This window comes from Aeromonas sp. S5(2024) (assembly GCF_041403025.1).
Classification (GTDB): Bacteria; Pseudomonadota; Gammaproteobacteria; order Enterobacterales; family Aeromonadaceae; genus Aeromonas; species Aeromonas hydrophila.
In genome coordinates, this window is the sequence record NZ_JBGLRI010000003.1 from 286,595 (window position 1) to 343,542 (window position 56,948).

The 56,948-nt window shown below is 62.0% G+C and carries 53 protein-coding genes and 1 tRNA gene (2 of these 54 running past the window's edge); 25 read left to right on the forward strand and 29 right to left on the reverse strand.

What is annotated here, in order from left to right; genetic code table 11:
* The 8 genes from ACB032_RS07895 to ACB032_RS07930 all read left to right on the forward strand — a co-directional run.
* Positions 1-64, forward strand: partial view of an alkaline phosphatase gene (locus ACB032_RS07895; RefSeq protein WP_219313935.1) — the end only. Its footprint begins 1,328 nt before the window's first position; the window shows 64 of its 1,392 coding nt (coding positions 1,329-1,392); its start codon lies off the left edge, out of view; the stop codon is at positions 62-64.
* An 11-nt stretch (positions 65-75) separates the two neighbouring features.
* On the forward strand, positions 76-1,482 hold the full coding sequence (locus ACB032_RS07900) for an alkaline phosphatase (protein WP_371137697.1): 1,407 nt from the start codon (positions 76-78) through the stop codon (positions 1,480-1,482).
* A gap of 52 nt (positions 1,483-1,534) precedes the next feature.
* On the forward strand, positions 1,535-2,215 hold the full coding sequence (locus ACB032_RS07905; protein WP_371137698.1) for a hypothetical protein: 681 nt from the start codon (positions 1,535-1,537) through the stop codon (positions 2,213-2,215).
* An 80-nt stretch (positions 2,216-2,295) separates the two neighbouring features.
* Positions 2,296-3,027 (forward strand): substrate-binding periplasmic protein, encoded by a 732-nt coding sequence (locus ACB032_RS07910; RefSeq protein WP_371137699.1) that lies wholly within the window; start codon positions 2,296-2,298, stop codon positions 3,025-3,027.
* Positions 3,028-3,258: 231 nt separating this feature from the next.
* The gene (gene rnk, locus ACB032_RS07915; RefSeq protein ID WP_011706600.1) at positions 3,259-3,654 is read left to right on the forward strand and encodes a nucleoside diphosphate kinase regulator; all 396 of its coding nucleotides are present in this window, start codon (positions 3,259-3,261) and stop codon (positions 3,652-3,654) included.
* A gap of 189 nt (positions 3,655-3,843) precedes the next feature.
* Positions 3,844-4,434 carry a transcriptional regulator UhpA gene (gene uhpA, locus ACB032_RS07920; RefSeq protein ID WP_011706601.1) on the forward strand — a complete coding sequence of 197 codons (591 nt, stop codon included), beginning with the start codon at positions 3,844-3,846 and terminating at the stop codon, positions 4,432-4,434.
* Positions 4,431-5,951 (forward strand): signal transduction histidine-protein kinase/phosphatase UhpB, encoded by a 1,521-nt coding sequence (gene uhpB, locus ACB032_RS07925; RefSeq protein ID WP_045527422.1) that lies wholly within the window; start codon positions 4,431-4,433, stop codon positions 5,949-5,951. The genes uhpA and uhpB overlap by 4 nt, the downstream gene beginning before the upstream one ends.
* A gap of 27 nt (positions 5,952-5,978) precedes the next feature.
* The gene (locus tag ACB032_RS07930; RefSeq protein WP_371137700.1) at positions 5,979-7,307 is read left to right on the forward strand and encodes an MFS transporter; all 1,329 of its coding nucleotides are present in this window, start codon (positions 5,979-5,981) and stop codon (positions 7,305-7,307) included.
* Positions 7,308-7,317: 10 nt separating this feature from the next.
* On the opposite strand, the gene ACB032_RS07935 is transcribed toward ACB032_RS07930, so the two are convergent.
* Positions 7,318-8,451 (reverse strand): GGDEF domain-containing protein, encoded by a 1,134-nt coding sequence (locus ACB032_RS07935; protein WP_371137701.1) that lies wholly within the window; start codon positions 8,449-8,451, stop codon positions 7,318-7,320.
* A 500-nt stretch (positions 8,452-8,951) separates the two neighbouring features.
* Between ACB032_RS07935 and ACB032_RS07940 the strand changes: the two genes are divergently transcribed.
* The 3 genes from ACB032_RS07940 to ACB032_RS07950 all read left to right on the forward strand — a co-directional run bounded on the left by ACB032_RS07940 (position 8,952) and on the right by ACB032_RS07950 (position 11,517).
* The gene (locus tag ACB032_RS07940; RefSeq protein WP_016351298.1) at positions 8,952-9,740 is read left to right on the forward strand and encodes a transporter substrate-binding domain-containing protein; all 789 of its coding nucleotides are present in this window, start codon (positions 8,952-8,954) and stop codon (positions 9,738-9,740) included.
* 90 nt (positions 9,741-9,830) lie between these two features.
* Positions 9,831-10,790, forward strand: coding sequence for an amino acid ABC transporter permease (locus tag ACB032_RS07945; RefSeq protein WP_371137702.1), 960 nt, complete (start codon positions 9,831-9,833; stop codon positions 10,788-10,790).
* Positions 10,774-11,517: an amino acid ABC transporter ATP-binding protein gene (locus tag ACB032_RS07950; protein ID WP_011706607.1), complete on the forward strand. Its 744-nt coding sequence runs from the start codon at positions 10,774-10,776 to the stop codon at positions 11,515-11,517. The genes ACB032_RS07945 and ACB032_RS07950 overlap by 17 nt, the downstream gene beginning before the upstream one ends.
* A 72-nt stretch (positions 11,518-11,589) precedes the next feature.
* Here ACB032_RS07950 and ACB032_RS07955 read toward each other — a convergent pair whose 3' ends face one another.
* Together ACB032_RS07955 and ACB032_RS07960 are read right to left on the reverse strand one after the other, a co-directional pair.
* Positions 11,590-12,051 (reverse strand): DUF2059 domain-containing protein, encoded by a 462-nt coding sequence (locus ACB032_RS07955; protein ID WP_371137703.1) that lies wholly within the window; start codon positions 12,049-12,051, stop codon positions 11,590-11,592.
* Positions 12,052-12,301: 250 nt separating this feature from the next.
* The gene (locus tag ACB032_RS07960; RefSeq protein ID WP_011706609.1) at positions 12,302-13,069 is read right to left on the reverse strand and encodes an ABC transporter substrate-binding protein; all 768 of its coding nucleotides are present in this window, start codon (positions 13,067-13,069) and stop codon (positions 12,302-12,304) included.
* A gap of 229 nt (positions 13,070-13,298) precedes the next feature.
* Between ACB032_RS07960 and ACB032_RS07965 the strand changes: the two genes are divergently transcribed.
* Entirely contained in the window at positions 13,299-14,138 is an 840-nt protein-coding gene (locus ACB032_RS07965; protein WP_162516963.1) for a sterol desaturase family protein, read from the forward strand.
* A gap of 85 nt (positions 14,139-14,223) precedes the next feature.
* Here the strand turns inward: ACB032_RS07965 and ACB032_RS07970 are convergent, their stop codons facing one another.
* The 9 genes from ACB032_RS07970 to tadA all read right to left on the reverse strand — a co-directional run bounded on the left by ACB032_RS07970 (position 14,224) and on the right by tadA (position 25,279).
* Complete coding sequence (locus tag ACB032_RS07970; RefSeq protein ID WP_324005082.1) at positions 14,224-15,624, reverse strand: basic amino acid/polyamine antiporter; 1,401 nt, start codon at positions 15,622-15,624, stop codon at positions 14,224-14,226.
* Positions 15,625-15,633: 9 nt separating this feature from the next.
* Complete coding sequence (locus ACB032_RS07975) at positions 15,634-16,536, reverse strand: homocysteine S-methyltransferase family protein (protein WP_371137704.1); 903 nt, start codon at positions 16,534-16,536, stop codon at positions 15,634-15,636.
* Positions 16,537-16,804: 268 nt separating this feature from the next.
* A complete protein-coding gene (locus tag ACB032_RS07980) occupies positions 16,805-17,347 on the reverse strand; it encodes a hypothetical protein (protein WP_371137705.1) in 543 nt (180 codons plus the stop codon).
* 19 nt (positions 17,348-17,366) lie between these two features.
* The gene (locus ACB032_RS07985) at positions 17,367-18,686 is read right to left on the reverse strand and encodes a hemolysin family protein (protein WP_011706614.1); all 1,320 of its coding nucleotides are present in this window, start codon (positions 18,684-18,686) and stop codon (positions 17,367-17,369) included.
* Between the two features lie 192 nt (positions 18,687-18,878).
* Complete coding sequence (gene phoU, locus ACB032_RS07990; RefSeq protein WP_005334097.1) at positions 18,879-19,589, reverse strand: phosphate signaling complex protein PhoU; 711 nt, start codon at positions 19,587-19,589, stop codon at positions 18,879-18,881.
* A 96-nt stretch (positions 19,590-19,685) separates the two neighbouring features.
* Positions 19,686-20,504, reverse strand: coding sequence for a phosphate ABC transporter ATP-binding protein PstB (pstB, locus tag ACB032_RS07995; RefSeq protein ID WP_011706615.1), 819 nt, complete (start codon positions 20,502-20,504; stop codon positions 19,686-19,688).
* Between the two features lie 109 nt (positions 20,505-20,613).
* Positions 20,614-22,263 carry a phosphate ABC transporter permease PstA gene (gene pstA / locus ACB032_RS08000; RefSeq protein WP_371137706.1) on the reverse strand — a complete coding sequence of 550 codons (1,650 nt, stop codon included), beginning with the start codon at positions 22,261-22,263 and terminating at the stop codon, positions 20,614-20,616.
* Between the two features lie 32 nt (positions 22,264-22,295).
* Complete coding sequence (locus ACB032_RS08005; RefSeq protein ID WP_371137707.1) at positions 22,296-24,533, reverse strand: ABC transporter permease subunit; 2,238 nt, start codon at positions 24,531-24,533, stop codon at positions 22,296-22,298.
* A 206-nt stretch (positions 24,534-24,739) separates the two neighbouring features.
* Complete coding sequence (tadA, locus tag ACB032_RS08010; protein WP_371137708.1) at positions 24,740-25,279, reverse strand: tRNA adenosine(34) deaminase TadA; 540 nt, start codon at positions 25,277-25,279, stop codon at positions 24,740-24,742.
* A gap of 273 nt (positions 25,280-25,552) precedes the next feature.
* Between tadA and ACB032_RS08015 the strand changes: the two genes are divergently transcribed.
* From ACB032_RS08015 to aceA, 4 genes are all read left to right on the forward strand, one after another.
* A tRNA-Pro gene (locus ACB032_RS08015) sits at positions 25,553-25,629 on the forward strand.
* Between the two features lie 286 nt (positions 25,630-25,915).
* Entirely contained in the window at positions 25,916-26,062 is a 147-nt protein-coding gene (locus ACB032_RS08020; RefSeq protein ID WP_223950511.1) for a hypothetical protein, read from the forward strand.
* A gap of 716 nt (positions 26,063-26,778) precedes the next feature.
* A complete protein-coding gene (gene aceB, locus ACB032_RS08025; protein WP_371137709.1) occupies positions 26,779-28,386 on the forward strand; it encodes a malate synthase A in 1,608 nt (535 codons plus the stop codon).
* 75 nt (positions 28,387-28,461) lie between these two features.
* Positions 28,462-29,775 (forward strand): isocitrate lyase, encoded by a 1,314-nt coding sequence (gene aceA / locus ACB032_RS08030; protein WP_011706620.1) that lies wholly within the window; start codon positions 28,462-28,464, stop codon positions 29,773-29,775.
* A 112-nt stretch (positions 29,776-29,887) separates the two neighbouring features.
* Here the strand turns inward: aceA and hda are convergent, their stop codons facing one another.
* The 3 genes from hda to upp form a co-directional block, all read right to left on the reverse strand.
* Positions 29,888-30,589, reverse strand: a complete 702-nt coding sequence (hda, locus tag ACB032_RS08035) for a DnaA inactivator Hda (protein WP_016351307.1) — start codon at positions 30,587-30,589, stop codon at positions 29,888-29,890.
* Positions 30,590-30,804: 215 nt separating this feature from the next.
* A complete protein-coding gene (locus tag ACB032_RS08040; RefSeq protein WP_371137710.1) occupies positions 30,805-31,824 on the reverse strand; it encodes a DUF2066 domain-containing protein in 1,020 nt (339 codons plus the stop codon).
* A 144-nt stretch (positions 31,825-31,968) separates the two neighbouring features.
* Positions 31,969-32,595: a uracil phosphoribosyltransferase gene (gene upp, locus ACB032_RS08045; RefSeq protein ID WP_005302745.1), complete on the reverse strand. Its 627-nt coding sequence runs from the start codon at positions 32,593-32,595 to the stop codon at positions 31,969-31,971.
* Positions 32,596-32,770: 175 nt separating this feature from the next.
* Here upp and purM point away from each other — a divergent pair, with 175 nt between their 5' ends.
* On the forward strand, positions 32,771-33,808 hold the full coding sequence (gene purM, locus ACB032_RS08050; RefSeq protein ID WP_371137711.1) for a phosphoribosylformylglycinamidine cyclo-ligase: 1,038 nt from the start codon (positions 32,771-32,773) through the stop codon (positions 33,806-33,808).
* Between the two features lie 32 nt (positions 33,809-33,840).
* Positions 33,841-34,479, forward strand: a complete 639-nt coding sequence (gene purN / locus ACB032_RS08055) for a phosphoribosylglycinamide formyltransferase (protein WP_371137712.1) — start codon at positions 33,841-33,843, stop codon at positions 34,477-34,479.
* A 118-nt stretch (positions 34,480-34,597) separates the two neighbouring features.
* Here purN and ACB032_RS08060 read toward each other — a convergent pair whose 3' ends face one another.
* The 5 genes from ACB032_RS08060 to ACB032_RS08080 all read right to left on the reverse strand — a co-directional run bounded on the left by ACB032_RS08060 (position 34,598) and on the right by ACB032_RS08080 (position 40,621).
* The gene (locus ACB032_RS08060) at positions 34,598-35,359 is read right to left on the reverse strand and encodes a Nif3-like dinuclear metal center hexameric protein (RefSeq protein WP_371137713.1); all 762 of its coding nucleotides are present in this window, start codon (positions 35,357-35,359) and stop codon (positions 34,598-34,600) included.
* Positions 35,360-35,506: 147 nt separating this feature from the next.
* Complete coding sequence (locus tag ACB032_RS08065) at positions 35,507-36,850, reverse strand: sigma-54-dependent transcriptional regulator (protein ID WP_371137714.1); 1,344 nt, start codon at positions 36,848-36,850, stop codon at positions 35,507-35,509.
* A 61-nt stretch (positions 36,851-36,911) separates the two neighbouring features.
* On the reverse strand, positions 36,912-37,946 hold the full coding sequence (locus tag ACB032_RS08070) for a sensor histidine kinase (protein WP_016351312.1): 1,035 nt from the start codon (positions 37,944-37,946) through the stop codon (positions 36,912-36,914).
* Between the two features lie 106 nt (positions 37,947-38,052).
* Complete coding sequence (locus ACB032_RS08075; protein WP_024944838.1) at positions 38,053-39,474, reverse strand: sigma-54 dependent transcriptional regulator; 1,422 nt, start codon at positions 39,472-39,474, stop codon at positions 38,053-38,055.
* A 277-nt stretch (positions 39,475-39,751) separates the two neighbouring features.
* Positions 39,752-40,621 carry a DUF2726 domain-containing protein gene (locus ACB032_RS08080; RefSeq protein ID WP_371137715.1) on the reverse strand — a complete coding sequence of 290 codons (870 nt, stop codon included), beginning with the start codon at positions 40,619-40,621 and terminating at the stop codon, positions 39,752-39,754.
* A gap of 211 nt (positions 40,622-40,832) precedes the next feature.
* On the opposite strand from ACB032_RS08080, the gene ACB032_RS08085 reads away from it, so the two are divergent.
* The 3 genes from ACB032_RS08085 (at position 40,833) to ppx (ending at position 44,970) form a co-directional block, all read left to right on the forward strand.
* The gene (locus tag ACB032_RS08085) at positions 40,833-41,345 is read left to right on the forward strand and encodes a glycine cleavage system protein R (RefSeq protein ID WP_016351315.1); all 513 of its coding nucleotides are present in this window, start codon (positions 40,833-40,835) and stop codon (positions 41,343-41,345) included.
* A gap of 75 nt (positions 41,346-41,420) precedes the next feature.
* Entirely contained in the window at positions 41,421-43,490 is a 2,070-nt protein-coding gene (gene ppk1, locus ACB032_RS08090) for a polyphosphate kinase 1 (RefSeq protein WP_371137716.1), read from the forward strand.
* The gene (gene ppx, locus ACB032_RS08095) at positions 43,480-44,970 is read left to right on the forward strand and encodes an exopolyphosphatase (protein WP_029299818.1); all 1,491 of its coding nucleotides are present in this window, start codon (positions 43,480-43,482) and stop codon (positions 44,968-44,970) included. The genes ppk1 and ppx overlap by 11 nt, the downstream gene beginning before the upstream one ends.
* 63 nt (positions 44,971-45,033) lie before the next feature.
* Here ppx and ACB032_RS08100 read toward each other — a convergent pair whose 3' ends face one another.
* Both ACB032_RS08100 and dnaQ read right to left on the reverse strand, forming a co-directional pair.
* Positions 45,034-46,299, reverse strand: coding sequence for a TIGR03503 family protein (locus ACB032_RS08100; protein ID WP_371137717.1), 1,266 nt, complete (start codon positions 46,297-46,299; stop codon positions 45,034-45,036).
* On the reverse strand, positions 46,296-47,030 hold the full coding sequence (gene dnaQ / locus ACB032_RS08105) for a DNA polymerase III subunit epsilon (protein ID WP_011705465.1): 735 nt from the start codon (positions 47,028-47,030) through the stop codon (positions 46,296-46,298). The genes ACB032_RS08100 and dnaQ overlap by 4 nt, the downstream gene beginning before the upstream one ends.
* A gap of 52 nt (positions 47,031-47,082) precedes the next feature.
* Between dnaQ and rnhA the strand changes: the two genes are divergently transcribed.
* Entirely contained in the window at positions 47,083-47,547 is a 465-nt protein-coding gene (gene rnhA, locus ACB032_RS08110; protein WP_029303441.1) for a ribonuclease HI, read from the forward strand.
* 51 nt (positions 47,548-47,598) lie between these two features.
* On the opposite strand, the gene ACB032_RS08115 is transcribed toward rnhA, so the two are convergent.
* A complete protein-coding gene (locus ACB032_RS08115; RefSeq protein WP_016350242.1) occupies positions 47,599-48,321 on the reverse strand; it encodes a class I SAM-dependent methyltransferase in 723 nt (240 codons plus the stop codon).
* Positions 48,322-48,392: 71 nt separating this feature from the next.
* Between ACB032_RS08115 and gloB the strand changes: the two genes are divergently transcribed.
* A complete protein-coding gene (gloB, locus tag ACB032_RS08120) occupies positions 48,393-49,157 on the forward strand; it encodes a hydroxyacylglutathione hydrolase (protein WP_017409839.1) in 765 nt (254 codons plus the stop codon).
* Between the two features lie 70 nt (positions 49,158-49,227).
* Complete coding sequence (locus ACB032_RS08125; protein ID WP_201903169.1) at positions 49,228-50,775, forward strand: LysM peptidoglycan-binding domain-containing protein; 1,548 nt, start codon at positions 49,228-49,230, stop codon at positions 50,773-50,775.
* An 84-nt stretch (positions 50,776-50,859) separates the two neighbouring features.
* Here ACB032_RS08125 and ACB032_RS08130 read toward each other — a convergent pair whose 3' ends face one another.
* A complete protein-coding gene (locus ACB032_RS08130) occupies positions 50,860-51,705 on the reverse strand; it encodes an endonuclease/exonuclease/phosphatase family protein (RefSeq protein WP_016350239.1) in 846 nt (281 codons plus the stop codon).
* 111 nt (positions 51,706-51,816) lie between these two features.
* On the opposite strand from ACB032_RS08130, the gene ACB032_RS08135 reads away from it, so the two are divergent.
* Positions 51,817-52,041: a hypothetical protein gene (locus tag ACB032_RS08135; RefSeq protein ID WP_005299261.1), complete on the forward strand. Its 225-nt coding sequence runs from the start codon at positions 51,817-51,819 to the stop codon at positions 52,039-52,041.
* Positions 52,042-52,047: 6 nt separating this feature from the next.
* Here the strand turns inward: ACB032_RS08135 and yciA are convergent, their stop codons facing one another.
* From yciA to ACB032_RS08160, 5 genes are all read right to left on the reverse strand, one after another.
* A complete protein-coding gene (yciA, locus tag ACB032_RS08140; RefSeq protein WP_005299258.1) occupies positions 52,048-52,443 on the reverse strand; it encodes an acyl-CoA thioester hydrolase YciA in 396 nt (131 codons plus the stop codon).
* Between the two features lie 140 nt (positions 52,444-52,583).
* Complete coding sequence (locus tag ACB032_RS08145; protein ID WP_371137718.1) at positions 52,584-53,396, reverse strand: NAD-dependent epimerase/dehydratase family protein; 813 nt, start codon at positions 53,394-53,396, stop codon at positions 52,584-52,586.
* A gap of 258 nt (positions 53,397-53,654) precedes the next feature.
* Positions 53,655-54,653: a LacI family DNA-binding transcriptional regulator gene (locus ACB032_RS08150; protein WP_371137719.1), complete on the reverse strand. Its 999-nt coding sequence runs from the start codon at positions 54,651-54,653 to the stop codon at positions 53,655-53,657.
* Positions 54,654-54,832: 179 nt separating this feature from the next.
* Positions 54,833-56,749 (reverse strand): transglycosylase SLT domain-containing protein, encoded by a 1,917-nt coding sequence (locus ACB032_RS08155; protein WP_139389162.1) that lies wholly within the window; start codon positions 56,747-56,749, stop codon positions 54,833-54,835.
* An 84-nt stretch (positions 56,750-56,833) separates the two neighbouring features.
* Positions 56,834-56,948: the final stretch of a bifunctional diguanylate cyclase/phosphodiesterase gene (locus ACB032_RS08160; protein WP_065478308.1), read on the reverse strand. The gene runs 2,402 nt beyond the window's last position; 115 of the gene's 2,517 nt are visible here — the last part of the coding sequence; its start codon lies off the right edge, out of view — the gene reads right to left on this strand; its stop codon occupies positions 56,834-56,836.

Here is a 56,948-nt window from a genome sequence, read left to right on the forward strand (position 1 = left end):
CTTCCACGGCTCACTCGACAACACCGCCGTGTTCGGCAAGGTCAAGGCTGCGGCCGGGCTGTAAGGAGCATTCCCATGAAAAGAGCCATCAACCAATCCATGAAGCAGAACCTGCATAAAACCCTGGTCAGCACGGCCCTGCTGGCCGCCCTCGGCGGCGCGGCCCAGGCACAGGCCAGCGATGCCAAGAACGTCATCCTGTTCATCGGCGACGGCATGGGCCCTACCGTGCTCACCGCCACCCGCCTCTACAAGGTGGGAGAAGAGGGCAATCTGGAGATGATGAAGCTGGCCCGCAGCGCCCGCATCAAGACCTTCTCCAACGATGCCCAGACCACCGACTCGGCCCCCTCCATGGCGGCCTATACCACCGGGGTCAAGATGAACAACGAGGTGATCGCCATGAGCAGCGACACCAGGGCCGTCGCGCCCGGCAAGGACGCCAACGGCAACAAGGGCGTCAACAACTGCACCAGCGACAACGGCAAGCCGGTGCCCACCCTTCTCGAGCTGGCCAAGGCGGCGGGCAAGTCGGTGGGGGCCGTCACCACCACCGAGCTGACCCATGCCACCCCGGCCGCCACCTACTCCCACATCTGCCATCGGGATGCCGCCTACGCCATCGCCGAGCAGGCGGTACCAGGCGGCGCCGGCTTCAACCAGGCGCTGGGGGACGGGGTCGACGTGCTGATGGGGGGCGGCGCCAACCACTGGACGCCCTACAACAGCACCAGCAACAAGGGGGGCCGCGCCGACGGGCGGGATCTCACCGCCGAGCTGACCGCTCAGGGCTATCGCTACGTCACCACCAAAGATGATCTGGCTGGCGTCAACTCGGGCAAGGTGCTTGGGCTGTTCAGCGCCAAGTCCCACCTCGACTACGAGCTGGACCGCGTCGCCAAGGGGGCGGCCAATACCCAGCCGTCGCTCTCCGAGATGACCGCCAAGGCGATCGATCTGCTCAGCCAGAACAGCCAGGGTTACTTCCTGATGGTGGAAGGGGGCCGGATCGACCACGCCCTGCACGGCACCAATGCCAAGCGCTCGCTCACCGACGCGGTGGCGCTGGACGACGCAGTCAAGACGGCGCTCGGCAAGGTGGATTTGAAAGATACCCTGATCGTGGTCACCGCCGACCATGACCACACCATGACCATCAACGGCTACTCCGCCAAGGGTAACAAGGTGCTGGATCTGGTCAAAAACGGCGATGGCTCGACCCAGAACGACGTGGATGGCAAGCCGTTCACCACCCTGGTGTTCGGCAACGGCCCCAACCGCCCCGACGTGCGTCCCACCCTCACCAGCGATCAGGTGATGGCGGACGACTACCTGCAGGAGAGCGGGGTCAAGCTCGGCTCCGAGACCCACGGTGGCGGCGATGTGATGCTGTTCGCGGACGGCGCCGGCAGCAGCCGTTTCAAGGGGACGCTGGACAACACTCGGGTGTTCGGCAAGCTGAAGGAGGCGCTCGGCCTGTAAACGGCAGGGCCCGGCAGGGTGCCGGGCTCTGCTCGTTCGAGCGATCACCCATATGCGACTGTTACTTCCGTTGTGGCTGCTCGCCAGCAGCCTCGCTTTTCCCCTCCTGGCCGATGAAGTCCCCGATCTGGCCGCCCGCATCCGCTATCAGGACCGAGTCACCAGCAGCGACGGCATCAGCAAGGAGAGCCAGTGGCAGGAGAAGTGGCTGCGGGTTGGCGATCAGGTGTGGAGCCAGCGGCTCATCCCGCTGCCCCTTGCCCGCGCCTATCACGCCACCCACGATGCCACCCCAGGTCACAAGCACTTTACCCACCAGATGGCGGCGCGCTGGGTGACCCGCGACCAGCAGGGGATGCTGCAACTGCGCTACGCCGACAGCTGGCACAACCAGCTGGTGGAGGTGCCGGAGGAGGAGTACGGTCAGGTGGCTTTCAAACCCGACTGGCCGCGGATCCGCCACCTCATCAACCCGGCCCTGTTGCAGGAGATGACTCCCCTCGATGAGGCGGCCCCCGAACAGGCGCGCTGGTATGCAAAACGCGAGGGCAAGCAGCGCACCCGTATCCTCTGGTCGAGCCGCTGGCAGTTGCCGCTGGTGGTGGAGTCGGCGAGCCTCGACGGTTATCGCAGCTACCGGATGGAGGTGACTCTCAAGCCCCTGCCAAAGAGCCTGCCCTGGCAGCAGCTGGAGGACTACCAGATCCTGGATCTGCGGGATTTCTTCGACTGACGGGACGCCCCGAATGGGGTGAGCTGACTTGTGCTGACGGGATGTTACACTCTGTGTACTCATCCCGGATCCGGCCTGCCATGCGTATTTCCCTGCTCTTGCTGCTTTGTGCCCTGCTCTTCCCCGCCGCCCAGGCTAAGGCCGTGGTGGTCATCGCCGCCGAGATCCCCCCCTATGTCATTCGCTCCTATCAGGGCGCCCCGAGCGGCATGGCCATCGAGGTGCTGGAGGAGGCGGCCCGCCGCCTCAAGGAGCCACTCACCATCGAGCTGATGCCGCTGGCCCGCGCCCTCAGCCAGACCCGCCACCGCCAGGACGTGCTGCTGGTGCCGCCGGTACGCAGCCCCCAGCGCGAACCGCAGTTCCTGTGGATTGCGCCGTTGCTGGACGAGGCCTTCGTGCTGGTCAGCCATCGCCAGTACCACCCGGCCCCCATCACCAGCAAAGAGCTGCCCGGCCTCACCGTCGGGGTGATGCGCGGCTCCTATGGCCAGAGCCTGCTACAGCCCTACCCGCAAGTGAAACAGGCGCTGGTGGCCGAGGAGATCCACAACGCCAGCAAGCTGGCGCTGGGTCGCATCCAGGGCTGGGCGGTGGCCTGGAACAGCGCCCGCTACAACCAGCAGCAGGCCGGCCTGCCGCTGGCGGATCTGGTGCGCGGCGACACCCTGCAGCGGGCCTCGCTCTATTTGGCCGCCAGCCCCCGTTTCCCGGCCGCCGAGGCGACCCGCTGGCGCAAGGCCATCGCCACCATGCGCGACGATGGCAGCCTGGCGCGCATCATCAAGCAGTACGATTACCAGGCCCCCTGACAAGCTTGTCAGGATAATTGCCAAAGCAGTCCAGAATGGTTATGGTATCCCCATGAAAGCGCTCATTATTTTATCAAGCCAGCTCACACCCCGTTGAGCCCCCGCCCTCGCCTTCGACAGCGAGTCGTTCGGGGGCATCGCATTCCCGATCTATTTTTTCGTATCGCACACTCTTTTTCGACCAGCTTGCCCGTCATCCTGGTCCTTTAACCCATTGATAAGGAATATCTTATGAAACAGCCTCATCTCGTGATCTCCAGCCTGGATCTCGACCGCATCGAGCAACTGCTCGGCAACCATCCCCAGCACCTGGCCCTGCAGGAGGAGCTGGATCGCGCCGAGATGCGCGAGCCGGCCGACATGCCGCCGGACGTGGTCACCATGAACAGCACGGTGCGCTTCAAGATGCCGAGCAGCGGCAACGAGTTCTGCCTGACCCTGGTCTACCCCAAGGACGTGCAGGGTGACGAGTCGAAGATCTCCGTGCTGGCCCCGGTCGGCAGCGCCCTGCTCGGCCTGAAGGTAGGCGACAGCATCGCCTGGCCCGGCCCGGCCGGTCGCACCATCGAGGTGGAGATCCTGGAAGTGGTCTATCAGCCGGAGCGTGCCGGCGAGCTGCACCGATAATCCTCCCGGGTACGTGCCAAATGGCTGCCGCAGGCCTGCGCACGTGCCCGCCCCTGATCCCGATCAAGCTTTGCCACAGAAGCGCCGCCGATCCCGCTCACCAGCCCTGCTTTCTCTTGAGCCCGGACGAGGGGGCAGGTATCTTGTTGGCCGCGCCAGCACCCTGGCCGCAGATTTCAGGCTGACATCATGATAAAGATTGCCCTCATCGACGATCACCAGATCGTCCGCTCCGGCTTTGCCCAACTGCTCAATCTCGAACCCGACCTGCGGGTGGTGGCCGAATTCGGCTCCGCCGCCGAGGCGCTGGCGGGCCTGCCCGGCAGCGGCGTGCAACTGTGCGTGTGCGACATCTCCATGCCGGACCAGTCCGGGCTGGATCTGCTCAAGCGCCTCCCTTCCGGCCTCGCCGTGGTGATGCTGTCGGTGCACGACAGCCCGGCGTTGATCGAACAGGCGTTGCAGGCCGGCGCCAAGGGGTTCCTCTCCAAACGCTGCAGCCCGGACGAGCTGATCGCCGCGGTGCGCACCGCCGCCCACGGCGGCTGCTACCTCACCCCGGACATCGCCCACAAGCTGGCCTGCAACAGCCAGGATCCGCTCACCAACCGGGAGCGGGAGGTGGCCCAGCTGCTGGCGCGGGGTCTGGAGGTGAAGGCCATCGCCGAGCAGCTCGGCCTCTCCCCCAAGACGGTGCACGTGCACCGCGCCAACCTGATGGACAAACTCAAGGTCAGCAACAATGTAGAGCTGGCCCACCGCATGCTGGACAGCTGGTGATCCCCCGTCTTGCCAGCTATGTCGCCATCTCGCTGGCGGCCTGCTTCATCTTTGCCGCTGGCTGGTTCTGCCTGTGGAGCATCGGCCTGCACCTGGCAGGCTCGCCCATGCTGGCGGCCCTGCTGTTCCCCTTCGGCCTGCGTCTGGGACTGCTGCTGCAAAGCCCGATCCCCTACTGGCCACCGCTGCTGCTGTGCGAATCCCTGCTGCTCTACTGGCTCAACCAGGAGGTGGGGCTGCCGCTGTGGCCGCTCATTCAGGCAGGCAGCCTGCTCACCCTGCTGCCGCTGCTGATCGCCCGCCGCCAGCCGGTGCGCAACGACTGGCAGCAGCTGCTGGTGCTGCTGGCCACCGTCACGGTGGCGGCGGGGCTGCAATCCCTGCTCTGGCATCTGGCTGGCGAGGATGGCCTCACCGCGCTGCTGCTCACCCTCACCGGCGGGCTGACGCTGACCTCCACCTGCATGCTGATCTGGCACTACCTCACCCGCGCCACCTGGGTGCCGCTCGGGCCGACCCTGGTGGATCAACCGGTGGACTGGCGTTTTCGCCATCTGGTCTGGTATCTGCTGCTGTTCGTGCTGAGCCTCTGGCTGCAGCTCGGCCTGCCCGACTCGCTGGTGCGCTTCACCCCGTTTTGTCTGGCCATCCCCATCATGGCCATGGCCTGGCGCTACGGCTGGCAGGGGGCCCTGCTCGCCACCCTGATGAACACGGTGGCACTGATGGCCGGCCAGGCCTGGCACGATCATCCGCTCGATCTGCTGCTCTCCCTGCTGGCCCAGAGCCTCACCGGCCTGCTGCTCGGCGCCGGCATCCAGCGCCAGCGCGAGCTTAACCAGGCGCTGACCCGCCAACTCGCTCACAATCGCCAACTCACCGAGCGGTTGCTGGAGACCGAAGAGAGCATCCGCAAGGAGGTGGCGCGCGAGCTGCACGACGACATCGGCCAGACCATCACCGCCATCCGCACCCAGGCCGGCATCGTGCGCCGCCTCGCCCCGGACAATGCCGGGGTCGGCCAGAGCAGCGCCCTCATCGAGACGCTGTCGCTGGGCATCTACGACGCGGTGCGCGGCCTGCTCGGCCGGCTGCGCCCCCGCCAGCTCGACGACATGAGCCTGGAGCAGGCAGTACGCGGCCTGCTGCGGGAGCTGGAGCTGGAGCGCCGCGGCATCGTCACCCGGCTTGAATGGCAGCTGGCGGATGCCGGCCTCTCCGATGCCCAGCGGGTCACCCTGTTTCGGGTCTGTCAGGAGGGGCTCAACAACGTGGTGAAACACGCCAATGCCAGCTCGGTCACCATCCGGGCCCACCGCCAGGGTGAGCGACTGACTCTGCTGCTGGAAGACGACGGCTGCGGCCTGCCCGAACACCGCACGCCCCAAGGCTATGGCCTGCTCGGCATTCGCGAGCGGGTGCAGGCGCTGGGAGGCGCATTGCAGCTTTCTTGTGTGCACGGTACCCAGCTGACCGTGACCCTGCCCGGCCGCAAACGAGAGGAGAGTCATGAGTAACACCCAGTCGCAGGGGAGAACCGCCTGATGCTCAGCTTCATGAGAAGCGCACCGCCCCAGCCCCTCATCCGCGATCAGGCCGAGATCGACGCCTGTTATCGCCACTGGCGCCTGCACATCTTGCTGACCATGTATCTGGGCTACGCGGTGTTCTACTTCACCCGCAAGAGCTTCAACTTCGCCATGCCGGACATGCTGGCCAGCGGCATGCTGAACAAGGCCGACATCGGCATGCTGTGGACCCTGTTCTACATCACCTACGGCTGCTCCAAGTTCTTCTCCGGCATCATCAGCGACCGCGCCAACCCGCGCTACTTCATGGGCCTCGGTCTGATGGCGACCGGGGTCATCAACATACTGTTCGGGCTCTCGTCGTCGCTGTGGCTGTTCGCCGCCCTCTGGGTGGCCAACGCCTTCTTCCAGGGCTGGGGCTGGCCCCCCTGCTCCAAGCTGCTCACCAGCTGGTACTCGCGCAGCGAGCGCGGCTTCTGGTGGTCGGCCTGGAACACGGCCCACAACGTGGGCGGCGCGCTCATTCCCCTCATCGTCAGCACCCTCGCCCTGCAGCACGGCTGGCGTTACGGCATGATAGGGCCCGGCCTTATCGCCATCCTTGCGGGGTTGTTCCTCTGCTGGCGACTGCGCGATACCCCGGCCGCCATGGGACTGCCCACGGTGGGCGAGTGGCGCAACGATGCCATGGAGCTGGCCCAGCAGACTCAGGATGCCGGCCTCTCCCATCGCCAGATCCTGCGCAAATACGTGCTCGGCAACCCCTATATCTGGCTGCTGGCCTGCTGCTACGTGCTGGTCTACGTGGTACGCACCGCCATCAACGACTGGGGCAATCTCTACATGACCGAGCAGCGCGGCTTCAACCTGATGAGCGCCAACTCGGCCATCTCCATGTTCGAGGTGGGGGGTTTTATCGGTGCCCTGGTGGCGGGCTGGGGATCGGACAAGCTGTTCAACGGCAACCGCGGGCCGATGAACCTCATCTTCGCGGTGGGCATATTGCTGGCGGTGGGATCGCTCTGGCTGATGCCCTTCTTCAGCTATGTGATGCAGGCGGCCTGTTTCTTCACCATCGGCTTCTTCGTGTTCGGCCCCCAGATGCTGATCGGCATGGCGGCGGCCGAGTGCTCCCACAAGAATTCGGCGGGGGCCGCCACCGGCTTCGTCGGTCTGTTTGCCTACATGGGGGCAGCGCTCTCTGGTTATCCGCTGGCGAGGGTGCTGGAGATCTGGCACTGGCAAGGCTTCTTCGTGGTGATCTCGGTGGCCGCCGGCGTCTCCGCCCTGCTGCTGCTGCCCTTCCTCAAGGCGCAGGCGCCACGTCCCCGCGACGCCGATTGACCGGCTAGGCTTACGCCAGCCGGCAGACCCGGTTTTTGCCCTCCCGCTTGGCCTGATAGAGGGCGCGATCCGCCTGGCTGAACAGGGTGTCGAAATGCCAGCTGTGCTGGCAGCGCACCAGCCCCATGCTGACGGTGATGCCGATCCCTTGCATGTCCTGCGCCGCCAGAGAGCGAATGATCTGCTCGCAGCGCTGCTGCTGCGCCGTTTCATCCTCCTGCGGCAGCAGCAACACAAACTCCTCGCCGCCAAAGCGACTGGCCACCAGCTCATGCTGAGCGCCAAGATAGGCCCCCACCGCTGCCAGCACCTTGTCCCCCATCTCATGACCATGGCGATCGTTGATCTGCTTGAAATCATCGAGATCCAGCACCGCCAGGGCGCCGAACTCGGTCATCCGGCGCCGGGCCATCAGCTCCATGAAACCGCGCCGGTTGAGCAGGCCGGTGAGCGGATCGTGGCTCGCCTGCTGGCGCAGGGCCAGCGCCCGGTACTGGGTACAGAGCAGCAGCACCCCGAAGGTGGAGAGGTAGCTGCCCATCAACATGGAGAGGAAGGGCAGCACGTTGACACCGCTCTGATCCATCAAAACTCTGGCGTCCCCCTGCAGCAGAAATGCCATGCGCAGCAGGTTGAAGCCATAGAGCAGGATGTTGACCACGGTGAACACCAGTACGGCGGGCAGATAGGCGGGATAGCCGTGCCGCCAGATGAGAAAGACGATCACCGCCCCCAGCACCATGTAGCTCAGGCAGGCCAGCAACACCCGGGGGGCCATCTGATCGTTGAAGGCAATGCTCCAGCTCAGGATCAGCACATAGATCAGCATGAACCAGCCGCTGGCAGACCAGCTGAGGGGCTGGCCGAAGAAACGCTGCAATGCCAGCGGCATCAGGGTGATGCAGACGGTGATCAGCAGATTGGCCAGCCAGATCCCCGCCAGACTCGGCATGAAGGCCTGCAGGGTAAAGAGGCTCTGGGCCGCCAGTGCGAACAGACTGGACCACCACCAGTATCCGAGTCCGGGGATCTCCCTGTGGGTCGACCAGATGATGGAGAGGGTGATGAAGCCGAGGCTGTAGCCACCCAGCGCCATGATCATCAGGGTGAATACATCCAGCTTGAGCAGTATTGAGGCGTCCATACCAGTGCCACTAAACGAAGGTAACTGAGTATATTGGAAGCGCAAAACAAGACCCAGCGGTGTCTGACTAAATCCTCAATTAAAAATCATTTAGTGGGAGGCAATCGCACTCGATAAATTCATTCGAATCTGTTTTTGGCGCTTGGCGGCCAGGTGAGCAACAATTGACACTGCTGATGGCGAGCTGGCCTGTAACAAAATGTGCTGAATACATTTTTGGCTTGAACCCGCCTCATTAGATAGATATGTTGTTTTCGTGTGATTTTATGAGTGTCGCCATGGGGAAAAAGCGCCACTAACCTATTGAGTCATCTGGCACAATCGGAATTTGGTACATTTTTCACTCAATGAGCGGCAAATAGAATCTCATATGGGGCTTTTGCCTCAATCAAGACAATAATCCTGTCTTGCCCTGTTGCCGGATGCAGCAGTCTCTTGTGCCACGGAGTCGCACGGGATCAGGTTCAAGGCCGAACACACTTTTGACAGAGACGTCACTTATGATCAAAAAACTCATTCTTTCTACCCTGCTGCTGTGCGGGCTGGCCAACGCGGCGCCCACCTCCACCCTGGATGCCGTGCTGGAGCGCGGCGTGCTGCGGGTCGGTTTCGACGCCGGCTATCAACCCTTCGAAATGACCAACAAGCAGGGCCAGTACATCGGCTTTGACGTGGATCTGGCCAAGATGGTCGCCAAGGAGATGGGCGTGAAGGTCGAGTTCGTCAACACTGCCTGGGATGGCATCATTCCGGCCCTCTTGACCGACAAGTTCGACGTCATCATGGGCGGCATGACCGTCACCCCTCAGCGCAACCTGCGCGTCAACTTTGCCGACCCCTACATCGTGGTCGGGCAGACCATCGTCCTGCGCAAGGACAAGGCTGGCGAGATCAAATCCTTCACCGACCTCAACGATCCCAAGTACAAGATCGCGGTCAAGCTCGGCACCACCGGCGAGCAGGCAGTCAAGCGTCTGATCCCGAAAGCCACCCTGCTGCAGTTTGAAACCCAGGATGACGCCAAGCTGGAAGTGATCAACGGCAAGGTCGATGCCTTCGTCTACGACCTGCCCTACAACGCCATCTTCGCCACCCAGAACAAGGGCGCCGTGGTGCACCTCGACAAGCCGTTCACCTTCGAACCGCTGGCCTGGGCCATCCGCAAGGGCGACCAGGACACCCTCAACTGGTTCAACAACTACCTGCGCCAAATCAAGGGCGACGGCAGCTACGACCGCCTCTACCAGAAGTGGTTCGAGTCCACCGCCTGGCTGAACCAGCTCAAGTAACCTCGCAAGGGGCGGCCCGCCGCCCCTTCACGCAGATCCCCACACAATAACTACAACGAGGTTGCGACAGTGCACAACCCAACAAGACAGATGGAAAAACAACCCAATCAACTGCTCTGGCACGGGGTCTTCCTGCTGATCGTGCTGGCCGCCATCTTTGGCATCTACAAGGCCGTGCAATCGGTGGATTACACCTGGCGCTGGGAGCGGATCCCCCAGTACATCGCCTATCAGGCAGAACAGAAAAATTACGCCGAATTTGACGGTACCGTGATCGCCGGCACCACCGAGGCCGACAAGGGCAAACTGTTTTTGCAAAACGATCTCGATCCCAACCAGCGCCAAGCCATCGCCATCAGCGGCGGCCAGGTAGCGGAAGGGGACACCGTCTTTCGCGGCGACACCCTCGACACCCAGCTGAGCTGGACTGCCGGCCCCATCGCCTGGGGCGTCTGGGTCACGGTCAAACTCTCGCTGGTGGCGGGCATCTTCGCCATCCTGCTCGGCACCCTGGCCGGGCTGGCCCGACTCTCCCCCAATCCCGCCCTGCGCAACCTGGCGGTTACCTACGTGGAGCTCATCCGCGGCACCCCGCTGCTGGTGCAGATCTTCATCGTCTACTTCTTCATCGGCACCGTGCTGAACCTCGACCGATTCACCGCCGGGGTAGCGGCACTGGCAGTCTTTACCGGCGCCTACGTGGCGGAAATCGTCCGTGCCGGCATCAGCTCCATTCACAAGGGGCAGATGGAAGCGGGCAGAAGCCTCGGCATGACCTCGGCCCAGACCATGCGCTACGTCATTTTGCCGCAGGCTTTCAAGCGGGTGCTGCCGCCGCTGGCAGGCCAGTTCATCAACCTTATCAAGGACTCCTCGCTGGTCTCTGTCATCTCCATCACCGATCTCACCAAGGCGGGGCGCGAGGTGGTGAGCTCCACCTTCAGCCCGTTCGAGGTGTGGTTCACCGTGGCCCTGCTCTATCTGGTGCTCACTGGTACCCTTTCCTTCCTAGTGCGTCGTCTGGAGGTGAAATATGCGCGCAGCAACTGATCCCATTATCAAAGCCAGTGGCGTGGAGAAGTTCTACGGCACCGAAGTGCACGCCCTCAAGAACGTCAGCACCCAGGTCGCCGAGGGGGAAGTGGTGGTGATCGTCGGCCCCAGCGGCTCCGGCAAGTCCACCTTCCTGCGCACCCTCAACCAGCTGGAGACCATCAACGACGGCAATATCGTGGTGGATGGCATCAGCCTGACCGAACCCGGTGACGTCAACAAATTGCGGGAAGAGGTGGGCATGGTGTTCCAGTCTTTCAACCTCTTCCCCCATCTGAACGTGCTGGACAACATCTGCCTCGCCCCGCAGAAGGTGCGCGGACTGTCGCGTCGCGATGCCGAAGACAGAGCCAAGGCCCTGCTGCTCAAAGTCGGTCTGTCGGCCAAGGCCGAGAGCTACCCCTCCCAGCTCTCCGGCGGCCAGCAGCAGCGGGTGGCCATTGCCCGGGCGCTCGCCATGCAGCCACGCATCATGCTGTTTGACGAGCCCACCAGCGCGCTCGACCCCGAGATGGTGGGCGAGGTGCTGGACGTGATGAAGGGACTGGCCCGCGAGGGGATGACCATGGTGGTGGTCACCCACGAGATGGGCTTTGCCCGTGAGGTGGCAGATCGGGTGCTCTTTATGGAGAGCGGCGAGCTGCTGGTAGACGAGAAGCCGACGGACTTTTTCGACAATCCCCCCTCCCCGCGCCTGCGCCAGTTCCTGAGCCAAGTGCTGTAATAGCGCCGGCGATAAAAAGCAGAAGAGGGAGCCCATGGCTCCCTCTTTTCGTTGATACCCTGCCGACAATATCTATTTTGTCGCTTTGCGTTTTGCTTCATCCAGCATGGCTTGCAGTGCCGGCATGTTGCGCTCGGCCAGAGATTGGCCCACCAGCGAGCTCTCCTGAAAGATGGCCGGCATGGTATCCAGGGATTTCTTCCCGACCGGGCTTTGATAAAAGGCGATCAGCGCCTTGAGCTCAGCCTCGGTGAAATGCTTGCGGTAGATAGCGGCCACTTCGGTACTCATGGCCCCCCAGGAGAGGTAACGGTTCACCCAGGCCTCCAGTACATCGCGGTGCTGGGCCAACTCCTGTGCATGTTCACCGGCGCCCCGGATGATCAGCGGGATCATCTGTGCCTGCATCTGGGCCTGCAGCTGCTCCGCCTGTTGCTCGCTGTTGAGCAGGTTGACCAGTTCCTGAGCGGGATCGGCCCACACACAGCCACTCCACACCAGGGCGATGACAACCCCTCTTTTCACCCACTGCATAACAACCTCGCTAATCATATAAAAACAACAGGTTATATTGATTTATCAAACAGACCAGTCGCCAGATGGTGGTGATGCGTGCAAGGTCTGTGATGGTCACCCAGATCGGTGCCGGCGACCCCCTGTGGTGCTGCCTTTCCCACCGCCGTCACCGGTGACCCACCAAAAACAGCAGAGGGACTCTCAGTCCCTCTGCTGTTGGCCGAAACCCTGTGTTTATCGGCTGAATCTGACTGGCTCCCTTATCAGTTCAGCGCGGGGACTTTCCCAGATAACGCTCCACTATGGTTCGGATCCCGTCCCGCTTCTTGAGCTCGTAGAGCCGCTTGTCGAACTGCTCGGCAAAGTCCTCCTTGAAGTCGAACTCCCCCTTGCGGCTGTAGCCGAGGAACCCCTGCTCCTTGCTGAGCACCGGCCCCTGCTTGAGCTGGGACATGTCGGCCACCGCCAGCTGGTTGCCCTTGATCATGTTGAGCAGCTCATAGAGCAGGGAGAGGCGGTCGTTGACGGTACAGTCCACCCGGCCGCGCACTATCTTGAGCAGGTTCTCCCGGTTGCTCTTCACCTCCTCCAACCCGATCTTCTGCTGCTGGACCGCCTGCCAGAAGGGGGCGCCGCCGATGGTGAAACCGGCATTCATGCCAAAGCGCAGCCCGTAGTAGTCAGCCGGGAACTGTGCCTGCGGGGTATTGACCGCCACCCCGGCGCCGCACATCACCACCAGCTCCTCATCAAGCAGGGGCTGGGAGTAGGGCCACATCCAGGGACGGCTGTCGGGCTGATAGTAGGGTGGAAAGATGGCGAAGGCACTGCCCTGTTCCACCATGCTGAGACCCCGCCGCCAGGGCATGGCCTTGAGCACCACCTCGTACTCATCCATGGAGGCCGTCACGCTGCGCACTATGTCGGCATAGATCCCCTTCACCTCCTCCCCCTCCTGCCAGGAGTAGGGCGGATAGTTGGCATCGGCCAGGATCTCGACCCGGGTCTTGGCCTGCGCCAGCAGGCAGACTCCCATCAACAAACAACACCACAGCCGCATCATCTGCCACTCCAGAGGTAGAAAACCTCATCAAGCATAGTCACTGCGCCATGGCTCAGAGAGCCATCACGCCCTTTCATGGCCATGCGTTTGCGGCCTCCCGTCATTAGTGTCAGATGGCGATGTCTATCGGGTGAAAATTGTTAATGAAAGATTAAATCCATCCTTTATGCTGGAGAGCAATTGCTCTGACTGGATACCCGACATGGATGTGCAACTGATCCTGCTCTACCTCTCGCCGCTCTTTCTGGCCTTCATCGGCTGGGAGATGCTCTATCTGCGCAAACATGGCGCCGCCTATCCCACCGCCGGCTACCAGTGGAAGGATCTCTTCGCCAACGCCACCCTGGCACTGATGCATCAAGGGGGGGACGCGCTGACGGCCATCGCCATCGCCTACCTCTACGACGCCCTCTGGGGCTGGCGGCTGCTGGATATCGATCTCAACTTCTGGAGCCTGCTGCTGCTCTTTTTGTTGCAGGATCTCTGCTACTGGCTGTTCCACTTCGCCAGCCACCACGTGCGCTGGTTGTGGGCCTCCCACGTGGTGCACCACAGCTCGGAGCGGCTCAACCTCTCCACCGCCTTTCGCCAGAGCCTGATGTATCCGGTCTCCGGCATGTGGCTGTTCTGGATCCCGATGATCCTCATCGGCTTCCCACCCGAGGCGGTGGTGGCCACCGTGCTCTTGAGCCTGGGTTTTCAGTTCTTCGTCCACACCCAGGTGGTGGGCAAGCTAGGCAGGCTGGAGTGGGTTTTCAACACCCCCTCCCACCACAGGGTGCACCACGCCAGCAACGCCAAATACATAGATCGCAACTTCGCCGGCGTGCTCATTATCTGGGACAGGCTGTTCGGCACCTTCGTGGAAGAGGACCCTGCCGAGCCGTGTCGCTTCGGCATCACCAAGCCCATCCACAGCTTCAACCCGCTCACCCTCACCTTCCACGAGTGGCGCGACATGCTGCAAGAGGCCCGCGGCCTGCCCTGGCGGCAAAAGCTCGCGGTGCTGTTTGGCAAACCCGCCGGCCCCGCCAGCCGCTAACCCCTTGCCGCCGCTAACACAAGTGCATGTCGCAGACAAAAAGAGAGCGCCCCTGGGCGCTCTCTTGCATTGGGTCATAACCCGGTCAGACGTGAGCAAAAGACCAGATGGCGGGGATCAAGCTCAGCAGCGTCACTCCGGCCAGCAGCCGCTCGCGCCCGCTGAGTCGCAGCTCCGCCCCCAGCTGGCGGCGGCTGTAGAGAAACAGCAGCAGACCCGGCCCGTAGAGCAGCAAGGAGAGCAGCAGGTACTCCACGCCGGCGGCGTAGAGCAGCCAGAGGCCGTAACCACTCGACACCAGCGCTACCGCCCGCATCAGGCCATTGCCCTCCCCACGCAAGGAGAGCTTGAGCAGGAACAGACCGATCAACAGGTAGGGCACCAGGATCATCGAGGTAGAAATGAGCAGCAGGTTGGTGTAACCCTTGCCTAGCAGCCACACCAGCAGCAGGCAGCCCTGCACCGTCAGACTGGTGAGCCACAGCGATGCGATCGGGGTGCCGTTGCGGTTCTGGCGCTGGAAGATGGCCGGGAAGGCGCCGTGGCGCGCCGCGCTGAACGGCACCTCGGCCGAGAATAGGGTCCAGCTCACGTAGGAGGCCAGTACCGAGACGATAAGGCCGACACTGATCAGCAGCTTGCCCCAGGAGCCGGTCATCTGGGCCATCAACCCCGCCATGGAGGGGTTGGGCAGGGCCGCGAGCTCGGGGCGACTCAGGATCCCGAGCGCCAGCACCGAGATGAGCACATAGAGCAGCAGCGCCAGCACCACCCCGAGCACGGTGGCCGTGCCCACGTCCCGCTTGTGTCTGGCCCGGGCCGACAGCACCGCCGCCCCCTCGATGCCGGTGAAGACCCAGAGGGTGATGAGCATGGTGTTGCGCACCTGCTCGGAGACCGGTGTCGCCAGGGTACTGCCCTGCTGATCCGCCACAAAGGTGACCGGGTCGAACCAGTAGCAGGCGAACAGGATGAACAGCAGCAGCGGCAGGCTCTTGGCCAGGGTCGCCACCAGGTTGAACAGGGCCGCCTGTTGCACGCCGCGGGCCACCAGCAGGTGCACCGCCCAGAGAATGCAGGACTCGCCGATGAAGGCTGCTAGGGTGTTGCCCTCGCCAAACCAGACCCGCTCCGGGGTGTCGACGAAGCTGCCCAGCGCCGCGAAGGCAATCACCAGATAGCCCACCACGCCGATGGTGGCGCAGAGCCAATAGCCCCAGGCGGAGAAGAAACCCACCAGATCGCCGAAACCGGCGCGGGCATAGCTGTAGATGCCGCCATCGAGATCCGGCCTTAATCGCGACAGATACAGAAAACTCATGGCCAGCGCCAGGATGCCCACCCCGGTCACCCCCCAGCCGATCAGCACGGCGCGGGCGCCAGCCACCTCGGCCATGTTCTGCGGCAGACTGAAGATCCCCGCCCCCACCATGGAGCTGAACACCAGGGCCGTGAGGGACCAGAGCCCGATCTTGCTCTCTTTCATGGGCTCTCCTTAGCGCAGCCGGCTGGCCAGGGCCTGGATATGCTCCGGCCCGATGCCGCAGCAACCGCCGATAAGGTTTGCCCCGGCAGCGCGCCAGCGCTCGGCCCAGCCAAGGTAATCCAGCGGTCCCAGATCGGTGCGGATCTCGTCCAGCCCGTCGTTGGCGGTCGCCTCCTTGGGCTGGGGCGGGAAGGCGTTGGCATAGGCGCCGAGCCGGATGTCGCTGCGACCCTGCTCTTGCAAAGCGGCACCGGCCACCCTGAGCGCCTCTTCGATCACCTCGGGCTGACAGCAGTTGAACAGGATGGCGTCCACCCCGGCCGATGCCAGTGCGGTAACCGCATCGGCCACTCGCTCGCCGGAGCGCAGGGTCGGCTCACTGCCCGGCGCCTCGTCTTCCAGGGTGAAGGAGACCCAGAACGGCTTGCCATCCTCGGGCAGCAGGGCCCGGATGGCCAGCGGCTCGGCAATCAGGCTCATGGTCTCCGCCAGCCAGAGATCCACGTGAGGGGAGAGCGCCCGGATAAGCGGGGTCGCCAGATCGCTCGCCCTGCCTGCGTCGAACAAGTCGGCGCGGTAGGAACCAAACAGCGGCGGCAAGGAGCCGGCCACCTGCACGCGACCAGGCTGCTCGTCGGCCACCTCGCGGGCCAGCTGGCCGGCCAGCGCAGCCAGCCCTTCCCCCTCTGCCACAAAGCGCGCGTCACCGATATGAAACGGCACCAGCGCATAGCTGTTGGTGGTGATGACCCGGGCCCCGCTCGCCACATAGGCCTGATGCACCTCGCGCACCGTCTCGGGGGCCTCCATCAGGGCCAGCGCCGACCACTCCGGCTGGCGAAACGGCGCACCCCGCCGTGCCAGCTCGCGTCCCATACCGCCATCCAGTACCCACAAATCCTTTGTATCCATCTCTGTCTCTCTGCGTGTCCCCGTCGTGACGGGTATTTATTGTGCTGAGCCAAAAAAGCCATCAAAACATCTAGACGGCTAGAATGCCTTTTCATCATGACCCAAAGTAGAACAAGAGGCAATCGGGTGCTACGAACAAATCTGAACAAGCTCAGGGAGATAACGGCAAAGGAAGGGAGGTATGGCTGTTGAAGGCTCAACACCAGGATGAGAAACGACAAGAGGCCACCCGAAGGTGGCCTCTTGTGGTAACAGATGATCTGGCGGCTCAACGCCCGGCCAGTGCCCGCTTGGTCTGTTTGACCCAGTCGGACACCCGACCTTGCTGGGGATACCCCTGCCAGATCTGCTCCCACTGGGCGGGGCTAAGCGGGCGGCCCAACCGGCGCTGCACCCCGGCATAGAGGTAGTCGTGAGCCGTGGTGCGAGCCTGAGCGGAGGTGAGAAACTTGGCCACCGGATCGGTCAGGCGCACGTCCCGCATGCCCAGCAGCGGGTAGTCGCTGTGCACCGCCGCCAGCATGGTCTCGCGCATGGCCGATTCGATGTAGCCACGGGCAAACAGGGCGGTCACAGACTCAAGAGATCCTTGATCCGGGCCGTGATACTCCTCGTCGAACACCGGACTCGGCTCCGCCACGGCGCTTTGCACCACCGCATCAGGGTCCTGCTGCGGCACGACCACGGCCGCCTTGGGGGCTGCCGGTTTGGCGACTGTGGTGGCCTTGCGCGGTGCGCTCTGGCTGCAGGCACCGAGTGCCAGGGCGAGCGCCACACAGGCCAGCGCACGGGAATGAGACTGCATCTTCATGATTGCTAACTAGCTCCTTTTACGATTCCTGAGCGGGTTTCTCGGCCGGCGTGGGCTCGACCCGGGTGACCAGCAGCTGGTCAATCTTGTAGCTGTCGATGTCCACCACTTCGAACTTGTAACCGGCGTATTTGACCGAGTCGGTTCGCTTGGGGATCTTGCGCAGCATGTACATGATGAAGCCGGCGATGGTTTCATAATTCTGGTTTTCCGGGAACTCCTCGATGTCGAAGGCGCGCATCACGTCGGAGATGGGGGTCACCCCGTCCACCAGCCAGGAGTTCTCGTCCCGCTGCACGATCTGCTCTTCCACCACGTGGGTGGCCCACTCGCCCATCACGGTGCTCATCAGGTCGTTCATGGTGACGATCCCCACCACCAGGGCGTACTCGTTCATCACCACGGCAAAGTCGCCCCTGTGGTTCTTGAAGTACTCCATCGCCTCGTAGAGGTTGAGGGTGTCGGGGATGATGATGACGTTCTGCACCAGCGAGCCGCTGTTGAGATCGATGCTCTGGCCGCTGATGACCCGGATCAGCAGCTCCTTGGAGTCGACGAAGCCCTTGATGCTGTCGAGGTTGTGGTCACACACCAGGAACTTGTTGTGGGGGTGCTCCGCAATCTTGGCCTTGATGCTCTCCTCGCCCTCTTGCAGGGTGAAGTAGATGAGGCTCTCGCGCGCGGTCATGGCGGAGGTGACGCCGAGGGACTGCAGCTCGAACACGTTCTCGATGAGCTGGTGCTCCTCGCGCTGGATGACGCCCGCTTCGGCGCCCGCATCCATCACCGCATAGATATCGTCGGAGGTGATCTCGTCGTTGCGCACCATGGAGATGCGCAGCAGGCGGAACAGGCCGTTGGCCATGCCGTTGAACAGCCACACCAGCGGCATCAGCAGGGTGACGCACAGCAGCATGGGGCGCACCACCACCACGGCGATCCGCTCCGGCATGGTCATGGCGAGGCGCTTGGGCATCAGATCGGCGATCAGGATGAACATGCCGGTGACGAACACGAAGGAGGCTGCCGAGCTGATCTCGCCCAGCCAGGGCCCCTGATAGAACTCGGAGATGAACTCCTTGATGGCCGGGTTCAGGGCAGACTCGCCCAGGATACCGCCCAGGATGGCGACGGTGTTGAGCCCGATCTGCACCACAGTAAAGAAGTTGCCCGGCTGGGCCTGCAGTGCCAGTACCTTTTCGGCATGGCGGTTGCCCTCATCGGCCATCACCTGCAACTTGATCTTGCGGGAGGCGGCGAGGGAGATCTCGGAGAGAGAGAAGAACACGCTGCCGGCGACCAGCAGCATCAGGAAAAATAAACTATCGGCAAAACTCATGATTAACCTATTGCAACAGCCGCCTTAGCACAAGACGGCAAACTGGGTCCGGGGGGCCGGACCGTGAGTCAATCCGGGACTCACACAGGGGGCATATTCTAGCAGAAAAGCGCCAAGCGGGTGGCGATATCTTGCACTGACTGAAAAGGCAACAAAAAAGGCGCTCAAAGCGCCTTTTTATGCATGTCAGACTCACCCTTTCCCCAGCAGGGTACCCAGATCGTCCGCCTTGGTGTGGCGCACGTCCTTGCCCTTGACGTAGTAGACGATGTACTCGCAGATGTGCTGGCAGCGATCCCCTACCCGCTCGATGGCCCGCGCCGCCCACAGCACGTTGAGTACCTGGGGTATGGTGCGCGGATCTTCCATCATGTAGGTCATCAGCTCGCGAATGATGGACTCATACTCCCGGTCCACCTTGTCATCTTCCTTGTAGACCGCCAGTGCCGCGTCCAGATCCATGCGGGCGAAGGCGTCTAGCACGTCGTGCAGCATCTTGATGGTGCGGCGACCCATGTTCTCCAGCGACACCAGCGGCGGCTGCGGCTTGTTGGCGTTGTCGGTCAGCATGCGGGCGATCTTGTCCGCCACATCGCCGATGCGCTCCAGATCCGTGATGGTCTTGATGATGGCCATCACCAGCCGCAGGTCGGAGGCGGTGGGCTGGCGCTTGGCGATGATGCGGGTGCACTCCTCGTCGATCGCCACTTCCATGGCGTTGACCTTGTGGTCGTTGGCGACGATCTTGCGCGCCGCGTCCAGATCCTGATCGTGGATCGCCGCGATGGCGTCGGTCAGCTGCTGCTCCACCAGCCCGCCCATCACCAGCACCTGGTTGCGCACGCTCTCGAGCTCGGCATTGAACTGACCGGAGATGTGTTTGTTGAGGTTCATATTGTCCATACAAATAATCCTTGATGCTCCGAGTATGCCTTAGTCGTTGAACTGACCGGTAATCTGTTTGTTGATGCCCATCTTGCTCATATCCATCGCCAGCACTTAGCCGTAACGACCGGTGATGTAGTCTTCGGTCTTCTTCTTGGCCGGGGTGGTGAAGATGGTGTTGGTGTCCGAGTACTCGATGAGCTCGCCCATGTACATGAAGGCAGTCTGATCAGAGACCCGCGCCGCCTGCTGCATGTTGTGGGTCACGATCACCACGGTGAACTGGCTCTTGAGCTCGTTGATCAGCTCCTCGATGGTGAGGGTGGAGATGGGGTCGAGCGCCGAGGTCGGTTCATCGAGCAGCAGCACTTCCGGCTCGATGGCGATGGCACGGGCAATCACCAGTCGCTGCTGCTGGCCGCCGGAGAGGCCGAAGGCGTTGTCGTGCAGGCGATCCTTCACCTCGTCCCACAGGGCCGCGCCGCGCAGTGAGCGCTCGGCCGCCTCGTCCAGGGTACGGCGATCATTGATGCCCTGCAGGCGCAGGCCATAGACCACGTTCTCGTAGATGGACTTGGGGAAGGGGTTGGGGCGCTGGAACACCATGCCCACCTGACGGCGCAGGGCGGAGACATCCACGCTCTTGTCGTAGATGTTGTGTCCGTGCAGCTGGATTTCGCCCTCGATGCGGCAGATCTCCACCAGGTCGTTCATCCGGTTGATGCAGCGCAGCAGAGTGGACTTGCCGCAGCCGGAGGGGCCGATAAAGGCGGTGACCTGGCCCTTGGGGATCTTCATGTTGACGTTGAACAGCGCCTGCTTGTTGCCGTAGTACAGGTTGAGATCCTTCACTTCCAGCGCGGTCTGCTCCGGGCTCAGGTTGAGCAGGTCGGTCGCGGTGTGCTGGCTGGATGCGGTCGTTACGTTGATCATCTGTTACCTCAAAATCTGTCGGTGGCGGCGGGCACTCTCATTGCCCGCGGCCGGAACGCTTGGCTGGCAGGGAACCCCGTTCCCTGCCCGTCTCTGTGGTGCTGGTCTATCAATGTTCCAGCGACCGGAATTTCTCACGCAAGTGGTTGCGGATCCCGATGGCCGTCAGGTTGAGGCCGACGATCACCGTCACCAGCAGGAAGGAGGTGGCGTAGACCAGCGGGCGCGCCGCCTCGACGTTGGGGCTCTGGAAGCCGACGTCATAGATGTGGAAGCCCAGGTGCATGAACTTGCGCTCTACGTGCAAGTACGGGAAGTTTCCGTCCATCGGCAGGGTCGGCGCCAGTTTCACCACCCCCACCAGCATCAGCGGCGCCACTTCACCGGCCGCGCGGGCGATGGCCAAGATGAGGCCGGTCATGATGGCCGGGCTCGCCATCGGCAGCACGATGCGCCACAGGGTCTCGGCCTGGGTGGCTCCCAGTGCCAGCGAGCCCTGGCGGATGGTGCTCGGGATCCGGGCCAGCCCCTCTTCGGTGGAGACGATCACCACCGGCAGGGTCAGGATGGCCAGGGTCAGCGCCGACCAGATGACGCCGGGGGAGCCAAAGGTCGGGCTCGGCAGCGCTTCCGGATAGAACAGCTGGTCCAGCGAACCACCGAGGGTGTAGACGAAGAAGCCCAGACCGAACACGCCGTACACGATAGAGGGCACACCCGCCAGGTTGATCACCGCGATGCGGATGATCTTGGTCAGGCTGTTCTTGCCTGCGTATTCATGCAGGTAGACCGCCGCCACCACGCCGAGCGGGGTCACGATGATCGCCATCAGGAACACCATGAATACGGTGCCGAAGATGGCCGGGAACACCCCGCCCTCGGTGTTGGCCTCGCGCGGATCGTCGGAGACGAACTTGCCGATCTGGTGGAACCAGTAGCCCACCTTGGCCAGCAGACTCATGTCGTTGGGCCACACCACGTCCAGCACCTTGGACATCGGCATGGTCACCAGTTCGCCGCGCATGTCCTTGACCGTGATGCTGTCTCTGTCCGCCTGGGCACGCAGGGAGAACAGCTCTTTTTCCAGCACCTGATAACGGTCGTTAAGGGCCTGACGCTCGCTCGCCAGCTCGGCTTTAAGCTGATCGGTCAGCTTGTCGTCCAGCTCGGCCTTGCGCTCTTTGAGGCGCAGCCGCTCCAGTTGATAGTTGATGCTGCCGATGTCCCCTTTTTGCAGATCGTCGGCCTGCTCGGAGAGACCGTTGGCCCGCGCCAGCACGCGCTGCAGGGCAGGATGCAGGTTCTCGGTCAGCGCCTTGCCATCCTCTTTCACCCCGACGATGTAGCCGTAGAAGTTGCCGTTGGTGGCACGCTCCACCATGGCCAGCTCGGTCGGTAGGCTCTGGGACTTGATGTCGGTCTCCAGTACCCAGCGAAAATCCAGGTCGACGAACTCGCGGTTGCCGGTCTTGACCAGATAGCGGGTCAGCAGCTCGCGCTCTTCCCCTGCCAGCGGCAGGCCGGCAGCCCGCAGCCGCTCTACCGGCACCAGCTCGCGGTCGTTGATTTCGCCGATCAGCACGCTCTTGTTGCCCTGGGCGTCTTCCAGTTGCCACTCATAGATGGGATGGGGCCAGAAGTAGACCAGCCCACGCCAGCCGATCAGCAGCAGCAGACCCAGTACCGCTACCAGACTCAGGCTGACGGCGCCGCCGGTCATCCAGATCCAGGGGGCCCCCGATTTAAACCACTTACCCATTGTCGATTCCTCGGTCCTTTCAGAGCAGCCCATCACAGAGAGCTGTATTTTTCACGCAACCGCTGACGGATGAACTCGGCCAGGGTATTGAACAAGAAGGTGAACACGAACAGCACGAAGGCAGCGAGGAACAGCACCCGATAGTGCGAGCTGCCCACTTCCGATTCCGGCATCTCCACCGCGATGTTGGCGGCCAGGGTGCGCAGCCCCTGGAACATGGAGAAGTCCATGATGGGCGTGTTGCCGGTGGCCATCAGCACTATCATGGTCTCGCCCACGGCGCGGCCAAGGCCCATCATCACCGCCGAGAAGATGCCCGGGCTCGCGGTGAGGATCACCACCCGGCTCAGGGTCTGCCAGGGGGTCGCCCCCAACGCCAGCGAGCCCTGGGTGAGGTGCTTGGGCACCGAGAAGACCGCGTCTTCGGCGATGGAGAAGATGGTCGGAATGACCGCGAAGCCCATGGCGATGCCCACCACCAGCGAGTTGCGCTGGTCGAACTTGATGCCCATCTCGTGGGTCAGCCAGATGCGCGAATCACCGTGCATGAAGGCGTTCTCGATGAGCGGGCTCACCGCGAAGGCGCCCCAGCCAATCAGCAGCAGCACCGGGATCAACAAGATGGCGTGCCACCCTTCCGGCAGCCAGGATTTGCCGCGCTCCGGCAGGTAGTTCCAGATCAAGGCGGTCAGCAGCATCCCCATCGGCAGCAGGATCAGCAGCAACACCACGCCGGGCAGCGCCCCCTCGATGATGGGTGCCAGCCACAGACCGGCCAGGAAGCCGAGGATAACGGTCGGCAGGGCCGCCATGATCTCCACCGTCGGCTTGACGTATTTGCGCAGCCCCGCCGACATGAAGTAGGCGGTGTAGATGGCGCCGGCGACGCCGAGCGGCACCGCAAACACCATGGCATAGAAGGAGGCCTTGAGGGTACCAAACACCAGCGGCACCAGGCTCAGCTTGGCTTCAAAGTCGTTGCTGGCGGAGGTGGACTGCCACACGTACTGGGGCTCGGGATAGCCTTCGTACCACACCTGTTGCCAGAGAGCCGACCAGGTCACCTCGGGGTGCTCGTTCTCCACCGCGAACAGCTTGAAGGCATCACCCTGCTGCATCAGCAGCACGTTGTGACGGGGGGAGATGGCCAGGGCCGACAGGGCGCCGCCCTCCACCTTCTCGCTCAGCAGCTTGGTCTCGCCGGTGGCGTGGAAGAAGCTGACGGTGCCCTCTTTGTCGGCACTGATGAAGCCCTTACGAAAGTGTTCCGGGGTCAGCTGCGCCACGGCACCATCGCCCTTGAAATCACGGATCTGGGTGAACTGGCGCTTGCCATCCCGGGCCACTTCGAACCACTGGGAGATGACGCCGTTGTCGTTGCCCACCAGCAGGGAGGAGGCGCCGGAGAGCAGCTCGACCCGGGTCACGTTGGCGTTGGGGGCATTGATCTCCATGACATCGCGCAGGGAGATGTCATTGAGGTTGTGAATGTCGTAGACGGAGAGGCGGTTGCCTTCGCGCACGAACAGAATGCGCAGGTTGGGGGTCAGCAGCATCTGATCCACATGACGCGGCAGCGACGGGATGCTGTAGTTCTGGGCGCTCCACTCGATGTCACCGGAGAGGAAGTTCTCCTCGCCGCTCATCACCGCCATCACGCCACGACCATCGGCGGTCACGGCGGCGGTGGCCATCTTGTCCTTGGTGGCTTCAAACACCATGAGCGTCAGCGCCTTGCCCTGGGGGTCCACCACTACCGGCTCTTCGCCGAAGGGGGACTGCAGGCTGGGCTCGATGACCCGCACGTCGTTGGGATAGGAGACCTTGAAATAGGGCTGCACCACCTGGGCCTTGCCATCGGCAAAACCATAGGCGATGAGCTTCTGGCCTGGCGCGGGAGGGGCGACGGCGGTGATGTCACCCTTCACCTGCGCCTGACCCAGCACCTGGCCCACCTTGACCTTGCCATCCCCCTGGACGGCGAAGAAGTTGACCTGGCCTTTGTCGCTGAAGCGATAGCCAATCTCGTTCTGTTCTTCCACCCCGAGCCAGGCGGTCTTGCCCGCCACGGGCAAGGTAAATGACGCGGTCGGCTCCATCGTGGCGCCATTGAAGATGGGTTTCACCACATAGAGCAGATAGAAGAAAATGAGCAACAGGGCAACCAGCACCAGAGCACCACCCGTGGTGACCCCGTACTTGGCCAACTTATCCTTGATACGGCGCTTTCTGCTGCCCACCATACCTAAGTTTATCGATTCCGATGACATGCAAAACCTCAATGTGAGCTAGGCTTGGCGGCATTATATGGCGGTTGCATGACAGTTTTGTTACATCAAGGCCCTCTGGGAAGAGGTTATTTTGAAGGGGCATTCAGACCAGGATCCGCTGGCGGACAGCATTGCCAACCATCTGTTTTACAAGAAGATAAAGGAAAATATAAAACGCGAAGGGGGCCTCGCCGACTTCGCCGCTCTCAGTCGGCGAGGCCGCCGCTTTGTTGCAGTGCCAATCTGGCGGCCTTTTTCTCGGCGCGCCGCCGCCGAAAGAAATCCGACAACTGGGCCGAGCACGCATCGGCCAGCACACCGCCAGTCAGTTCGACCCCGTGGTTGTGGCGCGGGTCCTGCAATATCTCGAACACCGAGCCCGCCGCACCGGTCTTGAGATCACGGGCACCGTAGACCACCCGCTTGACCCGGCTGTGGATGAGGGCACCGGCGCACATGCAGCAGGGCTCCAGAGTGACATAGAGGGTGGTATCGAGCAGACGGTAGTTTTGCAGCCGAACGCCGGCGGCCCGGATCGCCATCACTTCGGCATGGGCACAGGCATCGTGCTCGCTGATGGAGCGGTTCCAGCCCTCCCCCACGATCTCGTCACCCAGCACCAGCACAGCCCCGACCGGAATCTCGCCGCTCCCCTCCGCCCTTTCGGCCAACGCCATGGCATGGCGCATCCAGCGTTCATCCTGCTCGCACTGGCTCACTGATTCTGTGATGTCTGATGATTTCACACCCTGGCTCCTCTCTGTGACGGGTTGCCGGCCACTCACTTGCAGCTTGATTGCCTGCCGACCATTGGCCGCAACCGGGTAGCGCCGCCAAGCAGCATGATGGCGGGCTCCCCAGCAATACGGGGCGGCGATTATGCCAAATCTGCGCCACAGCCCCAAGTCGCATCTTGCCTGCACAATAAAGAAGCAGTCAGCATCTCTCTGATAAAAAAGGAGTTGCACCCATTTGCTCAGATCATTAGACTTCCCTCCGTCAGCTCGAACTGACCTCGTCGGTGTGTAGCGCAGCCAGGTAGCGCATCTGCATGGGGTGTAGAGGGTCGGAGGTTCGAATCCTCTCACACCGACCAATTTCCCCGAAAATAGCCCAGTCTCGCGACTGGGCTATTTTTTTGCCTGCTTTATATTTACGCCGCCACTGTCGTAGCGCATCAGTCGACCCGCTGAATACTCTTCCTGGGTGAACCTGTCGCAGAGTCACCACACAGTTATGGTACAAATTTCATTCAGAACCGCTTGAAACCTTTCAAGAGTCCCGCTAGGATACGCAACTTTTCCGCCGGCAGTTCAAACAGGGAGGTGGGAGCGTGGGTGATGGAGTCACCGACCGGCTTGCAATCAATGAGGCAAGCACCCATGACCAAAGCAGTTGACACACAACCCGAGTACGCCCCCCTGCCCCAACCGGCTACCGAGTCCGCAACCAATCAATATACCACCGAACACGGCCCGGTCGTGCGACTCGATGTCGTCGATCTGGCGGCCCCGGACGATGATTACTGAGCCGACGGCGCAGATATGTCGCTCTTGAACTACCGGGAGAAAATGGCAGTGGCACTGGAAATGGCGCCCCGTTTTACCTCCTTTGAGGGCCAGGATGGCCCGCTGACACAAATAACAATAAAATGCTAAATAACTAAACGACAGTAGTCATATCCACTGCCACATCCCCTCCCCGCCCCCAGGCACCTCATCCACCCAAGTGATACAAACCTACGTTATTGCGCCTCACTTTCTCCTCTTCTGCCGACCAGATCCCATTCGACCCCTTTTAGCCTATTTTGTTTTAAACAAACGTTCTCTCCTTAATGTCAGCACGAGTTATATGTCTGCTGGGTTTACGCCTTTCATTTCATACGTGTGTTTTTTAGAAGCTTGGAGTTAGGTCGGGATTTGTTTTTGCATTTGTAATTTTATTACGTAATAACTTACATCCCTGCATCCCTATCCCCCCTCACCATCTGCCACCGGTAGGGGATGAAAAACAAGAGCATAACCATCTGCATAGAGTTTTTACGCTAATCACATAAATTCTTTATAAACATCAACTTAACATCATGACCAAAACGTGCGTTTTAAAAAACCTGTTGACGAATAGAGCAATATTTCGCACCTTATGAATCGTGTTACCCCGTTGTTACGGGAAGTTTGAAAAAACAGGGATCGACTTTAGTCGTAGTTAATTAGTTCAAAATGTAATTCTCAAAGGAGTGAACCCTATGTCGGCACCGGCCCAGACCCACTGCAGCGCTCGTCTGCGCATCCAGGGCGAGACGCATCCCGATTACGCGCAAATTCTGACGCCGGATGCGGTGGCCCTGGTATCCGAACTGGTGGAACGCTTTGCTCCCCAACGGGACGAATTGTTGAAACAACGTGTGGCGCGCCAGGCCCGCATCGACGGCGGCGAGCTGCCCGATTTTCTGCCTGAAACCGCCCACATCCGCGCCGGAGACTGGACGGTGCGTGGCATTCCCGCCGACCTGCAAGATCGCCGCGTGGAGATCACCGGCCCGGTCGAGCGCAAGATGGTGATCAACGCCCTCAACGCCAACGTCAAGGTATTCATGGCGGACTTCGAGGATTCGCTGGCACCGGCCTGGAACAAGGTGATCGAGGGTCAGATCAACCTGCGCGATGCGGTCAATGGCACCGTCTCCTACACCAGCCCGGAAGGGAAGGCCTACACCCTGAACGCCGATCCGGCCGTGCTTATCTGCCGGGTGCGCGGTCTGCATCTGCCGGAAAAACATGTCACCTTCGATGGAGCCCCCATTCCCGGCGGCCTGTTCGACTTCGCTCTCTACTTCCTGCACAACTATCAGGCGCTGCTGGCCAAGGGCTCCGGCCCCTACTTCTACGTACCCAAGCTGCAGAGCCATCTGGAAGGGCGCTGGTGGAGCGAAGTGTTCGCCTGGACCGAGGACAAATTCGGCCTGCCCCGCGGCACCATCAAGGCCACTGTGCTGATCGAAACCCTGCCAGCGGTGTTCGAGATGGACGAGCTGCTCTATCAGATGAAGGATCACATCGTCGCCCTCAACTGCGGCCGCTGGGATTACATCTTCAGCTACATCAAGACTTTGAAGAACCACCCTGATCGCGTCCTGCCGGACCGTCAGGTGGTGACCATGGACAAACCGTTCCTGTCCGCCTATTCACGGCTGCTGATCAAGACCTGCCACAAGCGCGGCGCGCTGGCGATGGGTGGCATGGCGGCCTTTATCCCGGCTAAAGATCCTGCCGTAAATGAACAGGTATTTGCCAAGGTGAAGGTGGATAAAGAGCGTGAAGCCAACAACGGCCACGACGGTACCTGGGTGGCCCACCCCGGCCTTGCCGATACCGCCATGGCGGTGTTCAACGCCGCCATCCCGGCTGGCGCCAGCAACCAGATAGGCGTGCTGCGCGAACAGGATACCCCCATCACGGCCGCCGAGCTGCTGGCCCCCTGCGAGGGTGAGCGCACCGAGGCCGGCATGCGCACCAACATCCGGGTGGCGCTGCAATATCTGGAAGCCTGGATCAACGGCAACGGCTGCGTGCCCATCTACGGTCTGATGGAAGATGCCGCCACCGCCGAAATCTCCCGCACCTCCATCTGGCAGTGGATCCGCCACGGCAAGAGCCTGTCGAACGGCAAGGTGGTGACCAAAGATCTGTTCCGCCAGATGCTGGCCGAGGAGCAGGAGGTGGTCAAAGCCGAAGTGGGGACCCAGCGCTGGCAGGCAGGCCGCTTCGCCGAGGCGAGCGAGCTGATGGAACAGATCACCTGCGCCGATACTCTGATCGATTTTCTGACGCTGCCCGGTTACGAGCGGCTCTGAACTACGGGCCTCCCCAGCGGGGCTCGCCAATAACAAGTCAATGGAAACGTGAAATCAATGAAAGAGGGAACTGATATGGCACTGACCCGTGAGCAACAGATCCAGGCTATCGAGAAAGACTGGGCGGAAAACCCCCGCTGGAAAGGGATCAAGCGCGGCTACAGCGCCGAAGACGTGGTAAACCTGCGTGGCAGCCTGCAACCGGTGCACACCCTGGCCCAACGCGGTGCCGACAAGCTGTGGGAACTGATCCACGGCGGCGCCAAGAAAGGCTATGTAAACTGCCTCGGCGCGCTGACCGGCGGTCAGGCGGTGCAACAGGCCAAGGCGGGCATCGAGGCAATTTACCTCTCCGGCTGGCAGGTGGCGGCGGACAACAACCTCTCCTCCACCATGTACCCGGATCAGTCCCTCTACCCGGCCAACTCGGTGCCGTCGGTGGTGGAGCGCATCAACAACTCCTTCGCCCGTGCCGACCAGATCCAATGGGCCAACAAGGTGGGCCCGCAGGACAAGGGCTTCATCGACTACTTCCTGCCTATCGTGGCAGATGCCGAAGCCGGTTTCGGCGGCGTGTTGAATGCCTTCGAATTGATGAAGGGGATGATTGAAGCGGGCGCCGCCGGCGTGCACTTCGAAGATCAGCTCGCTTCCGTCAAGAAGTGCGGCCATATGGGCGGCAAGGTGCTGGTACCGAGCCAGGAAGCGGTGCAGAAGCTCATCGCAGCCCGTCTGGCAGCCGACGTCTGCGGCACCACCACCCTGGTGATCGCCCGTACCGATGCCAACGCCGCCGATCTGCTGACCACGGACGCCGATCCGTACGATGCCGGCTTCCTGACCGGTGAGCGCACCTCAGAAGGCTTCTACAAGGTGCAGGCCGGTATCGAACAGGCCATCTCCCGCGGTCTGGCCTATGCCCCTTACGCCGACATGGTGTGGTGCGAAACCGCCAAGCCGGATCTGGACGAGGCGCGCAAGTTTGCCGAGGCCATCAAGGCCCAGTACCCGGACAAGATCCTGGCCTACAACTGCTCGCCGAGCTTCAACTGGAAGAAGAACCTGGACGATGCCACCATCGCCCGCTTCCAGCAGGAGCTGTCCGACATGGGCTACAAGTACCAGTTCATCACCCTGGCGGGTATCCACAACATGTGGTTCCACATGTACGAGCTGGCCTACCAGTACGCCCGTGGCGAAGGGATGAAGCACTATGTCGAGATGGTGCAGCAGCCTGAATTCGCCGCTGCCGAGCGGGGTTACACCTTCGTGGCACACCAGCAGGAAGTGGGTACCGGTTACTTTGACAAGGTGACCACCGTCATTCAGGGTGGCCAATCCTCGGTGACCGCGCTGACCGGTTCCACCGAAGAAGATCAGTTCCACTGATAGGCAGAACTCTTTGAGAGAGTCCTTGAGATAACAAAACCCCGGCCACTGGCCGGGGTTTCTTTTTATTGATTGCCTCGGCGTCGCTCATGCTCAAGCACACCCGAAGGGCTCAGAGCTCGAGGATCTCTTTGACAAAGGGGATAGTCAGCTTGCGCTTGGCACGGAAGGAGGCGTTGTCGAGCTGATTGAGAGTGGTGAGCAGGGTGCGCATGTCGCGCGAGAGACGGTTGAGCAGGAAGCGGCCCACATCGATGGGCAGTTTGAAGCCCCGCAGCTCGGCACGCAGCTGCAGGGCACTGAGCTTGCCTTCGTCGTCCAGCTCGTCGAGATGGAAACTCACTCCCCAGTCCAGCCGCGAGGCGAGATCCGGCAGTTGCAGCCCCAGTTTGCGCGGCGCACTGCAGCCGGTCACCACCAGGGTGCCCTCGCCCTTCTCCTGCCAGCGGTTGTAAAAATCGAACAGGGCCCGCTCCCACAGCGCATTGCCGGCGATCGCCTCCAGGCTGTCGAGGCAGACCAGCGGCAGGCTTTCGAGGGCGTCGAGCATGCTGGGATCCAGCTGTTCGAACTGATCGAGGGAGAGATAAGCGGCGGCGGCGTCGCGGGCATTGACCTCGGCGCAAGTGGCGTGCAGCAGATGGGAGCGGCCCGATCCCTTGGCCCCCCAGAAATAGAGGAAAGGTGAGCCCTGACCAATGGCCGCATTTTTGAGGGCGGTGATCAGATGAGCATTGTTGCCGGGATAAAAACTGACGAAGGTTTCATCATCCGGGAGTTGTACGGCTAAAGACAGTTGGGCCGGTTGCTTCACTCGTTGGGCTTTGACTGTGACATTTGCGGGCAAGTGTATCATCGCGAAGGCGGATAGAGAACCGCCCGGACGATGCCGGGCGGTATGGATCCTCATAAAGGATCCAGGCTGCGACCATTGCTAACGAAAGCGGCTACTCCTTGGCCGGCGCGAAAAACCGCACCTTGAGCTCACGCTGGTTGTGCGCGACCAGCCGGTCAGGATCCTCGCCAGGATCAGGGCTGCGACCATTGATAGCTCAGCCCCTCTGGGGTATCCGCCAGCTGGCGCAACCGGCTCTCCAGCTGCAGCCCGCGGATGAGCTCGGCCTTGTCCCCTTGCAGGCTCAGGTTGAAGGTCACCTTGTCCCCCTCCAGTTTGCCAATCTCCACCTTGGTGACGCTGGCCATCCCCTGCAACATCTTCTGCACCGTGATCATGCCGTCGATGCCGGACAACCCCTCCACCACCAGTGTCTGGCTGGAGGCGACACCGGAGATACGCGCCCCGTAGTTCTGCACCAGCCAACCTGCCAGGGCATCGGCGAACGTCTGCGCCACCTCGGCCTGGGTGCCAGAACCCTCGCCCTTGGTCAGTTCGCTCAGCTCACCACCCGCTTTGGGGCCGTAGAGTCCCCAGTCAATGCTCCACTTGTCACCTTCAGGGGTCAGCTTGCCCAGCACGACCATCTCGGCGCCATAGCGCTGGCTCGCCTTGAGGATGGGGTCGGCGAAGCGGCCCCAGACATCGGTGGCGTTGACCGCCATGTTGTCGTCCAAGTCCATCAGCGGAATGCTGACCGGCAGCCCCATGGCCTGGGCCTGGGTACGCAGGGCGGCAGCCCAGCCATCGCTGGACTGATCCGGCAGAATGCGCCGCTCCCCTTCATTGATCACCAGCCAGATGGCGACCTGAGGCCGGGCCGGGCCCAGCAGGGCGAACTTGCTCTCGGCCACCAGGGCATTGACCTTGGCCACATCGAAATCGGCCTTGAGAAACTTCACCGGCCCCACATCCTGATAACCGTAGTGCTGCACGAACGCGCCGGGGGCCGTCAGTGCCTTGACCACCGCCGGCTGGGTCAGGATGTCGCGCTTGCCGGTCACCTTGATCAGCACCTCGCCCAGGGCCTGGGACTGGGCCGCTGCCATGTCGCCGCTGGTGGGCGCCTTGCCCTGATAGAGATCGGTCACCTGGGCGGCCGACACCATGAATGACAAGCCGCAGCAGAGGGCGGTCACAACACGTTTGAGCATGAGAGGAGTCTCGAAATGGGAGATGGTGCTTATGGTAGCGGCAAGGCGCGCATGGCAGCAAGCCGGGGCGGGAGAAACAGCGGAGCCGGCAGGGTGCCGGCTCCGTTTGCGCGCCAGTCGGGCACGCGATGAGGCGATCGAGGCTTACTTGGTGCCGAAGATCTTGTCGCCGGCGTCGCCCAGACCCGGGACAATGTAGCCCTTCTCGTTCAGGCCCTGGTCGATGGAGGCACAGAACAGCTCCACGTCCGGGTGAGCGGCTTCCAGCGCCTTGATGCCTTCCGGCGCGGCAACCAGCACCAGCACCTTGATGGACTGGCAGCCCTTCTTCTTGAGCAGGTCGATGGTGGCGATCATGGAGCCGCCGGTGGCCAGCATGGGGTCGATGACCAGCGCCAGACGCTCTTCGATGTTGCTGACGATCTTCTCGAAGTAGGGAACCGGCTGCAGGGTCTCTTCGTCGCGGTAGATACCGACCACGCTGACGCGGGCGCTCGGCATGTGCTCCAGCACGCCATCCATCATGCCCAGACCGGCACGCAGGATGGGCACGACGGTGACCTTCTTGCCCTTGATCTGGTCAACTTCCACTGGCCCATTCCAGCCATCGATGGTAACCTTCTCGGTTTCGAAGTCAGAGGTCGCTTCGTAGGTCAACAAACTGCCCACTTCCTTGGCCAGTTCACGGAAACGCTTGGTGCTGATATCGCCTTCACGCATCAGACCGATCTTGTGCTTGACCAGGGGGTGTTTGACTTCAACGACTTTCATTATTATCTCCTCTAACTGCCGCAAAAAAATCGCGGAATCATACAACAAAAGCCGCCGCTTGTAGAGCATTTCCGCGCAAAAACGCGCAAACGATTTCCTTTCTGGTTTTTCACCGCCACTGTTAGAATACGCCCCGAATTTTACCCTCCACTTCTTTATATGACGGGGAATACGCGTGACTGACAAAACCTCACTGAGCTACAAGGATGCTGGCGTGGATATCGATGCCGGCAATGCACTGGTTGAACGTATCAAGGGCGTGTCAAAGCGCACTCGTCGTCCTGAAGTCCTTGGTGGTCTTGGCGGCTTTGGGGCCTTGTGTCAAATCCCTGCGGGCTACAAGGAGCCGGTGCTGGTCTCCGGCACCGACGGGGTGGGCACCAAGCTGCGCCTCGCCATCGACCTGAAGAAGCACGACACCGTCGGCATCGATCTGGTGGCCATGTGCGTCAATGACCTGATCGTGCAGGGCGCCGAGCCCCTCTTCTTCCTCGACTACTATGCCACCGGCAAACTGGACGTCGACACCGCCGCGGCCGTGGTCACCGGCATCGGTGCCGGCTGCGAGCAGTCCGGTTGCGCCCTGGTGGGCGGCGAAACCGCCGAGATGCCGGGCATGTATGAAGGGGAAGACTACGACATCGCCGGTTTCTGCGTCGGTGTGGTGGAGAAGAGCGAGATCATCGACGGCAGCAAGGTCGGCGAAGGGGATGCCCTGATCGCCCTGGCCGCCAGCGGCCCCCACTCCAACGGCTTCTCGCTGGTACGCAAGATCCTGGAAGTCTCCAAGGCCGACGTGCAGCAGCCGCTGGGTGATACCACCCTGACCAATGCCCTGCTGGAGCCGACCCGCATCTACGTGAAACCCGTGCTCAAGCTCATCAAGGAGTGCGAGATCCACGCCCTGTCCCACATCACCGGTGGCGGCTTCTGGGAGAACATCCCGCGCGTGCTGCCCGCCAACACCCAGGCGGTGATCGATGAGCAGAGCTGGCAGTGGCCGGCGGTGTTCAGCTGGCTGCAGCAGGCCGGCAACGTCACCCGCCACGAGATGTACCGCACCTTCAACTGCGGCGTCGGCATGATCATCGCCCTGCCGGCGGATCAGCTGGAAAAAGCGCTGACCCTGCTCAAGGCCGAAGGCGAGAACGCCTGGCATATCGGCCATATCGCCAAGGCGGCCGATGGTGAGGAGCAGGTCATCATTCAATGAATGACCGGATCAACAGCCAAATGACCTCCCCCATGAAGCGCATATTGGTGCTGATCTCCGGCAACGGCAGCAACCTGCAGACCATCCTCGACGGCTGTGCCGATGGCAAGATTGCCGGTGAGGTGGTCGGCGTCATCAGCAACAAGGCCGATGCCTATGGTCTGGTGCGTGCCAAAGAGGCGGGGGTGGCCACCGCCATCCTGGCCCAGCAGCAGTTTGCCCGCCGGGAAGAGTATGACGCGGCCCTGTTGGCGCTGATGGCAGACTATCAGCCCGATCTGGTGGTACTGGCCGGGTTTATGCGGATCCTGAGTGCTGACCTGGTGCGGCACTTTGCCGGGCGGATGATCAACATCCACCCCTCCTTGCTGCCCAAGTACCAGGGGTTGCACACCCACCAGCGCGCCATCGACGCCGGTGACGACGAGCATGGCGCCAGCGTCCACTTCGTCACCGAAGAGCTCGACGGCGGCCCGGTGATCCTGCAGGCCCGCGTCCCCATCTTCGAAGGGGATGATGCCGACGAGGTGGCGGCCCGGGTACAGGTGCAGGAGCACAGCATCTACCCGCTGGTGGTGCAGTGGTTCTGTGAAGGGCGCTTGCAGATGCGAGCAGGGTCTGCCTTGCTCGATGGCAAGCAGCTTGGCCCGGCAGGCTATGCCAGCGAGTAATCGCTAACAACAGCATGCAAAATAGAACAAGGGAGGCCCAGGCCTCCCTTGTTATTTCTATCTACCAGCGCACTTGCTGTCATCACGTCCGATTACGCCGCTATGCGGCTAATCGAACCTACACCGGATTGTCAATATCGATAAAGGTGACATCCAGCCCGTGTACCGTCGCCAGCCACTCCCCCAGCGCCTTGACGCCGTAACGCTCGGTGGCGTGGTGACCGGCGGCGTAGAAGTGCATCCCCATCTCGCGAGCGGTGTGGATGGTCTGCTCGGAGGCTTCACCGGAAATAAAGGCATCGATGCCCTGCTCCGCCGCCAGATTGATGTAGCTCTGGCCGCCGCCAGTGCACCAGGCCACCGAGCGGATAAGCTCGGGGCCGCTGTCGCCGCAATGGAGCGGCTCACGGTCGAGCCGCTCGGCAATCAGCTTGGCAAAATCGCTCCCGCTCATGGGCTCTTCCAGCTTGCCCACCATGGCGACGCTCTTGCTGTTCCAGGGCTCGAGGCCGCGGCGCACCTTGATGTCGAGCAGCTTGGCGAGCTGGGCGTTGTTGCCCACCTCGGGGTGCACGTCCAGCGGCAGGTGGTAGGCAAACAGGTTGATGTCGTGGGTCAACAGGGTCTTGATGCGGCGCTGTTTCATGCCGGTGATCTGGGCCGGTTCACCGCTCCAGAAGTAGCCGTGATGGACCAGGATGGCGTCAGCATCGGCGGCCACGGCCGCATCGATCAGGGCCTGGCTGGCGGTGACGCCGGTCACCACCTTGCGAATGCGCTCACGCCCCTCCACCTGCAGGCCATTGGGGCAGTAATCCTTGATGGCATGCGGTTCGAGCAGATGGTTGAGTACGGTTTCGAGTTTTCGATGAGAGATCATAGGGGTCCCTTATAAAGGCGCCGGCCCCTGTGCTGCGATGCAGACAGGGATCGGGCTCATAACGCCGAGGCCCCATGATAATCGAGGCCGGCCGCCAAGACCATGATGCCTCCCGCACTGTGGCCCATGGCAGGGCCTGTAATGGCTTCAGGCCGGCAGGTCGATCCCCGCCTCGCGCATCTGGGCCAGCTTGTAGCGCAGGGTCCGCGGGCTGATGCCGAGCCGGTCGGCCACCGCCTTGCGGCTGCCGTTGCAATCCTGCAGGGTGTCGAGAATGATCTGGTGCTCCTGCTGCTTGAGCTCGCTGCCCAAGTGTTCGCTGCCGCTGCTGCGCTCACTGCCGACAAGGCGGATCTCTTCTTCCTCCACCTCTTCCAGGATGAGGTGCTCGCAGCCGATGAGGCCGTCGGGGCTCAGAATGAGGGCGCGCTGCACCACATTGTCGAGCTCGCGCACGTTGCCGGGCCAGGGGTGAGCCAGCAGCCGCGCGCGCGCGGGCTCGGACAGCTGCGGCGTCGGCAGTCCCTGCTGACCGGCATGCAGCGCCAGCAGGTGCTCCGCCAGCGGCAGTATGTCGCCTGGACGCTCCCACAGCGCCGTCCAGCGCAGCGGGAAGACATTGAGGCGGTAGTAGAGATCCTCGCGAAACAGGCCGTCCTGCACCGCTTTTTTCAGATCCCGGTTGCTGGTGGCGATGACCCGCACATCGAGCGGGATCATCTTGCGGCTGCCGAGCCGCTCCACCTCTTTCTCCTGCAATACCCGCAGCAGCTTGGCTTGCAGCCCCAGATCCATCTCGGTGATCTCGTCGAGCAGCAGGGTCCCCCCCTGCGCCTGCTCGAACTTGCCGGGGCAGCCCTGTACCGCGCCGGTAAAGGCCCCCTTCTCATAGCCGAACAGGGTCGCCTCCAGCATGTTTTCCGGAATGGCGGCGCAGTTGATGGCGACGAACGTCTGCTCGGCACGGCTGGAGTTGTCGTGGATGTAGCGGGCCAGCACCTCTTTGCCCGTCCCGCTCGGACCGGTCACCATCACGGTGGCCTCGCTTCTGGCCACCCGGGTCGCCAGCTGGAACAGCTCGGCGGTCTTGGGATCGCCGTAGACCACGGCCCGTTTCTCCACCTTCTGGGCCGGCACATAGCGGCTGACCTGGTTGAGCAGTACCTCGGGCGAGAAGGGCTTGGCCAGGTAATCGATGGCGCCTTCGCGCATGGCGCGCACCGCACCGTCGATGTTGGCGTAGGCGGTCATCAACAGCACCGGCACCTGGGGATATTGCTGACGAATGTTGGCCAGCAGGGTCAGGCCATCCATGCCTCCCATCTGGATATCCGAGATCACCATGTCGAAACTCTGGCGCGACAGGGCCAGCAAAGCCCGCTCGCCACTGTCCACCTCGCGGCACTCATAGCCGCCGAGCAACAGGGTATCCACCAGCGCCTCGCGCAGGCCATTGTCATCTTCCACTACCAGGATCCGGGCCTGAGTCATGCTACACCTCCCACCACAGCCAACCTGGCCGCTGCAATATTCATTTCCACGAGCCTGACGCTCATGCTACACCCCCCAGCTGCACCGCTTGCTGATGCAGGGGGAACGACAGGGTAAAACAGGTTCCCTCGCCGGGTACCGAGGCCACGCTGACCTCGCCCTGATGGGCACGAACCACGGATTGCACCACCGCCAGTCCAAGGCCGGTGCCCTGGGAGCGGGTGGTGAAGAAGGGTTCAAAAATCTGGCTCAGCAGATGAGCGGGCATCCCCTTGCCATTGTCGAGAATGCGCAGCTCCACCCGGGGGCCGCTGCGCACCGCGCTCACCAGAAGCGACGTGGCGCCGGCCTGCTGGGCATTGGCGATGAGGTTGTTGACCGCCCCCGCCAGCGCGCTGCTGTTGGCCAGCAGGCAGAGATCGGGCTCTGGCGCCTCCATGTGCAGCTCACAGCCCTGCTGGCTGCAAAATGCCTCGGCGCCGGCCTGCACCTCGGCCAGCAACCCCTGCACCGACGTCGGGGTCACCACCTGGTTGTCGCCGTTGCGGGCAAACAGCAGGATGTCGCTGATCTGCTTTTCAAGATCCTGCAGGCGCGCCATCAGCTTTTGCTGGAACTGGCTGCGGGATTCCGGCTTGAGGGTACGGTTGGCCAGGTTGGCGGCATAGAGCATGGCGGCGGAGAGCGGGGTGCGGATCTGGTGGGCCAGCGAGGCGGCCATGTTGCCAAGGGCGGACAACCGTTTCATATGGTTGATGCGGTCTTGCAGCTGGCGGGTTTCTGTCAGATCGTTAATGAACACCAGCTGGCCCGGCTGATCCGGCAGCGGCTGGGTCGACAGCTGGACCCGGCGCCCATCGCGCAGGGAAATCTCGTGGCCATCATCCTCGCGGGGCTGGAAGCAGCGGTCGATGATCTGGCGCCAGGCCTGGCCTTCCAGCGGCTCCCCCAGCAGCGCCTTGGCGGCCGGGTTGGCACGGGTGATCCGGCCCTCGCCGTCGAGCAGCAAGACACCGGTGGGCAGCGCCGTGAAGATGGCGTAAAGCTGGCTCACCTCGTGAGACTGGAGCGGGGTATCCTGCGGCTGGGCTGTCATAAAGCTGACCTCAAACTGGCGACTGAGTCAGCTTATTCAATTTCCATGCCACTAAAATTTACATATAAAATCAAAGCCTTGAAGCTAGGCGTCAAGGCTTTGACCCTTATGCTTCCTTGCTCATCCCGTATTTTTTCATCTTCTCCACCAGGGTGGTACGGCGCATGCCGAGCAGGTCGGCAGCGCGGGCCACCACCCCGTCCTGGGACTCCAGCGCCTGGCGGATCAGCTCCACCTCCAGGTCTGCCAGCATCTCCTTGAGGTTGACCCCCTCCTCCGGCAGCTGCATGGCGCGGGCGTGGCTGGCGGGCAGATCCAGCTCGGGCGGATCCTGGAACACGGCGGCCAGCGCATCGCGCTCGTCCATCTCGGTCAGCCGCTCGTCCCGCGGCTCACACGGCAGCAGACGATAGCGGCTCGGCAAGTCAGCCACGTCGACGATCTGTTGCGGGTAGAGGATGAGCAGCCGCTCCAGCAGGTTGGATAGCTCGCGCACGTTGCCGGGCCAGGGGTACTGCATCAAGGACTCCATGGCGCGCTGGGTCAGGCGGATCATCCCCTGATGCAGTTCGGCATGGCGATTGAGCAGCTCCTGCAGCAGCAGCGGGATGTCGTCGGCCCGATCCCGCAGCGGCGGGGTCTCGATGGGGAAGACGTTGAGGCGATAGTAGAGATCTTCGCGAAAACCCTGGGTACGGATCATGGCTTCCAGATCCCGGTGGGTGGCCGCGATGATGCGCACATCCGCCTGGATGGGCTTGCCGCCGCCAACCCGATCGAACAACCGCTCCTGCAGCACCCGCAGCAGCTTGACCTGCATTGGCAGCGGCATGTCGCCGATTTCGTCGAGAAACAGGGTGCCCCCCTGTGCCAGCTCGAAGCGGCCGCGCCGGGCCGCGATGGCACCGGTGAAGGCTCCCTTCTCGTGGCCGAACAGCTCGCTTTCCAGCAGCTCAGCCGGAATGGCGCCGCAGTTGATGGGCACGAAGGGTCCCTGGCTTCGGCCGGACAGTTCATGGATGGCACGGGCCACCACCTCCTTGCCGGTACCCGATTCGCCGAGGATCAGCACGTTGGCATCGGTCTCTGCCACCTGGCTGATGAGCCGGCGCACCTCCTGGATCCCCTTGCCCTTGCCCACCAGCAGGCGCAGCAGCGCCTGTCCCTTGTCGTGGGTCTGCTGACGGGGATGGAGGGAGACGAAGGCCTGGCAAAAGTGCAGATGGCGGGTCAGGGATTCGTAGGTGAAGGGCGCCTCGGCCACCCCGATGAAGTTGCTGTTGGGAAAGTCGGCCTCCACCAGCGACAGGAAAGGCACCCGGGGGAATCCGGTCAGCAGCTCGCCCAGCGAGCGGCCGTTGAGGGAACCGGTCAGCACCCCCTGCAGCGGGCCGGATGACTCGATGGCCACATCCAGATCGCCCTCGGCAACGTCCTGCCAGGGGATCCCCATGAACGAGAGAACTGTCCCCAACTGTTGGCGCCGCTGCGCATCGGCGTCAACAATCAACACTCCCATTGCCATCATATCCATCCCTCTATTCTCGACGTAACTTATTGTTTTATTGTGCTTATGTGGTCAAACCACGCACTTTATGCAGGATGCACAAAGTGCCAAAATTCCGACGCATTGTCAAAATTTGTCGCATTTCACCTAAGTTTATCGACCCAACGGCGCAACAAGATAAATTTTGTCGCCTCTTTTTTGGGTACGGTGGGCAGGCAGCGGGCAAGCAAGAGGGGCTGATGGACGAGCGGACGCACCTGTTTGCGGCCGGCAGCAGGCCGCAAACAGGCGGTGGGGATCAATGGCGGGCGTGAGTATGGGGGGCGGCGTAGCGACACTCGGGGAAGCGGCTGCAGGCCAGGAACAGCCGGCCCGCATGGGGGCCCTTCTTGGCTTCCCGTTCCACCAGCGGCGCATCACAGCGCGGGCAGTGCGGCACCTGATGGGGATACTCGTCGTCATCCTCCTCCACCTCGGCAAACAGATTCTCCACCAGCTCGGCGTCGGCCGCCGGCAGCGGTGCACTGCGCGCCGATACGATCGCCTTGATGGGGGCTACGGCCGGGGCACGACCGCCATGGCGAGGCTCTTCCACCTCGACCCGATCCAGCTGCAGGGGGCTGAAGGTGGGCTCGCGGCGATCACCTGACAGCAGATCCTCATCCGGGGCACGGCGGGGACCGCTTAGCAGCGGCAGGATCTGTTCGCGCAGCTCCTCGACCTGATAATGGCTGCTTGCCGGGATCTGCAGCAGCGGCAGACCGGCGCTGTCAAAGGCGGCCTTGAGGAAACTGTCGCGCACCTTGCGCTTCTGGTGACGATGGGAGCTGTCATCGAGCTCGATGGCGCAGATGAAGGAGAGATCGGAGGGGTGGCAGAGCAGATAGTCCACGTGCTTGGCGCTGATCTTGTTGAACGCCTGCTGCCACTTGCTCTTGCCCATGCCCGTCTCCGGCGTCAGCACATCGGCCACCCGCACCTTGGCAAAGACCCGGGCCTGGTCGCCGACCGCCAGATCCAGCACGCCGAGGAAGGAGCGCTCGGCGGGGCTGAACAGGGTCTCCTGCAGATCATAGGGCAGCGCCTTGCCCTTCTTGCCCCTACTCCAGAAGATCGCCAGCAGCAGCAACACCAACAACACCAATCCCGATACGACAAGGCTATTCATACGCGCACATCCCGTTCACAAGAGCTATCCGGTTCACAATACAAAACAGGGGCATCACTCTACCACGGTGCAGCGGGCGCAGGCAGTGCAGAAATGGCGCCAACCCCCTCCCGGCGGTGCTTTTTCGCCATATTTGCGGTGGGCGGGGCTTCATATGGCCTGTGACAGCAGGCACAATGCTACCGAGTACCCATTTTCCAAGGAGAGCAGGATGCAAAAGCAATTGGTCGTGACCGTGATAGGCGCTGACAAACCCGGTATCGTCGAGAGTCTGGCGGACGTCATCACCCACCAGCAGGGCAACTGGCTGGCCAGTTCCATGAGCGAGCTGGCAGGACAATTTGCCGGCATCCTGCACGTGAGCGTACCTGACGAGCATTACCGCAGCCTGTGCGAGGCGCTGGTGATGCTGCCCGGCCTCACCGTCAGCTTCGCCGAAGGCCAGCTCAGCCAGGAGCCGGAACGGCAGGTGATGGTCAGCGTCACCGGCAACGACCGGGCCGGCATCGTCCACGAGGTGGCCAGCATCCTGCGTCAGCTCAACATCAACGTAGCCGACCTCACCACCGGCTGCGAACCGGCTCCCCACTCCGGCGCCCCGCTCTTCTATGCCCACGCCCTGGTGGCGCTGCCGCCCCGACTCGAACTGGGGGATCTCATCAGTGCGCTGGAGTCGCTGTCGGACGATCTGGTGGTCGACATCGATCAGGCCATCATCGACTGAGCGGATGGTCATCAATCTGTCATATTTCCACGCCATAACTGCCGCGCAGACGCGACCTGACCACAGAGGCATCACATGAGCACCGACAAGCTGTATGAAGAGAAGGAGCTGAGTTGGCTCTCATTCAATGAACGGGTGTTGCAAGAGGCAATGGACAAGACGGTCCCGCTCATCGAGCGGGTCCGCTTCCTCGGGATCTTCTCCTCCAACCAGGACGAGTTCTTTAAAGTGCGGGTATCGGACGTCAAGCGCCGCATCCTGATCAACGAAGTACACGGCGGCGACGACGAGGCCAAGGTGCTGCTGCGCGCCATCCAGCAGAAGGTAATGACGCTCGGCGAGGCGTTCGACAACACCTACAAGGAGCTGTTGATAGCGCTCGCCCGCCACAACATCTTTCTGGTCAACGAGTACCAGCTCTCCGAGTCCATCCAGCAGTGGCTGCGGGTCTTCTTCAAGGAGAAGGTGCTGCGCCACATCATCCCGATCCTGCTCAACAAGGAGGTCAACCCGGTCAAGTTCCTGAAAGACGAGTACACCTATCTGGCCATCGAGATGAAGAAGAACGGCCAGGTGATCCAGTACGCGCTGGTGGAGGTACCGACCGACGATCTGCCTCGCTTCTTCCAGTTGCCACCTGAGGGCACCCGTCGCAAGAAGCAGATCATCATCCTCGACAACGTCATCCGCTTCTGTCTCGACGAGATCTTCAAGGGCTTCTTCGATTACGACGAGATAGCCGCCTACGCGGTCAAGCTGACCCGGGATGCCGAATACGATCTCTCCGACCAGCTGGATCTGAGCCTGGTGGATAAGATGAGTGACGGCCTGAAGCAGCGCCTCACCGCCATGCCGGTGCGCTTCGTCTACGAGCGGGAGATGCCGGCGGCGATGATAAGCTTCTTGAAGCTCAAGCTGCAGATCAGCTCCTACGACGCCATCATGCCGGGCGGCCGTTATCACAATTTCAAGGATTTCATCGGCTTCCCCAACGTGGGCCGGGATTATCTGGAAAACCCCAAGCTGCCGGCGCTGGATTGCCGCGACTTTGACGGCTTCGTCAACGCCTTCGACGCCATCACCAAGCAGGACATACTGCTCTACTACCCGTACCACAAGTTTCACCACTTCACCGAGCTGGTGCGTCAGGCGGCATTTGATCCGGCGGTCAGTGCCATTCGCATCAACATCTACCGGGTGGCCAAGAAGTCGCGGATCATCCACTCCCTGATCGACGCCGCCAACAACGGCAAGAAGGTGACCGTGGTGGTGGAGCTGCGCGCCCGCTTCGACGAGGCGGCCAACATCGACTGGGCCAACATCCTGACCGATGCCGGCGTCAAGGTGGTGTTCGGGGTGCCGAGCCTCAAGATCCACTCCAAGCTCTGCCTCATCACCCGCCACGAGCAGGGTGAGGCGGTGCGCTACGCCCACATCGGCACCGGCAACTTCAACGAGAAGACCGCCAAGATCTATACCGACTTCTCCCTGCTGACCCGCCACCCGGACATCACCGCCGAGGTGGAGGGGGTGTTCGAGTACATCGAATACCCTTATCGGCGCTACAAGTTCAACCACCTGCTGGTCTCCCCCATCAACAGCCGCCGCCAGCTCTACCGGCTCATCGACAACGAACTGGCCAACGCCAAGGCTGGCCAGCCGAGCGGCATCACCCTCAAGATCAACAACCTGGTGGACAGAGACCTCATCAACCGGCTCTATGCCGCCGGTCAGGCCGGGGTGCCCATCCAGATGATCATCCGCGGCATGTGTGCCCTGCGTCCGGGTGTACCAGGCCTGAGCGACAACATCAGGGTGATCAGCATCATCGACCGCTTCCTCGAGCACCCGCGGGTGATGGTGTTCCACAACAAGGGCAATCCCCAGCTCTATATCTCCAGCGCCGACTGGATGAGCCGCAACATCGACGGTCGAATCGAGGTGGGCACCCCCATCTATGACGAGCGGCTCAAGCAGCGCATCCTCGACATTCTCGAGCTACAACTGAGTGACACCTGCAAGGCGCGGGTCATCGATGCCGACCAGAAGAACGAGTACGTGAAGCGGGGCAACCGCCGCAAGATCCGTTCCCAGGTCGCGATTTACGACTACCTCAAACGCATAGAGTCAAACAATGGACAATAGCCTGTACGCCGCCGTGGATCTGGGCTCGAACAGCTTTCACATGGTCATCGCCCGTCTCACCGAGGGACGGCTGCAGATCGTCGATCGGATAAAAGAACGGGTGCGGCTGGCAGAGGGGATGGACGGCCAGCGCCGCATGTCTGCCGAAGCCATGACCCGGGGCCTCGACTGCCTCGCCCTGTTTGCCGAGCGGCTGACCAACATCAAGCCGGATCAGATCCGCATCGCCGGCACCTATACCCTGCGCCGAGCCAGCAACGCCCGCGAGTTCGTGAGCGAGGCGGCCAAGGTGCTCAACCACCCCATCGAGATCATCAGCGGTCAGGAAGAGGCGCGCCTTATCTATCAGGGGGTCGCCCATACCCAGCACATCGAAGGCCAGGTACTGGTGGTGGACATCGGCGGCGGCAGCACCGAGCTCATCATCGGCGAGGGCTTCGATCACAAGGCGCTCACCAGCCGCAAGATGGGGTGCGTCAGCTTCACCCAGAGCTTCTTTGCCAACGGCAAGCTGAGCGAGAAGGCCTTCAACAATGCCGTGCTGGAAGCCCAGCACCAGCTCGCTCCCATCATCAACCAGTATCGCAAGCTGGGCTGGCAGAGCTGCCTCGGCAGCTCGGGCTCGATCCGCACCGTGCGCGATGTGTTGCAGGGGGAAGAGTGGACCGATGGCGCCATCACCCTGGCCGGGCTGGAGCGGCTCAAGCAGGAGATGATCCGGCACAAGCGGGTCGGCGATCTCAAGCTGGCCGGCCTCACCGAAGAACGTCAGGAGGTATTTGCCGCTGCGGTGGCCATCCTGCTCGGGCTCTTCACCTCGCTGCCCATCGAGCGGATGGACTATTCCGATGGCGCCCTGCGCGAGGGGCTGCTGTACGAGTTCGAGGAGCGCCTGCAGCATCACGACATCCGCGAGCGCACCGCCCTGGCACTCTCCACCCACTATCGCATCGACAAGCGTCAGGCAGGCCGGGTCGAACAGAGCGTGCTGACCCTGTTCGATCTGCTCAGCGGCCCCTGGGAGATGCCGGAGGAGCCCTATCGCGCCATCCTCGGCTGGGCGGCGCGCCTGCACGAGATCGGCCTTGCCATCAACTACAGCGGCATTCACCGCCACTCCGCCTACATCCTGCAGCACACCGACCTGCCCGGCTTCAACCAGGACGATCAGGCCCTGCTGGCCGCGCTGGTGCGCTTTCACCGCAAGGGGCTCAAGCTCTCCGAGCTCCCTTCCCTGCCCAACCACGACGAACAGACGGTGCTGCGCTGCATCCGCATTCTGCGCCTCGCGGTGGCCGCCCACCACAGGCGCCAGGACAACCTGCTGCCCGATTGGCATGTGCAGGCCGCCGGCGATCAGCTGGTGGTCACCCTGCCACTGGACTGGTGCGACGAGAACAAGTTGCTGATGCAAAATCTGGAGAAGGAGCACCGCTACTGTCAGGAGCAGGGGTGGCCACTGCTGTTCCAGCTCGGCTGACGCCGAGCTACCCAGAAATGAAAAAGCCGCCTCGATGGGCGGCTTTTTAATGGAATTACCCGGTTATTGTTCCGGCAGGTTCAGATCCAGTTTGGCTTCCGGCTTGGCGCTTTCGCTCTCGGCCTTCTGCGCCGCCATCGCTTTTTTCAGTGCTCGCCGTTTTTGCAGCAAGATGAAACCGACACCGCCCAGCAAGACCAGCAGGATGCCGACCCCACCCAGCAACCAGATCAGCCAGCCGCTGCTCTGTTTTTCCTCGAATTTCACCTGGTTGGGCACTGCAGCCGAGGTTTCAGAAGCCGCAGAGGCCGCCGATGGCTCAGCCGCCAGCACCGGGAAGATATTGAACGATTTCACCGGCAGCGTGACCTGGATCTCGCGGCCCAGCCGGGTGGTACCAAACAGGGTGGCGTTCACCTCATACTGGCCAACCTCCTTGATGGCGGAGAGATCCACTTCCACCCGGGGTTCGGTCGCCACCGCATTGAACGCCATGCTGGCTCCCACCGTGTTGGTCGCCTTGCCCTCAATGACCACGGAGGCCGGATCCAGCTCATCGGCATCGATCAGAAAGGAGAGCTTGGCGCCAAACTCCTGCGAGGAAGGCGCCAGGGTATAGTTGACAGGTAACGGGTAGATCAGCACGTCCTGATAGCGAGCGCGGGAGAACACCTGATTACCCGTGCTGTACATGGCCCGGTATTTTCCGGCAGCCACATCCAGCACCGCCTCGGCGGTCATGATGCCGTCACCCGGCACCTCGTCGAGCCCCTTGCCATCGTCACGATAGTGGCCGAGCACTTCGTCAACGATGGGCTCCCCCTCCTGCTTGGCGTCGTTGAAACGCTGCAATCGCACCGTCATGCCAAGGTCGGTCAGGTAATAACCGGCCTTGGGCGGTGCATCGTCGATCAGCAGCCAGGACTTGAGCTTGACCCTTTCCCCCTGATAGAGCTGGGTCGGCAGTTGATCGGTTTCCAGCCTGATGTTCGACAGCAGGCGCACCCGGTTGTCCGGATCCACTTCGCCGATGGCCTGCCAGGGGCCCGGCATGGGATCACGGATGGTGATGAGATCCTGATCCTTGAGCGCCAGCCAGCCCACATCGGGTGGTGTCACCTTGCCCACATAGAGCTTGCTGCCGTCTGGACGCACCAGGATCACCGACGGGGTGCCCTGCTTGCGCGTCACGATGAAGGTGATCTCTTTCACCCCGTAATCGATGCGAAAGCGATTGTCGAGCAGGGGAATGTCGGAGGGGGCAAACACCTCGTTGGCCGAGGCCGTCAGCGAGGCCAATAACAGCAGGCCGCCCCATAGCTTGCTCATTGCCGCCACAGGCAGGCTCCTCCTTTTTTCTGCACCAGATCCAGCCGCGCTTCGTGCACCGCCTCAATCTCGGCACTGGCACGGATCACCTTGAGCGGTGGGCGATTGCTCTCCAGCCGGCGGATACTGGTGTCCTGATTGCTCTCATTTTCACTGCTCTCGGTAGCCAGATTCAACTTGGTCTGGCCACCCGTCATCAGCAGGTAGACGTCCGCCAGGATCTCCGCATCGAGCAAAGCCCCGTGCAGGGTACGGTGCGAGTTGTCGATGCCATAGCGATCGCACAGCACGTCGAGGTTGTTGCGCTTGCCCGGGAACAGGTCCCGCGCCATCGCCAGGGTATCCGTGATGCCGCAGATGTCGGCAGTCTTGAAATTGAGGCCGAGCTTGCCGAACTCATAGTCCATGAAGCTCACATCAAACGGAGCGTTGTGGGCAATCAGCTCGGCACCGCGGATGAACTCGATGAACTCGTCGGCTATCTGGCTGAACGACGGCTTGTCACGCAGGAACTCGTCGGTGATGCCGTGCACCTGGATGGCCTCGGGGTCCACCAGCCGATCCGGCTTGATGTAGACGTGGAAGTGGTTACCGGTCAGCTTGCGGTTGATCACCTCCACACAGCCGATCTCGATGATGCGGTGTCCCAGATAGACGGGGCCACCGGCGGTGTTCATACCTGTGGTTTCAGTATCCAGAATGATCTGGCGATTCAGTTGGGGTGTGTTCATGATCCAATCTATGTCAAACTTCGGCTTTACCCGCTAGTTTACCCCAAGACTCATGCTAAAAAAGATCGATTTGTATACGGATGGTTCCTGTCTCGGCAACCCGGGCCCTGGCGGCTATGGTGCCGTCATGGTCTATGGCAAGCACCGCAAGGAGCTCGCCGGAGGTTTTCGCCTCACCACCAACAACCGGATGGAGCTGATGGCCGCCATCATGGGGCTGCGCACCCTGAACGAGCCCTGCCAGGTCAGACTCACCACCGACAGCCAGTATGTGCGCCAGGGGATCACCCAGTGGATCATCGGCTGGAAGAAGAAAGGATGGATGACTGCCAGCCGCCAGCCGGTCAAGAACGTCGATCTCTGGCAGGCATTGGATGCGGAAGTGGCGCGCCATCAGATCGAATGGCTCTGGGTCAAGGGGCACTCCGGTCACCCGGAAAACGAACGCTGTGACGAACTGGCCCGCGAGGCCGCCAGTGGCAAGCAGCTGGCTGAGGATACCGGTTACCAGCCCTGAGCCAAGTCAGCCTCCCCCATCAGAACCGCCAGCCAGGGCGCCCGAGACTGGCTACCAGCCCTGGCGCGCCATGCCCGGCGTCGCAATCGACTCGGGCAAGCGCCAGCGCCGGCGCACCGGCGTCAGCGGAAAGCGCCGTTTGCGCGCCGCTATCACGTAGACGGACGCAAACGGCCTGCAATAATCCCGCCCCACACTCTCCCGCCACCAGCCGATCCGGCTCTGCTTGCCCATGAACGAGTAGCCAAAGCGCTCGTCAAACATCACTTCACACCCGAGCAGCTGCAGCCAGTCGGTGACCCGCGCCGGAGTGAACATGCGAGCCGACCAGGGCAGATGTTGACGCAGGAAAGGCAGGCAGTGGCCGATGCCGACCAGGCTGAGCGGATTGTAGCCGCTGACGATGAGCCAGCCATCGTCGGTCAGCACCCGCTCCGCCTCGCGCAGCACCTGGTGGGGATCGGGCGAAAAGTCGAGACAGTGGGCCAGCAGGCAGGCATCCACGCTGCCGGTGCGCACCGGCAGGGCCAGTGGGTCGCCCTTGAGATCCAGCAGTCTGCCGCTGGGGGCAACCCCTATCTGGTGGCGAATGGAAGAGCAGCCGCAGGAGAGTTCGGCGCTCAGTGCCCCGACTTTAAGCAGATGATAACCAAACAGATGTGGGCACCAGCTGTCGAGCCGCTCCTGGATCTCGGCCGCTACCCAGTCCCCCATGGGCAGTGCCGACCAGCTGGTCGGGATCTCGATTTGTTGTTCGGTACGTGCCACCTGCATAATAGGGCTCAACTTGGGGTTCGAACGCCATCCAGTTATATAAGATACCCTCCATAAAGAGAAGCAGACTCATGTATCCAGTGATCACAGTTCCTGCCTTTAACGACAACTACATCTGGTTGATCCGACACGAAAATCACTGCCTGGTCGTCGACCCTGGCGATGCCGAACCCGTGCTGGAGCGGCTGGCCGCACTGGACCTGCAGCTCGACGCAATTCTGCTGACCCATCACCACCACGATCATGTGGGAGGCGTCACCGCCCTGCTCGGCCACTTCCCCCACGCAAGGCTCTATGGCCCCAAACTTGACCCCATGCCCGCTCATCACGGCCAGTGGCTCGATGACGGGGATCAGATCAACTGGCATGGCCTGAGTCTTGAGGTGATCCATGTGCCCGGCCATACCCATGGCCACATCGCCTATTACGGCCACGGCATGCTGTTTTGTGGCGATACCCTCTTCAGTGCCGGTTGCGGCCGCCTGTTCGAAGGTACCCCGGCCCAGATGCACGCCTCACTGCAGCGACTCGCCGCCCTGCCCGACGATACCCTCATTTATTGTGCCCATGAGTACACCCTCTCCAACCTGCGTTTCGCCTACGCGGTCGAGCCGGACAACCAGGCGATCCAGCAGCGGATCGGGCTGATCAGCAAGCTGCGCCAGCAGGGTCTGCCGAGTCTGCCATCACGGCTGGGGGATGAGCGGGAGTTCAACGTTTTTCTGCGATGCGAACAGGATTCCGTGAAATTTTCTGCTGAGAAACACGCCTTAAAATGCTTGGAAAATCCAGAGGATACCTTCACCGTGCTGCGATCCTGGAAGGACGTTTTTTGAACAAACCTTGATCAAGGGGCCATTGCCCCTTATGATGCGAGCTGTTTTTCCTAAAGATGACCTGAGCGAGATGAAGGTACGAACGGCCTTATTGGCGGCGCTGTTTCTCAGCGGCTGCCAAAACCTGAGCCATCAGGATGACCGGGCGCTAACGGCAATCGAGCCGATCAAGTCCCCCCAAGTCAACAAAAAAGCGTATAAAAAGCATTCGGCGCGCTTCCTGTTCGGTGATGAACAGATCGACGAACTGGATGACACCGATAACCTGTGGGTGCGTATCAGCGATGATATGCAGTTTGATCCGCAGGAGAACGACCGTGTCCGCCAACAGCGTGATTGGTTGTTGCGCAATGATAAGCATCTGGCGACCATTGCCAGCCGGGCTGAGCCCTACCTGTATCTGATGGTAGAGGAAATCGAACGGCGTGAGCTGCCAATGGAGCTTATTACCATCCCCATGATCGAGAGCATGTTCGATCCCCACGCCCGTTCCCGCAGCAATGCGGTGGGTCTGTGGCAGTTCGTTCCTGCGACCGGCAAGAACTTCGGCCTGCGCCACGACAACTGGTACGACGGCCGCCGCGATGTACTGGCCTCCACCAATGCTGCGCTGGATTATCTGGAGTACCTGAACCGTTTCTTCGACGGCGACTGGCTGCAGACGCTGGCGGCTTACAATGCCGGTGAAGGACGGGTGCGCAACGCCATCACCCGCAATCAGAAGGCAGGCCGACCGACCGACTACTGGTCACTCGATCTGCCCCGCGAAACCCGGATGTATGTGCCCAAGATCCTGGCCATGGCCGACATGATCCGCAACGCGGACAAGTACAATGTCACCTTGCCGGTACTGGCCAACAAGCCTCAGCTGCGGGTGGTCAACACCGGCGGCCAGATCGATCTGAACGTGGCAGCCCAGCTGGCAGGCCTGCGTCCGGCTCAGCTGAAAGAGGTCAATCCGGCCCTGACGCGCTGGTCGACCTCACCCAAGGGGCCCTATCGCCTGCTGGTACCGGTCGAGTATGCCGATACCCTGGAGCTGGCCTTGGCCGATCTGCCCCAGAGCGAGCGCATCCGCACCCGCTCCTATCAGGTCACCAGCGGCGACACCCTCTCTCGCATCGCCCAGAATCATGGGGTGAGCGTGCAGCAGCTCAAACTGGCCAACAACCTGAGTGGCAACCACCTGCGCCGTGGTCAGACTCTGATGATCCCGACCAGCGGCAGCAAGCCGGTGGTCAGTCAGAGTGCCCAGAACAAGCCACAACAGCTCGCCAGCCGCAGTGCTGGCAAGATCCAGTACAAGGTGCGTGCCGGTGACAATCTGTGGAGCATCAGCCAGGCGCACGGGGTAACCCATGACGAGCTGGCCAAGTGGAACGGTCTCAACGCCAAGTCGGCCTTGAAGCCTGGCATGAAGCTGGTGGTCTGGCCCAAGCAGGGCAAGAGCAGCAACAAGTCCATGGTCTATCAGGTGCGCCGCGGTGATTCCCTCTCCTCTATCGCCGCCCGTTTTCAGGTTGCTGTGATGGATGTGATGCGCTGGAATCAGCTGGGCAAGAGCGATTACCTCAAGCCGGGTCAGGAGCTGACCCTGTTCGTGAAGAACAACAGCTGATCGTTCATCGCTTCATAAAAAATACCCCGCTAAAAGCGGGGTATTTTTTATCTGGCACAGGCCACCCTGGTGGCCAGTACGGATTCAGGGGGTGATGGCCTGAGCCGCGAAACGGGCCATGATGGGGTTGTGATCCGAGGCATCGGTCGCCGGGCTGCTCACTTCCACCAGGTCCAGGTTGCGGTAGTAGAGGTGATCAAGCGGCCGGCCGAACGCGGTCCGGCGCAGATCCGGCACCGGGATCGCCTCCTGCAGCCCCAGTTCGCCCACCAGCTTGTTCAGCCAGAATTCGCGCTTGTCGCTCCAGGTGTTGAAATCCCCGGCCAGAATGACCGGGCCCTGATGGCGATGGATCAGGGCGGTCAGATCGTTGAGCTGCTCGCGAAAGGTCGCCATTCCCAGCTCGAAATTCACCGCATGCAGGTTCACCACCAGCACGCCGTCAGGATCCCCCTGCAAGGGGTAGAGGCTGACCAGACCGGATTTGGGGATGCGCAGCAGCGGCTCGGGGGAGCGCACGCCGCACACGAACGCCTGTGGCGTCTTGGCGACCGTCATCACGCCGAAGGAGACGCCGCCCTGAGTAAAGGCTTGCAATTGCTGCCACTGGAAATCACCGGCCTTCAGCCATTCCAGCATGTCGGGGCGGGTCGCCGACTCCTGTAGCAGTACCAGATCCTGGGATTTGGCATACTCGTCCAGCCCCTCGCGCCAGTTTTTACGCTGACCCTTGTAGAGATTCCAAACGGTAATGCCGAACTCGCGTGGCAAGGCGGTGGAGGCCAGCGCCACCAGCGGCGGCTTCTGGCAGTTGGCGCCGGGAATGATGCCCTGCGCCGTGACCAGGTGATCCTGATCCGGCACCTCGAAACAGCCGACCAGTCCCAACGTCAACAGCGACGTACCCAGAATGCGATAACTATTTTTCATTGGCTAACAACCACCTGCCTCTGCATTGTGTCCTGACCATCACAAATGTCATCGCTGCCGACTAGGCTGATAGCTCGTGTCCGGCCCGGCTCATCCAGAAGGAATTCAACGATGGCGAGACAGCACCAGTACCGCGTGACATTTTATGATCAACAAGGAAATTGTCATCAAGTGGAGCTTTCCACCGTCTATCAGATCAGACGGGATCCCCAGTGCGATCTCTGCCTGTTTGACACTCAGCAGTGCGTCGGCTCGGAAGAGATGCTGGAACGCATGATACGGCAAAAAACCGGGTTTGAGCAGGAAATATCCATCATCAACGCCCGGCTTATCTGAGCCGGATCAGACCGGTACCGGACGGGATTTTCCCTGTTCGTCGATGGCGACATAGGTGAAGATCCCTTCGGTCACGCAGTAGCGCTGGGCCTCGTTTTCACGTAGCACCGGCTTGACCCACACTTCCAGCTTCAGCCGCATGGAGCTGCGACCGATCTTCAGGCAGCGCCCGTAACAGCACACCACGTCGCCCACCTTGACCGGGCTGTGAAAGGTCATGCCCTCGACGGATACGGTACAAATACGTCCTTTTGCCAGCTCCTTGGCCATGATGCCCCCACCTATATCCATCTGGGACATGATCCAGCCCCCGAAGATATCGCCATTGGGGTTGGTATCGGCTGGCATTGCCAGGGTTCTCAGCAACAGTTCCCCATCGGGGTGACGTCTTGTATCTACCATCTTTACCGCTCTCTCTTTATGGATGGCGGCATGATAGGGGGCGAGCCCCCCCTTGGCAAACCTCAATTGCCCGCCGCGCCACACCATTGGCGCCGTCTGTGCCTCACCACCATGCATACGCATAACACTAGGCGGGATGCTCAGTAACCCCGAGCCGCCAGCTCGGCAAACCAGTGCGCCGGATCGGGCCAGCGATAGACAAAGCCGAGCTGCTCGCAGATGCGCAGCCCCTCGACGGGGAGAAACCGGCCGGCCGGCTCGATGAAGTCCGGGGCCGGCAGGCCCAGCTGGCGCGCGGCAAAGGGGTAGAACTGCTCCCGGCGCGGGTGCACCGGCGCACTCAGGTTGTAGGCATCGCCATCCTTTCCCTGCGCCAGCAGCAGCTGGCAGGCGGCCACCACGTCATCCAGGTGCACCAGGTTCACCGCCTGGCCGCCTCCCTCCAGAGTCTTGCCCGCCAGGAAGCGGCCGGGATGGCGCTGTGGCCCGTACAGCCCGGCCGGGCGCAGCACCATGGCACAGGGAATGCCGGCCCCCATCGCCGCCTGCTCGGCGGCCAGCATCCGCATCCCGCGCTCGTGGGCAGGCATGGGGTGTTCATCCTCCCCCTGCCCCGGCGCCCAGACCGAGGTGGCACTCACGAACAGCAGCCGCTGCACGTCGGCGGCCTGCGCCAGTTCAACCACCCGCCCGATGGCGGCCGGGTAATCCTCGACCTTGCTCGGCGGCACGCAGATCACCAGCTCGCGGCAGCGAAACGGCAGGGCGGTCAGCCCGGTGCCCAGTTGCAGCGGCCAAGCCTGCAGCCCTTCTGCCGTCAGCTGTGCGGCTTTCTGGGCCGAGCTGACCGTCACCGCCACCTGGTGACCCTCGGCCTGAAGTGCCCGGGCCAACGGCAACCCCAGCCAGCCAGCGCCCACGATCCCCGTCTGGTATTCACTCTCTGTTGTCATGACAAAATCCTGGCAAAAAAAAACGGCCATCCATGATGACCGTCGAAAGTAACGAAGGAAATAGCTGGATTAACCAGTTACCTCCCACAGCGGGAAAATCGGGAGCGCAGGCTCCTAATTCGTGGGGCCTATGCTAGTGGCAGGCAGTCCAAAAAGCTTTGAAGCGGATCACAGTTGAAAAGGATTTCTGAAAACGCTTTCAATTTTTCCGCAAAACAGGGGAGCGACATTGGCCCATTCAGGGCCAATGTCGGCTACTCAGGCGACAGATTCTCGTCTGACCAGCTCGGCCTCGAACTTGAGCTCCAGCCCCTCGGCCGGCTTGTGATCCAGCAGGCTCAGCGCCAGCTCGGCAGCCCGACCGCCCATCTCCTCGATGGGGTAGCGCACCGTGGTGAGCTTGGGATAGATGTAGCGGGCATAGGGAATGTCATCGAAACCCACCACCGAGATCTGCTGCGGGATCTTGTATCCCCGCTCCAGCAGACAGGAGATGGCCCCCGCCACCATGGCGTCGTTGAAACCGAGCACGGCGGTAAACTCAACCCCCCGATCCAGCAGCTCGCCCATCGCCACGTAACCACCGTTCTCGTCGGCGAAGGCGCGGCCGATGAGGGCAGGATCAAAAGCGATGCCGGCCCGCTGCAGGGCGTGATGATACCCCGCCATCCGCTGCTGACCATCGACGAACTCTTCGTCGTCTGAAGTGACGAAGGCAATCTTGCGATGGCCCGCATCCAGCAGGTGCTGGCAGGCGGTGGTGATGCCGGCCTGGTTGTCCAGCCAGACGCAGCGATCTTCGGCGCCCGGCACCTGGCGGTTGATGAAGACCACCGGGGTGCTGCCCGCCACCAGCTCGCTCAGCTCCTCATCGGGCAGCGCCTTGCTGTGCAGGATCAGCGCATCGCACTGACGCTGCAGCAGCGCCTGGATGGCGTGACGCTCGCGTACCTCGTCGTGATTGCCGGACATGACGATGGTGAACTTGTCTACCTTGTCCACCACACTCTCGATGCCGCGCATCATCTGGGCGAAGAAGGGGCCACCACACAGATCCCCCACCAGCACACCGATGCAGTTGGAGCGCTTGCTGACCAGCGCCTGGGCAAAGCTGTTGGGACGAAAATTGAGTTCCTTCATGGCCGCCATGACGGCCTCACGCTTTTCTGGTGCCACCTGCGCCGTGTTGTTGATGACTCGCGACACAGTTGAAATGGACACATTAGCCAACCGGGAAACGTCTTTAATCGTTGCCACTATCAATTCCTTTGTTGGGGGAGCCTGTCTGTGTTGAACGGGCGATTATAACGAACCTGCCAGACCAAGAGATGGCGCCCGATCACCTGGCAGGTTTCCTTTTGTAACAAAACCTTATGGGATAATAACCATTTTGGGGAGGGAATGGGAATCCGGCTGCCGCCAGGGCGGCAGCCGTCTCAATAAGCGTGACTCAGCTCGCGCTCGGACATGAAGCGCAGCGGCTGCTGCAGCTTGTGCTGATAGATGAGATCGAACGACAGCACGTTCTGCACATAGTTGCGCGTCTCCTTGTAGGGGATGCTCTCGACCCAGACATCCATCGGCTTGTCCGCACTCTGATCGCGCCAGCGTTTGACCCGGCCGGGGCCGGCGTTGTAGGCCGCCGCCGCCAGGATCCGGTTGCCGTCGTACACATCCAGCAACCGCTTGAGATAGGCGCTGCCAAGACGGATGTTCATGGCAGGATCAAACAGCTGCTGCTCGTTGCGATAGGGCACTCCCAGCTTGCTGGCCGTCTCTTTGGCGGTGGTCGGCATCAGCTGCATCAGCCCCCTCGCCCCGACCGGCGACTGTGCCAGCGGGTAGAGCGCACTCTCCTGCCGGGAGATGGCGTAGAGCAGGCTGGTGTTCATGGTCCGCTCCTGCGCCATCTGGGAGAAGGTGTGCTTGAGCGGCAGCGGGAAGCGCAAATCGAGGGCATCCCAGGCCTCGGCCCGGATGCTGGCCAGAATGGCCAGTTCATGCCAGCCCTGGTTGAGGGCGATGTGGCCGAACTCGAGGCGCTGGGCCACCGGATTGCGATCCATGTTGTGGATCCACTCCGCCCGCGCCGCCGTGATCTCGTTCATGTCGAGCAACTCGCGCACCCGCAGCAGGAAGGGCCAGCGGCTGCTGGCGGTGCGCCAGTCCGGCACCTTCTTCGCCACGCTCTGATTCTTCATCCGATAGGGCACACCGCTGCGCTGCGCCGCCATGAAGCCATAGAAGCCGCGCAGATTGGCGGTTTCCAGATAGAGATCCCGCGCCGGTTTCTGCTGGCCCTGCACCTCCAGCGAGCGCGCCAGCCAGTAGCGCCAACGATCCTCCTTCTGCAGGGCCATGGGCATCCGCTTGACCCAGCCAGAGAGCCCTTTCCAGTCCTGCTCCCAGATGGCGAGCCGGGCCCGCAGCTCCAGCAGATCCGGGTCGGCCTGGCGCACCACGGTAGCATCCAGCCAGTTGCGCTGGGCGGTTGAGCGATCCAGCAGCAGCCGTCTGGCCACCGCCCGCTCCACCGGTTTGAGTTCAGCCGCGCTCAGCGCGAAACGCGAGCGCAGATAGCCGAGCTGTCCCAGCACAGCTTCCGGCTGCTGGTTGGCATAGCGGGCCAGCCCCAGCAACAGCAATTTTTTGGAGGGTGCGGCGGTAGTGAAATAGGCCGTGTTCATCGCCTTGGCGGGCTGCTCGAACAGGGTAATCATCTGATCCCCGTACGCCTTCATGCCGCTGGCTAGCTGGGCGCCGAGGTGGCGGATAAGGTTCGGGTTCTCCGCCTCGAAGGCCAAGGTCATGCGGGTCCAGATCTTCTCCTGGGTACGCAAGCCGGCCTGTTGCCAGAGCTGGAACAGGGGATCGCAGGCATCGGGGCGGGACTGGCCGCTCAGCCAGAGCTTGCCCGCCTCCTGCAGTGCCTGGCTCTGCTGGCCGGTGTAGTAGCGCGCCTGATAGTGCATGCAGAGCAGATCGGTGGAGTTCGGCTTGGCCGGATAGAAGCGCAGGAACTGGGACCACTGCTGGCTCTGGGCCAGATAGGTGAGGTAGCTGCGCTCCAGCCGGTTGGATTGGGGGGTGTCGCCGTGCTCGCGGATGAAGCGGGTCACGTCGTCATACTCCGCCGCCCCGGGCCGAAAGGCCAGCTGGTAGTAATCGAGATAGGGCAGCAGCGGATAATGGGTCAAACGGGCGCGAATTTGCTGAAAACGGGCCTGATCGTCGGCCCGCACCGCGTCATAAGCCTGGCGATAGAGAGATTGTTCCAGAGTCTGCGCCGCAACCTGCGTCAGCAGCCCCGGCACGCACAGCGCCGATAAAATGATTCCCTGCACGGCTTTCACGAGAGACGTCTCCATTGAGAGGCAATGCCACCGCCCGCTGGCGGTGGTGTCATATTCCCTCATTCTACCCGTTAACCCGAGGGGCTACAGCTCGCCGGCGAGACTATTTTTACCCCCGGCCAGCGGGCTTTCGCTGCGGGCAAGGCGCTGCACGTAGCGCTCCAGATAGGGCACCGGCAGCGGCTTGGAAGCCAGGTAG

Excerpts from the sequence above, each read along its gene's own strand:
- rnk (WP_011706600.1), top strand. The coding sequence starts at position 3,259 with ATGAAACAGCCTCATCTCGTGATCTCCAGCCTGGATCTCGACCGCATC.
- ACB032_RS08145 (WP_371137718.1), bottom strand. The coding sequence starts at position 53,396 with ATGACAACAGAGAGTGAATACCAGACGGGGATCGTGGGCGCTGGCTGG.
- ACB032_RS08065 (WP_371137714.1), bottom strand. The coding sequence starts at position 36,850 with ATGACTCAGGCCCGGATCCTGGTAGTGGAAGATGACAATGGCCTGCGC.
- ACB032_RS07940 (WP_016351298.1), top strand. The coding sequence starts at position 8,952 with ATGATCAAAAAACTCATTCTTTCTACCCTGCTGCTGTGCGGGCTGGCC.
- phoU (WP_005334097.1), bottom strand. The coding sequence starts at position 19,589 with ATGGACAATATGAACCTCAACAAACACATCTCCGGTCAGTTCAATGCC.
- ACB032_RS08130 (WP_016350239.1), bottom strand. The coding sequence starts at position 51,705 with ATGAAAAATAGTTATCGCATTCTGGGTACGTCGCTGTTGACGTTGGGA.
- ACB032_RS08115 (WP_016350242.1), bottom strand. The coding sequence starts at position 48,321 with ATGCAGGTGGCACGTACCGAACAACAAATCGAGATCCCGACCAGCTGG.
- ACB032_RS07960 (WP_011706609.1), bottom strand. The coding sequence starts at position 13,069 with ATGGGAGTCTGCCTGCTGGCGCAGGCCAAGACCCGGGTCGAGATCCTG.
- ACB032_RS07975 (WP_371137704.1), bottom strand. The coding sequence starts at position 16,536 with ATGGATACAAAGGATTTGTGGGTACTGGATGGCGGTATGGGACGCGAG.
- ppk1 (WP_371137716.1), top strand. The coding sequence starts at position 41,421 with ATGAGCACCGACAAGCTGTATGAAGAGAAGGAGCTGAGTTGGCTCTCA.
- ACB032_RS08060 (WP_371137713.1), bottom strand. The coding sequence starts at position 35,359 with ATGATCTCTCATCGAAAACTCGAAACCGTACTCAACCATCTGCTCGAA.
- ACB032_RS08080 (WP_371137715.1), bottom strand. The coding sequence starts at position 40,621 with ATGAATAGCCTTGTCGTATCGGGATTGGTGTTGTTGGTGTTGCTGCTG.
- ACB032_RS08020 (WP_223950511.1), top strand. The coding sequence starts at position 25,916 with ATGACCAAAGCAGTTGACACACAACCCGAGTACGCCCCCCTGCCCCAA.
- ACB032_RS07930 (WP_371137700.1), top strand. The coding sequence starts at position 5,979 with ATGCTCAGCTTCATGAGAAGCGCACCGCCCCAGCCCCTCATCCGCGAT.
- pstA (WP_371137706.1), bottom strand. The coding sequence starts at position 22,263 with ATGGGTAAGTGGTTTAAATCGGGGGCCCCCTGGATCTGGATGACCGGC.
- ACB032_RS08125 (WP_201903169.1), top strand. The coding sequence starts at position 49,228 with ATGAAGGTACGAACGGCCTTATTGGCGGCGCTGTTTCTCAGCGGCTGC.
- ACB032_RS08075 (WP_024944838.1), bottom strand. The coding sequence starts at position 39,474 with ATGATGGCAATGGGAGTGTTGATTGTTGACGCCGATGCGCAGCGGCGC.
- uhpA (WP_011706601.1), top strand. The coding sequence starts at position 3,844 with ATGATAAAGATTGCCCTCATCGACGATCACCAGATCGTCCGCTCCGGC.
- pstB (WP_011706615.1), bottom strand. The coding sequence starts at position 20,504 with ATGATCAACGTAACGACCGCATCCAGCCAGCACACCGCGACCGACCTG.
- ppx (WP_029299818.1), top strand. The coding sequence starts at position 43,480 with ATGGACAATAGCCTGTACGCCGCCGTGGATCTGGGCTCGAACAGCTTT.
- ACB032_RS07950 (WP_011706607.1), top strand. The coding sequence starts at position 10,774 with ATGCGCGCAGCAACTGATCCCATTATCAAAGCCAGTGGCGTGGAGAAG.
- ACB032_RS08100 (WP_371137717.1), bottom strand. The coding sequence starts at position 46,299 with ATGAGCAAGCTATGGGGCGGCCTGCTGTTATTGGCCTCGCTGACGGCC.
- dnaQ (WP_011705465.1), bottom strand. The coding sequence starts at position 47,030 with ATGAACACACCCCAACTGAATCGCCAGATCATTCTGGATACTGAAACC.
- ACB032_RS07965 (WP_162516963.1), top strand. The coding sequence starts at position 13,299 with ATGGATGTGCAACTGATCCTGCTCTACCTCTCGCCGCTCTTTCTGGCC.
- ACB032_RS07910 (WP_371137699.1), top strand. The coding sequence starts at position 2,296 with ATGCGTATTTCCCTGCTCTTGCTGCTTTGTGCCCTGCTCTTCCCCGCC.
- upp (WP_005302745.1), bottom strand. The coding sequence starts at position 32,595 with ATGAAAGTCGTTGAAGTCAAACACCCCCTGGTCAAGCACAAGATCGGT.
- ACB032_RS07900 (WP_371137697.1), top strand. The coding sequence starts at position 76 with ATGAAAAGAGCCATCAACCAATCCATGAAGCAGAACCTGCATAAAACC.
- ACB032_RS07980 (WP_371137705.1), bottom strand. The coding sequence starts at position 17,347 with ATGAAGATGCAGTCTCATTCCCGTGCGCTGGCCTGTGTGGCGCTCGCC.
- gloB (WP_017409839.1), top strand. The coding sequence starts at position 48,393 with ATGTATCCAGTGATCACAGTTCCTGCCTTTAACGACAACTACATCTGG.
- ACB032_RS07945 (WP_371137702.1), top strand. The coding sequence starts at position 9,831 with ATGGAAAAACAACCCAATCAACTGCTCTGGCACGGGGTCTTCCTGCTG.
- ACB032_RS08135 (WP_005299261.1), top strand. The coding sequence starts at position 51,817 with ATGGCGAGACAGCACCAGTACCGCGTGACATTTTATGATCAACAAGGA.
- purN (WP_371137712.1), top strand. The coding sequence starts at position 33,841 with ATGAAGCGCATATTGGTGCTGATCTCCGGCAACGGCAGCAACCTGCAG.
- ACB032_RS08070 (WP_016351312.1), bottom strand. The coding sequence starts at position 37,946 with ATGACAGCCCAGCCGCAGGATACCCCGCTCCAGTCTCACGAGGTGAGC.
- ACB032_RS07905 (WP_371137698.1), top strand. The coding sequence starts at position 1,535 with ATGCGACTGTTACTTCCGTTGTGGCTGCTCGCCAGCAGCCTCGCTTTT.
- ACB032_RS07935 (WP_371137701.1), bottom strand. The coding sequence starts at position 8,451 with ATGGACGCCTCAATACTGCTCAAGCTGGATGTATTCACCCTGATGATC.
- ACB032_RS07970 (WP_324005082.1), bottom strand. The coding sequence starts at position 15,624 with ATGAAAGAGAGCAAGATCGGGCTCTGGTCCCTCACGGCCCTGGTGTTC.
- ACB032_RS08005 (WP_371137707.1), bottom strand. The coding sequence starts at position 24,533 with ATGTCATCGGAATCGATAAACTTAGGTATGGTGGGCAGCAGAAAGCGC.
- yciA (WP_005299258.1), bottom strand. The coding sequence starts at position 52,443 with ATGGTAGATACAAGACGTCACCCCGATGGGGAACTGTTGCTGAGAACC.
- aceB (WP_371137709.1), top strand. The coding sequence starts at position 26,779 with ATGTCGGCACCGGCCCAGACCCACTGCAGCGCTCGTCTGCGCATCCAG.
- aceA (WP_011706620.1), top strand. The coding sequence starts at position 28,462 with ATGGCACTGACCCGTGAGCAACAGATCCAGGCTATCGAGAAAGACTGG.
- ACB032_RS08085 (WP_016351315.1), top strand. The coding sequence starts at position 40,833 with ATGCAAAAGCAATTGGTCGTGACCGTGATAGGCGCTGACAAACCCGGT.
- ACB032_RS07955 (WP_371137703.1), bottom strand. The coding sequence starts at position 12,051 with ATGCAGTGGGTGAAAAGAGGGGTTGTCATCGCCCTGGTGTGGAGTGGC.
- rnhA (WP_029303441.1), top strand. The coding sequence starts at position 47,083 with ATGCTAAAAAAGATCGATTTGTATACGGATGGTTCCTGTCTCGGCAAC.
- ACB032_RS08040 (WP_371137710.1), bottom strand. The coding sequence starts at position 31,824 with ATGCTCAAACGTGTTGTGACCGCCCTCTGCTGCGGCTTGTCATTCATG.
- ACB032_RS07985 (WP_011706614.1), bottom strand. The coding sequence starts at position 18,686 with ATGAGTTTTGCCGATAGTTTATTTTTCCTGATGCTGCTGGTCGCCGGC.